Source organism: Variovorax sp. P4_D9 (genome assembly GCF_056401695.1).
In genome coordinates, this window is sequence record NZ_JBFUIU010000008.1 from 1 (window position 1) to 40772 (window position 40772).

At 66.3% G+C, this 40772-nt stretch carries 47 protein-coding genes; 16 read left to right on the plus strand and 31 right to left on the minus strand.

Annotated features, from left to right (window positions below):
- Positions 1–151 precede the first annotated feature (151 nt).
- A complete protein-coding gene (locus tag AC1DY5_RS01780; protein WP_478107796.1) occupies positions 152–1747 on the minus strand; it encodes an acyl CoA:acetate/3-ketoacid CoA transferase in 1596 nt (531 codons plus the stop codon).
- Between the two features lie 8 nt (positions 1748–1755).
- Positions 1756–2790, minus strand: a complete 1035-nt coding sequence (locus AC1DY5_RS01785) for a Gfo/Idh/MocA family protein (RefSeq protein WP_478107882.1) — start codon at positions 2788–2790, stop codon at positions 1756–1758.
- 97 nt (positions 2791–2887) lie between these two features.
- Between AC1DY5_RS01785 and AC1DY5_RS01790 the strand changes: the two genes are divergently transcribed.
- On the plus strand, positions 2888–3343 hold the full coding sequence (locus AC1DY5_RS01790) for a LacI family DNA-binding transcriptional regulator (RefSeq protein WP_478107798.1): 456 nt from the start codon (positions 2888–2890) through the stop codon (positions 3341–3343).
- A gap of 10 nt (positions 3344–3353) precedes the next feature.
- Complete coding sequence (locus AC1DY5_RS01795; protein ID WP_478107800.1) at positions 3354–3899, plus strand: substrate-binding domain-containing protein; 546 nt, start codon at positions 3354–3356, stop codon at positions 3897–3899.
- Positions 3900–3924: 25 nt separating this feature from the next.
- Here the strand turns inward: AC1DY5_RS01795 and AC1DY5_RS01800 are convergent, their stop codons facing one another.
- From AC1DY5_RS01800 to AC1DY5_RS01820, 5 genes are read right to left on the minus strand one after another with little or no spacing between them, the layout of a single operon-like run.
- Positions 3925–5091, minus strand: coding sequence for a dihydrodipicolinate synthase family protein (locus tag AC1DY5_RS01800; protein ID WP_478107802.1), 1167 nt, complete (start codon positions 5089–5091; stop codon positions 3925–3927).
- 40 nt (positions 5092–5131) lie between these two features.
- Positions 5132–5902, minus strand: a complete 771-nt coding sequence (locus tag AC1DY5_RS01805) for an amino acid ABC transporter ATP-binding protein (protein WP_478107804.1) — start codon at positions 5900–5902, stop codon at positions 5132–5134.
- 34 nt (positions 5903–5936) lie between these two features.
- Positions 5937–6764: a transporter substrate-binding domain-containing protein gene (locus AC1DY5_RS01810; RefSeq protein WP_478107806.1), complete on the minus strand. Its 828-nt coding sequence runs from the start codon at positions 6762–6764 to the stop codon at positions 5937–5939.
- A gap of 45 nt (positions 6765–6809) precedes the next feature.
- Entirely contained in the window at positions 6810–7463 is a 654-nt protein-coding gene (locus tag AC1DY5_RS01815; RefSeq protein ID WP_478107808.1) for an amino acid ABC transporter permease, read from the minus strand.
- A 14-nt stretch (positions 7464–7477) separates the two neighbouring features.
- A complete protein-coding gene (locus AC1DY5_RS01820; protein WP_478107884.1) occupies positions 7478–8149 on the minus strand; it encodes an amino acid ABC transporter permease in 672 nt (223 codons plus the stop codon).
- Positions 8150–8384: 235 nt separating this feature from the next.
- On the opposite strand from AC1DY5_RS01820, the gene AC1DY5_RS01825 reads away from it, so the two are divergent.
- On the plus strand, positions 8385–9398 hold the full coding sequence (locus AC1DY5_RS01825; RefSeq protein WP_478107810.1) for a LacI family DNA-binding transcriptional regulator: 1014 nt from the start codon (positions 8385–8387) through the stop codon (positions 9396–9398).
- Between the two features lie 57 nt (positions 9399–9455).
- Here the strand turns inward: AC1DY5_RS01825 and AC1DY5_RS01830 are convergent, their stop codons facing one another.
- The 13 genes from AC1DY5_RS01830 to AC1DY5_RS01890 all read right to left on the minus strand — a co-directional run bounded on the left by AC1DY5_RS01830 (position 9456) and on the right by AC1DY5_RS01890 (position 22934).
- Positions 9456–10163: a GntR family transcriptional regulator gene (locus tag AC1DY5_RS01830; RefSeq protein WP_478107886.1), complete on the minus strand. Its 708-nt coding sequence runs from the start codon at positions 10161–10163 to the stop codon at positions 9456–9458.
- A gap of 57 nt (positions 10164–10220) precedes the next feature.
- Positions 10221–10976 carry an aspartate/glutamate racemase family protein gene (locus AC1DY5_RS01835; RefSeq protein ID WP_478107812.1) on the minus strand — a complete coding sequence of 252 codons (756 nt, stop codon included), beginning with the start codon at positions 10974–10976 and terminating at the stop codon, positions 10221–10223.
- 25 nt (positions 10977–11001) lie between these two features.
- Positions 11002–12432, minus strand: coding sequence for a dihydropyrimidinase (hydA, locus tag AC1DY5_RS01840; protein ID WP_478107814.1), 1431 nt, complete (start codon positions 12430–12432; stop codon positions 11002–11004).
- On the minus strand, positions 12429–13148 hold the full coding sequence (locus tag AC1DY5_RS01845; protein WP_478107816.1) for a maleate cis-trans isomerase family protein: 720 nt from the start codon (positions 13146–13148) through the stop codon (positions 12429–12431). Before AC1DY5_RS01845 ends, hydA begins: the two co-directional genes overlap by 4 nt.
- A 21-nt stretch (positions 13149–13169) precedes the next feature.
- Entirely contained in the window at positions 13170–14489 is a 1320-nt protein-coding gene (locus AC1DY5_RS01850) for an MFS transporter (protein ID WP_478107889.1), read from the minus strand.
- A gap of 226 nt (positions 14490–14715) precedes the next feature.
- Positions 14716–15942 carry a pyridoxal-phosphate-dependent aminotransferase family protein gene (locus AC1DY5_RS01855; protein ID WP_478107818.1) on the minus strand — a complete coding sequence of 409 codons (1227 nt, stop codon included), beginning with the start codon at positions 15940–15942 and terminating at the stop codon, positions 14716–14718.
- A gap of 32 nt (positions 15943–15974) precedes the next feature.
- Positions 15975–16745 carry a fumarylacetoacetate hydrolase family protein gene (locus AC1DY5_RS01860; RefSeq protein WP_478107821.1) on the minus strand — a complete coding sequence of 257 codons (771 nt, stop codon included), beginning with the start codon at positions 16743–16745 and terminating at the stop codon, positions 15975–15977.
- A gap of 31 nt (positions 16746–16776) precedes the next feature.
- The gene (locus AC1DY5_RS01865; protein WP_478107822.1) at positions 16777–17571 is read right to left on the minus strand and encodes a 2-keto-4-pentenoate hydratase; all 795 of its coding nucleotides are present in this window, start codon (positions 17569–17571) and stop codon (positions 16777–16779) included.
- Entirely contained in the window at positions 17547–18923 is a 1377-nt protein-coding gene (locus AC1DY5_RS01870) for an amidase (protein ID WP_478107824.1), read from the minus strand. Before AC1DY5_RS01870 ends, AC1DY5_RS01865 begins: the two co-directional genes overlap by 25 nt.
- 7 nt (positions 18924–18930) lie before the next feature.
- Positions 18931–20223, minus strand: a complete 1293-nt coding sequence (locus AC1DY5_RS01875) for a TRAP transporter large permease (protein WP_478107827.1) — start codon at positions 20221–20223, stop codon at positions 18931–18933.
- On the minus strand, positions 20220–20882 hold the full coding sequence (locus AC1DY5_RS01880) for a TRAP transporter small permease subunit (protein WP_478107829.1): 663 nt from the start codon (positions 20880–20882) through the stop codon (positions 20220–20222). Before AC1DY5_RS01880 ends, AC1DY5_RS01875 begins: the two co-directional genes overlap by 4 nt.
- A complete protein-coding gene (locus AC1DY5_RS01885) occupies positions 20879–21934 on the minus strand; it encodes a TRAP transporter substrate-binding protein (RefSeq protein WP_478107831.1) in 1056 nt (351 codons plus the stop codon). The genes AC1DY5_RS01880 and AC1DY5_RS01885 overlap by 4 nt, the downstream gene beginning before the upstream one ends.
- 175 nt (positions 21935–22109) lie before the next feature.
- Positions 22110–22934 carry an IclR family transcriptional regulator gene (locus AC1DY5_RS01890; RefSeq protein WP_478107833.1) on the minus strand — a complete coding sequence of 275 codons (825 nt, stop codon included), beginning with the start codon at positions 22932–22934 and terminating at the stop codon, positions 22110–22112.
- Between the two features lie 60 nt (positions 22935–22994).
- Here AC1DY5_RS01890 and AC1DY5_RS01895 point away from each other — a divergent pair, with 60 nt between their 5' ends.
- Positions 22995–23321 (plus strand): hypothetical protein, encoded by a 327-nt coding sequence (locus AC1DY5_RS01895; protein WP_478107835.1) that lies wholly within the window; start codon positions 22995–22997, stop codon positions 23319–23321.
- Positions 23322–23341: 20 nt separating this feature from the next.
- Here the strand turns inward: AC1DY5_RS01895 and ydiK are convergent, their stop codons facing one another.
- Both ydiK and AC1DY5_RS01905 read right to left on the minus strand, forming a co-directional pair.
- On the minus strand, positions 23342–24415 hold the full coding sequence (gene ydiK / locus AC1DY5_RS01900; protein WP_478107837.1) for an AI-2E family transporter YdiK: 1074 nt from the start codon (positions 24413–24415) through the stop codon (positions 23342–23344).
- Between the two features lie 104 nt (positions 24416–24519).
- Positions 24520–24747 (minus strand): hypothetical protein, encoded by a 228-nt coding sequence (locus tag AC1DY5_RS01905; protein ID WP_478107839.1) that lies wholly within the window; start codon positions 24745–24747, stop codon positions 24520–24522.
- A gap of 138 nt (positions 24748–24885) precedes the next feature.
- Between AC1DY5_RS01905 and AC1DY5_RS01910 the strand changes: the two genes are divergently transcribed.
- Entirely contained in the window at positions 24886–25584 is a 699-nt protein-coding gene (locus tag AC1DY5_RS01910) for a redoxin domain-containing protein (RefSeq protein WP_478107841.1), read from the plus strand.
- 35 nt (positions 25585–25619) lie between these two features.
- Here the strand turns inward: AC1DY5_RS01910 and AC1DY5_RS01915 are convergent, their stop codons facing one another.
- The gene (locus tag AC1DY5_RS01915) at positions 25620–26804 is read right to left on the minus strand and encodes a M20 aminoacylase family protein (protein ID WP_478107843.1); all 1185 of its coding nucleotides are present in this window, start codon (positions 26802–26804) and stop codon (positions 25620–25622) included.
- A 114-nt stretch (positions 26805–26918) separates the two neighbouring features.
- On the opposite strand from AC1DY5_RS01915, the gene AC1DY5_RS01920 reads away from it, so the two are divergent.
- From AC1DY5_RS01920 to AC1DY5_RS01945, 6 genes are read left to right on the plus strand one after another with little or no spacing between them, the layout of a single operon-like run.
- Complete coding sequence (locus tag AC1DY5_RS01920) at positions 26919–28523, plus strand: ABC transporter substrate-binding protein (RefSeq protein WP_478107845.1); 1605 nt, start codon at positions 26919–26921, stop codon at positions 28521–28523.
- A gap of 10 nt (positions 28524–28533) precedes the next feature.
- Positions 28534–29511, plus strand: a complete 978-nt coding sequence (locus AC1DY5_RS01925; RefSeq protein WP_478107847.1) for an ABC transporter permease — start codon at positions 28534–28536, stop codon at positions 29509–29511.
- Positions 29508–30395 carry an ABC transporter permease gene (locus AC1DY5_RS01930; protein ID WP_478107849.1) on the plus strand — a complete coding sequence of 296 codons (888 nt, stop codon included), beginning with the start codon at positions 29508–29510 and terminating at the stop codon, positions 30393–30395. The genes AC1DY5_RS01925 and AC1DY5_RS01930 overlap by 4 nt, the downstream gene beginning before the upstream one ends.
- A 14-nt stretch (positions 30396–30409) precedes the next feature.
- Positions 30410–31408: an ABC transporter ATP-binding protein gene (locus AC1DY5_RS01935; protein WP_478107851.1), complete on the plus strand. Its 999-nt coding sequence runs from the start codon at positions 30410–30412 to the stop codon at positions 31406–31408.
- On the plus strand, positions 31405–32238 hold the full coding sequence (locus tag AC1DY5_RS01940; protein ID WP_478107853.1) for an ATP-binding cassette domain-containing protein: 834 nt from the start codon (positions 31405–31407) through the stop codon (positions 32236–32238). The genes AC1DY5_RS01935 and AC1DY5_RS01940 overlap by 4 nt, the downstream gene beginning before the upstream one ends.
- An 8-nt stretch (positions 32239–32246) precedes the next feature.
- A complete protein-coding gene (locus tag AC1DY5_RS01945; RefSeq protein ID WP_478107855.1) occupies positions 32247–32942 on the plus strand; it encodes a phosphoribosyltransferase in 696 nt (231 codons plus the stop codon).
- Here the strand turns inward: AC1DY5_RS01945 and AC1DY5_RS01950 are convergent, their stop codons facing one another.
- From AC1DY5_RS01950 to AC1DY5_RS01960, 3 genes are read right to left on the minus strand one after another with little or no spacing between them, the layout of a single operon-like run.
- Entirely contained in the window at positions 32943–33896 is a 954-nt protein-coding gene (locus tag AC1DY5_RS01950; protein WP_478107858.1) for a nucleoside hydrolase, read from the minus strand.
- A gap of 37 nt (positions 33897–33933) precedes the next feature.
- Positions 33934–34464, minus strand: a complete 531-nt coding sequence (locus AC1DY5_RS01955; RefSeq protein WP_478107860.1) for a gamma-glutamylcyclotransferase family protein — start codon at positions 34462–34464, stop codon at positions 33934–33936.
- Positions 34465–34467: 3 nt separating this feature from the next.
- Positions 34468–34863, minus strand: coding sequence for a hypothetical protein (locus tag AC1DY5_RS01960; RefSeq protein ID WP_478107862.1), 396 nt, complete (start codon positions 34861–34863; stop codon positions 34468–34470).
- A gap of 13 nt (positions 34864–34876) precedes the next feature.
- Between AC1DY5_RS01960 and AC1DY5_RS01965 the strand changes: the two genes are divergently transcribed.
- The 3 genes from AC1DY5_RS01965 (at position 34877) to AC1DY5_RS01975 (ending at position 37086) form a co-directional block, all read left to right on the plus strand.
- Positions 34877–35158, plus strand: coding sequence for a hypothetical protein (locus tag AC1DY5_RS01965; protein ID WP_478107864.1), 282 nt, complete (start codon positions 34877–34879; stop codon positions 35156–35158).
- Between the two features lie 34 nt (positions 35159–35192).
- Positions 35193–35771: an NnrU family protein gene (locus AC1DY5_RS01970; RefSeq protein WP_478107866.1), complete on the plus strand. Its 579-nt coding sequence runs from the start codon at positions 35193–35195 to the stop codon at positions 35769–35771.
- A 157-nt stretch (positions 35772–35928) separates the two neighbouring features.
- Entirely contained in the window at positions 35929–37086 is a 1158-nt protein-coding gene (locus AC1DY5_RS01975) for a pyridoxal-phosphate-dependent aminotransferase family protein (RefSeq protein WP_478107891.1), read from the plus strand.
- Between the two features lie 172 nt (positions 37087–37258).
- Here the strand turns inward: AC1DY5_RS01975 and AC1DY5_RS01980 are convergent, their stop codons facing one another.
- The gene (locus AC1DY5_RS01980) at positions 37259–37480 is read right to left on the minus strand and encodes a DUF7661 family protein (protein WP_478107867.1); all 222 of its coding nucleotides are present in this window, start codon (positions 37478–37480) and stop codon (positions 37259–37261) included.
- 309 nt (positions 37481–37789) lie between these two features.
- On the opposite strand from AC1DY5_RS01980, the gene AC1DY5_RS01985 reads away from it, so the two are divergent.
- A complete protein-coding gene (locus AC1DY5_RS01985; RefSeq protein ID WP_478107871.1) occupies positions 37790–38242 on the plus strand; it encodes a hypothetical protein in 453 nt (150 codons plus the stop codon).
- A gap of 18 nt (positions 38243–38260) precedes the next feature.
- On the opposite strand, the gene AC1DY5_RS01990 is transcribed toward AC1DY5_RS01985, so the two are convergent.
- Positions 38261–38389 carry a hypothetical protein gene (locus AC1DY5_RS01990; RefSeq protein WP_478107873.1) on the minus strand — a complete coding sequence of 43 codons (129 nt, stop codon included), beginning with the start codon at positions 38387–38389 and terminating at the stop codon, positions 38261–38263.
- On the opposite strand from AC1DY5_RS01990, the gene AC1DY5_RS01995 reads away from it, so the two are divergent.
- Entirely contained in the window at positions 38388–38540 is a 153-nt protein-coding gene (locus AC1DY5_RS01995) for a hypothetical protein (RefSeq protein ID WP_478107875.1), read from the plus strand. The genes AC1DY5_RS01990 and AC1DY5_RS01995 overlap by 2 nt on opposite strands.
- Positions 38541–38597: 57 nt before the next feature.
- On the opposite strand, the gene AC1DY5_RS02000 is transcribed toward AC1DY5_RS01995, so the two are convergent.
- The 3 genes from AC1DY5_RS02000 to AC1DY5_RS02010 all read right to left on the minus strand — a co-directional run.
- Positions 38598–39986 (minus strand): FAD-dependent oxidoreductase, encoded by a 1389-nt coding sequence (locus tag AC1DY5_RS02000; protein WP_478107876.1) that lies wholly within the window; start codon positions 39984–39986, stop codon positions 38598–38600.
- Between the two features lie 9 nt (positions 39987–39995).
- On the minus strand, positions 39996–40565 hold the full coding sequence (locus tag AC1DY5_RS02005) for a phosphonate degradation HD-domain oxygenase (protein WP_478107878.1): 570 nt from the start codon (positions 40563–40565) through the stop codon (positions 39996–39998).
- Positions 40566–40570: 5 nt separating this feature from the next.
- The coding region (locus AC1DY5_RS02010; RefSeq protein ID WP_478107880.1) for an aldehyde dehydrogenase family protein at positions 40571–40772 on the minus strand (202 nt) is incomplete at its 5' end.

Sequence of the window (40772 nt, forward strand, 5' to 3'; positions counted from 1 at the left end):
GATCACGACCCGCACGCCAGCATCGACATCGAGCTCCCGCGCCGCGGTCTCGAGCGCGTCGAGCATCGAAGGCGTCAGGGAATTCAGTTTCGCCGGCCGATTCAACGTGACCGTCGCCACGGACCCCTCGCGCTCGAGAAGGATCAGGGAATCAGCCACGACGCAGCTCCGCTGCCTTGAGCTTCAGACCGAAGGGCGCTTCGCGAAACAAGGCGGCGTCCATCAATCGAAGGTCGTCGGCGACGCGCAACGGGATGTCTGCCTGGTCCAGCACGTCGCGCTGGAGGTCGATGCCTGGCGCAATCTCCCGCACCACCAGGGCGTCATCCTCCAGGTCGATCACGCAGCGCTCCGTCACGTAGGTCACTCGTTGTCCGCGTTGGCGGCCGATCACGCCGCTGTACGTGATGTGCTCGGCAGACTCCACGAACTTCCGCGTCTTGCCCTCCTGGAGGATCGTCAGCTTGCCATCGCCCACTTCGAGCTTGGCACCGGCTGTGAAGAAGCCAGAAAACACGATTCGCCTGGCGTGGGAGGTGATGTCGACCAAGCCGCCGCAACCGGCGGTCAGGTAGGGCTTCGATCCCAGCTTGGAGACATTCACGCTCCCATTGCGATCGACCTGCAGGAACGACAGCAAGCTCGCGTCGAAGCCGCCGCCCTGGAAATAGGTGAACTGGTTCGGCGAGGCCATGATCGCGTCGGCGTTCGATGCGCATCCGAAGGCGAAGCCGAGCAGAGGCATGCCGCCGACCGCGCCCTGTTCGATCGCCCACGTCACCTCGCCGTGCAGCCCTTCCTCCAGCAGGACACGCGGCACATTGGCGGAGATGCCGAAGCCGAGATTCACTGCGTGGCCGTGCGCAAGCTCCATGGCCGCGCGGCGCGAGATCACTTTCTCGGGCCCCCAGGTCTGCGGCTCGAAGGTCGCGAGCGGCTGGGCGATCTCGCCACTGATGGCCGGATCGTAGGGCGTCTGGGTGGTCTGCCACTGGTCCGGGTCGACCACGATGTAGTCCACCAGATTGCGCGGCACGTGCACATCGTGCGGGCGCAGGCTGCCCTCCTTCACGACCCGCTTGACCTGGGCGATGACGATGCCGCCGTTGTTCCGTGCAGCGAGCGCCTGGTCCAGGCCACCCAGCAGGGCCCCCTCGTGCTCGTAGGTCAGGTTGCCATGCTCGTCGGCGGTGGTGGCACGGATGATGGCGACCTGCGGCGCAATGGCGGGAAAGTAGAGCCACTCCTGACCGTCGAACATCTCCTTGCGAACAACAGGATGTGCCGCCGCCGCTGCGTTCATAGCGCAGCCTTGCTGGTCCGGATCGACGAAGGTTCCGAGCCCGACCTTGGTCAGCACGCCGGGGCGCCTGGCTGCGGCGTCGCGGTGCATGTCGTAGAGGATGCCGCTCGGGATGTTGTAGGCCTCGATCTGGTTGTCGACCACCATGTGCCAGATGGCCGGCATCGGCAACGAGGACGGACCGCTGGGGTAGGACCCAGCCAGCACGCGGGACAGCAGCCCCGGCTTGGCGATGTGGTCGATGCCCTTGATGCCGTACATGTCGCCGGCGGCGATCGGATTCAACGTCGTCAGATCGCGCGGTTGACCTTCTTTGTCGAACCGTGCGCCGAGCGCCGCCAATACCTTGTCGGGGCAGCCGAGGCCGCTCGACGAACTGATGCTGACGACGTCTCCGGTGCGAATCAGGGCGGCCGCTTGTTCGGCGGTGATCACTTTCTTCATGGGAACTCCTAGACTTGAGTGGGGGCGACGCGAACCGTCCCCCCGGTGTGGCAGGCCTCGGCGATAGCCAGGGCGGTGGCAAGGGAACGAAGCCCGTCGACGGCGGTGGCGGCCGGTTCTCCCTCGCCACGGACCGCGGCGCAAAAGCGAGCGACCCCGCGGGCGTACAGGCTTTCGTGCTGGACTTCGATGGCGCGCTCGCCTTGCGCGTCGCGCAGCAGCACTTCGCCCACCGCGCGTTGCGTCATCACGTTGCGCCCGAAGAGGGAGCCCTTGTCGCCGTGGATCTCGATGCCTGTTCCGGCAAAGGGCGTGGTGAAGGCATCGTGCAGTTGCGCGAGGACGCCGTTGTCGAAACGCAGAACAGCCATCGCGCCGTCTTCGAGGCCTTCGCGCGCCAGGGCGGCGGATTGCGACATGCCGACGGCTTCGGTCGGTTCGGCGTCGAGGATGAACCTCAAGGTGTCTGCGTCATGCACCGCGATGTCGAGGATGACCCCACCGCCTGCGGACGGCTTGTCGATGCGCCATCCCTGCAGGTGCACGGGCAGGTAGACCGCATGGAAGACCCGTGCGAACAGCGGTCGACCGATGGCGCCTCCCTGGACCAGCTCCCGCAGCTTGCGGTGAGTGGCCGCGTTTCTCAGGTGATGGTTGGTCGCCATGACGACTCCCGCCGCCGCGCAGGCCCGGACCATCCGCAGCGCATCGTCGAGCTTCAGCGCAAGCGGCTTCTCGCACAGCACATGCTTGCCCGCCGCGGCAGCCGCAATGACCTGCTCGGCATGCAGTTCGTTGGTCGTGCTGACATACACGACTTGCACGGCCGGATCCGCGAGCAAAGACGCCACGGCATCGTAGGCGCCGGCAATTCCGTGCTGTGTCGCAAAAGCCCTCGCACGCTCGGAACTGCTGCTCATCACGGCGACGACCTCGTGTCCCGGCTGCACGCGAATCGCATCCATCATGTGCTCGGCGGCGATGGTGCTGGCACCGATCAGGCCCCAGCCAGTCTGCGTTTTGTTTTCCACTCTTGCCTCCATTGCGCTTACATTCATTGGAACGGTTGAATGGATTATTGGAACGTTCCAGTAAAAGATCAAGCCCATTGCGTGCCGAGCAAGGGAAAACACCTAAATCATGGACAGATCAGAGTCATCCAGGGCGATCACGATCCTCGACGTCGCGGCAGCCGCGAACGTCTCCAAGTCGACCGTTTCGCTGGTCCTCAAGGCGAGCCCGCTGATTTCCGTCGAGACGGCCGAGCGTGTCCGGGCAGCGGCACGCAAGCTTGGCTATGTCTACAACCGACGCGCCGGAGAGCTGCGCGGCCGCTCGTCCAGGACCATCGGCGTCGTCGTCAACGATCTCGCCAACCCCTTCTTCGCGGAGATCCTCGTCGCCGTCGAGCGGACGCTGGTGGAGGCCGGCCACGTCGTCCTGATGGCACATCCCAACGAGGACCTGGAGCGGCAGGCACAGGTCATGCGCACGATGCGCGAACAGGGGGCAGCCGGCATGGTGTGCCCGGCCTATGGACCCCCCGCACCTTCCCCAAGGAAGTGCAGTCCTGGTCGAGCCCCCTGGTTGTCATGATTCGCACGCTGTGGGTCCCGGTCGATACGATTTCGCCGGCGCCGACAACGAGCGGGGCGTCTATGCGGCCACCAGGCACCTGCAGGATGCGGGGCACCGACGGATCGGGTTCCTCGGCGGCCTGACGGGCGTGGTGCTCGAGCAGCGACTGAAGGGCATCCGGGCGGCATTGGCAGAGCGCGATGTCCGATTCAACGACGACTGGCTCGTTGCGACGAAGCCCACCCGGCAAGGCGGCTACGAGACGATGAATGCCTTGCTCGACAGGACGCCGCGGCCGACCGCAGCGATTTGCTACAACGACGTCGTCGCCTTTGGTGCGCTCTCGGCGCTGGGCGAACGAGGCATGCGGGCCGGCGTCGACTTCGCCCTGATGGGATTCGACAACGTCCAGGACGCGGCGCACTCGAATCCTCCCCTGAGTACGGTCGACGTCCGCACCGCGGAACTGGGCGCTCACGCTGCGGAGATCCCCCTCGAGCGCATCCGGGTCCCGGGTCGGGCCCGCCAGACATTCCTGACGCAACCCCAATTGGTGCTGAGGCAGTCCGGCTAGGCGCCGGGGGCCCGACGGCGCCGCGTCAGTTCACGCCACATGCGACCTCAAGATAGGACTTCATGCGCTGGCAGGCCAACTCGGGGTCGGCAAGTACGCCGCTCTGGTCGGCCAACTCGAACACCTTGGCAAAGTGCACGGCACCACGCGCGGATTGCGCGCCACCGGCCATCGAGAAGTGCTGCTGATGGCCGTTGAGCCAAGCCAGGAACACGACGCCCGCCTTATAGTGTCGCGTTGGCGCGCGGAAGATCTCGCGCGACAGCGCCACGGTGGGATCAAGGAGGGCACGGAAGCGTTCGGGTTTGCCCTTGCCGAGTTCACCGAGCGCAACGGCCGCGACCGGCGCGATGGGATCGAAGATTCCGAGCAGCCCGTGCGAATAGCCGGAGGCATCGCCCGCGATCAGTTCGGCGTAGTTAAAGTCGTCGCCGGTATACATCTTGATGCCCTCGGGCAGCCGGCGACGAAGCTCGATCTCCCACTTTGCGTCCAGCAACGAGACCTTGATGCCATCGACATGTTTCGCGTTGTCACGAATCAACGCCGCCACCGTGTCCAGCGCGCTGGCCAGATCTCCGCTGCCCCAATAGCCGCGCAGCGCCGGGTCGAACATCTCGCCGAGCCAGTGGAGGATGACGGGCTGCGACGTGTCGCGCAGAAGACGCCCATAAAGCGACAGGTAGTCCTCCGGCCCCTTGGCGCAGCGGGCCAGCGCACGGCTGCACATGAGGATGGCGCGCCCGCCCTCGGCTTCGACCACCGACAGTTGCTCCCTATAGGCCGCCTCGACGTCGGCGAGCGTGATCTCGGTGCCGACGGCGAGTTGGTCGGTGCCGACCCCGCACGCCAGGTCGGCCCCAGGGACCGTGCGCGCATGACGCAAACTGCGCTGAATCAGTTCGCGAGCGACAGGCCAATCGACCCCCATGCCGCGCTGGGCCGTGTCCATTGCTTCAGCGACCTTGAAGCCTAAGCGGTACAAGTGCTCTCGAAACGCAAGCGTGGTGTCCCAGTCGACGCGCGGCGACGCGTCCCATGGATCCACCGTGGCGAACGGATCGACGACGACGTGGGCGGCAGCATAGACAGTGCGGTTGAATGCCGGCGCGGTGGATTGTGGTGCAACCGGCTCGCCGATGACCGTGTAGTTCATCAGAGCGCCATCGAATTGCGGAAGTCGGATTTTCATGATCTCTCCAGGGGTTGGGACGTTGACTACGGATGCGCAGTCAGTGCAGTGCCGGCTGCTGCTCAGCCGCACTGAGAATCTGTCCGAGGAAGGCCTTCAGCGTCGGATGCTGAGGGCGGCCAAAGAAGGCCTGTGGGGGTGCCTCTTCCAACACGCGGCCTTCGGCCATGAAGATGACCCGGTCTGCGACTTGACGCGCGAAGCCCATTTCGTGGGTCACACAGAGCATCGTCATGCCGTCGTCCGCCAGGCCGATCATCGTGTCTAGCACTTCCTTCACCATCTCCGGATCCAGCGCGGAGGTCGGCTCGTCGAACAGCATGATCTTCGGATTCATGCACAGCGCCCGCGCGATCGCCACGCGCTGTTGTTGCCCCCCGGAAAGCTGGCTTGGATACTTGGACGCCTGATCGGGAATCCGCACCCGTTCCAGGTACTTCATTGCAGTCGCCTCGGCCTCGTCGCGCGAAATGCCGCGCGAATGCATCGGTGACAGCGTGCAGTTTTGCAGTACGGTCAGATGGGGGAACAGGTTGAACTGCTGGAACACCATGCCAACTTCACGGCGAACCGCATCCACATTCCTTCGCTGATGTCCGGTGAGTTCGATGCCGTCCACCACGATGCGGCCCTTCTCGATCTTTTCCAGGTGATTGATGCAGCGGATGAGTGTGGACTTGCCCGACCCTGAGGGCCCGCAAATGACGATCCGCTCGCCAGCGCGGACCTCCAGGTCGACTTCGGTCAGGACCTGGAACTGCCCAAACCACTTGTTGGCCTTCTCAATTCGGATGATGGGTTCGGTGCTCATGGGGTTGCCATTCGATTGGTGGGTTCCCGCCGCTTCAGTTTGCCACCGGCATCGGCGTGGTCGGCAGCATCGGCAAGTCCGTCTGCAGCCATTTCTTGTAGAGCTTGTTCAGTTCGCCGTTGTCCACGTACGTGCTCACAAAGGTATCAACGCCCTTGATCAGGTCGGGCTGCCCGAGGCGCATCGCCGGCGCCATGTACTGTTGCCGCAGCACCAGCTTGGTCTCGTAGACGTCCCCGACCCGCTTGGCGACTTGCTGCGCGATGGTCGTCGCGCAGCCCAACGCATCGACTTGCCCCGAGAGCAGCGCCTGCATCGCCGACGCATCGTCATCGAAGCGACGGATATCAGTGCCTTCGGGCGCGACAGCGGTCAGCGCAGTGTCTTGCGTGCTCGCTCGTGCAACGGCCACGCGCACACCCTTCAGGTCGGCCGGGGTCTTGATCGAGAGCTTCTTCTGGCCATACAGCACGATCGTCGCGGTGCTGTGCGGCCGAGAGAATTGGACCTGCTTGGCGCGCTCGGGCGTCGGCGAGAACGACGCGATGAGCAGATCGACCTTGTTGGTCAGCAGGAACGGAATCCGGTTCGGGCCGGTCACGGGCACGAGATTGAGCTTGACGCCCCAGTCCTTCGCCAGCAGTTTGGCCACGTCGACGTCGTATCCGTCCGGCTGATTCGAGCTGTCCACGGTGCCGTAGGGAGGGAAATCGACCAGGATGCCGATCGTCACCGTCCCCTTCTTCTTGATTTCATCCACGGTCTGCGCGGTCGCATTCATTGCGAGGGAACCCAGCAGACCCCCGCACAGTGCGGCAGTGGCGAAGGTGATGAAGCGGCGGCGTGCATAGGAATGGAACATGATGTCTCCTGATCTGTGGTTCGATGAAAGCGGATTGGCGTGGGACTATCGAGCGGCTGCGAGTTTCAAGCGCTGCTCCATTCGTCCTGCCAGCAACGAGAGCGGCCAGCACAAGGCGAAATAGACCGCCCCCACCACGCTGAAGACGATCAGCGGCTGGAAGGTGGCGTTGTTGATGATTTGTCCAGCGCGCGTGATTTCGGCGAAGCCGATGATCGCGGCAAGAGAAGTCCCCTTGAGGACCTGGACGAGATAGCCGACCGTAGGCGGCAGCGCGATCTTCCATGCCTGCGGTAGCACCACCAGGCGCATGCGCGCGACATAGTGCAGGCCGAGTGCCTCGGCGGCTTCCCATTGACCTCTGGGAATGGCCTGGATACAGCCGCGCCAGATCTCGCCGAGGAACGCGCTCGTGTTTAGGACAAGGGCGACGCCGGCCGCAAACCAAGGGCTGACCTCGAGGCCAAGTATCGGAGCGCCGAAGAACACCAGGAACAATTGCATCAGCAGCGGCGTGCCCTGGAACACCTGCGTGAACGCGGTGGAGGCGAGTTGCAGCGTGGCATTGCCGGAAGTCCTTGCCAGCGCAACGATCAGGCCGCCGATGGCGCCACCCACGAAGGCAATCAGCGAGAGCAGCACCGTCCACTGCGCTGCCTGCAGGATGAACAAGACATCACCACCACCAAATGTACGCATGTCGATTTCCCCGTTCAGCGTCGATCGGGATAGGACAGCGAGTGGCGCTGGATCATCCGGAACATCATTGAGAACGCCAGTGCGAGCGTCAGATAGATCGCCGTGACGACGATGTAGATCTCGAAACTGCGAAATGTCTGCGACTGCAGGTTCGCGGCGACCGACGTGAGGTCGTCGGCGGAAATCACGGAGACCACACTCGAAGTGAGCATCAGCAGGATGAACTGGCTCGACAGCGCAGGAAAGATGGCACGCAAAGCCGGCTTGAGCACGACGAGCCGGAAGATCTGATGCGGCTTCAGATTGAGGGCGAGCCCTGCTTCGATTTGTCCCTTGGGAATCGACTCGATGCCGGCGCGGATGATCTCGGTCGCATAGGCGCCCAGGTTCACGACCATCGCGGTCAGCGCCGCCGTATGCGGCGACCAGCGCAACCCGATCGCCGGAAGCGCGAAGAAGAAAAAGAAGAGTTGAACCAGAAATGGCGTGTTGCGGATCAGCTCGATATAGACATTGACCACGATGCGAACCGGGGTCGGTCCGGAGGTCTTGGCCCAGGCGCACACGATGGCCACGACCAGCCCCAGGACGGTGGCGATCAGTGACAGCTGGATCGTCATCCAGGTGCCCTTCAGAAGCAGCGGCCATGCAGCCACGACAGTGGCGAACTCAAAGTTGTATGTCACGGCGAGCGCCTCGACCGGCTGGAGGGCACGGCCAGCGATGTCACTGAAATTGAGATACCCCTCACGATAGACGCCTCCGATTGCTTCATTGGAACGGTTGAATGGATTATTGGATCGTTCCAATAGCAGCGTCAACGGGTGCTAGGGAAAACACCCATGCCTTGGAAGAGCCCGGCTGCTGCGGGCGGCGGGCGGCAAGGTCTCGTCGTAGAGTCGGGGAAACAGTCAATCAACCATGCGCAAACCATCCATGCCCCGTTCGGTCACGATCCTCGATGTCGCGGCAGAGGCAAACGTTTCCAAGTCAACCGTATCGCTCGTCCTCAAACACAGCCCCCTCATTCCGGCCGAGACGGCTGGACGGGTTCGCGAAGCAGCGCGCAAGCTCGGCTATGTGTACAACAGCCGAGCCGGCGAATTGCGTGGCGGCGCCTCCAAGACGATCGGCGTGATCGTCAACGACCTCACCAATCCCTTCTTCGCCGAGATCCTGATCGGTGTCGAGCGAAAGCTGGTCGAGGCGGGATACATCGTGTTGATGGCCCACACCAGCGAGGACGTGGTCCGGCAGAACCAGGTCTTGCGCACGATGAGGGAGCAAGGGGCTGCCGGCCTTGTGCTGTGCCCGGCTTACGGAACGCCGCGCAGCTTGACTAAAGAAGTGGCGTCGTGGGGCATGCCGATGGTCGTGATGGTCCGCACCTTGGGTCCCGGCGCCTACGATTTCGCGGGTGCCGACAATGAAAGAGGCATCTACGCGGCCACCAGGCACCTTCTCGATTCGGGGCACACCCGTATCGGATTCCTCGGAGGTCGCACCGGCGTTGTGCTCGAACAGCGCCTGAAGGGATTCAGGGCGGCGCTGGCCGAACGCAAGCTTGCGTTCGACGAGGAACTGCTGGTCCCGGCGCATCCGACGCGGCAAGGCGGGTACGAATCCATGAACACCCTGCTGGACACGAAGCCGCGACCGACCGCAGCCATCTGCTACAACGACGTGGTTGCTTTTGGCGCCATGTCTGCACTCGGTGAGAAGGGCATGCACGCCGGCGAGGATTTCGGCTTGATGGGTTTTGACAATGTCCAGGATGCGGCGCATTCCAACCCTCCGCTCAGCACGATCGACATTCGTCCCGGCGAGTTGGGCGAGCACGCAGCGGCGATCCTCCTGGATCGCATTCAGACGCCCGACCGCGCTCGTCAAACCTTTCTGGCCGAGCCGCGTCTTGTACTTCGCCAGTCCGGTTGAGAGCCGGCCCGGCTGAACGCGGCGGCGACGGCCTGCAAGCAGCCGCCCAGGCGGCCCCTATCCCAGAATGCTCTCGAGGTCGGCCTCGTCGGTGCCGGCGTCGAGCTTGAGACTTTCCTGGATGTGTTCGAGGTGGTGGAGCATGAGCGTCTCGGCGCGCCGGACGTCGTTTCGCTTGATGGCCTCAACGATCTCCTCATGCTCGTCGGCGCGGCAGCTGGTGGCGGTGGGCGCGTCGTACAGCGAGATGATCAGGCAGGTCAGGGTCGACAGCTCGCGCATGGTGCGCGCCAGCGCCGAGTTGCCCGCCAGCTCGGCCAGCAGCAGGTGGAATTCGCCCGACAGGCGCACCACGGCGCGCGCATCGTTGCGCTGACGGGCGTCGGCCTCGAGTTCGAGATGCCGGCGCAGGCGCTGCATCTTGAAGTCGTCCATCGTGCCGATCAGCCGGCGCAGCACGCCGGGTTCGATCAGGCGGCGCGCCTCGAAGACGTCCCGCGCCTGTTCGATCGACGGCTTGGCGACGTGCGCACCGCGCTGCGGCACCAGTTCGACGATCTGCTCATGGGCCAGGCGGGCCAGCACCTCGCGCACCTTGGCGCGGCTGGTGCCGAAGATGGTGGCCAGCCGGTCTTCGCCGAGCTTGGTGCCCGGCGCCAGCCGATGTTCGAGGATCGCCGTGGAAATCTTCTCGGCGATGGCCTCGACGCTCTGCTCGCGGCCCGGAGCGCTCGCTTCATTGGGAGAAATCTGTTTCTTTGCCATGCCTTGCGATCTTAACGACGGACTTCGGACCTTGGGACCCATCCTGTCGCCGAAGGTTCATCTCTGCGTTCGGTCTCGGGCGAGCAGCCGTGCGATGCCCTCGGGCAACCCATGGTTCGGCTTGATCGGCGGCGGCGCGAAGCTGCCCTGGCGCGCGGGCAGCGTGCTCAGCGACACCAGGGTCTGGGCGTGGCACACGGCGCTTGACACGCCATCGACCACCGGCACGGGAATACGGTCCCGGATCGACCGCGCCAGCCCCGCCAGCGGCGCACCGGCAATGATGATCACGTCCGCACCGTCGTCCTGCACGGCCGACAGGCACAGCGCTTCCAGCCGCGCGCTGTGGTCCTCCTGGACCCGCCCGATGTCCTTCAACGGGTTGTCCAGGTTGCGGATGCTCGCCAATCGGTCGCTGAGGCCGTTGGCACGGACGCATTCGCGATACCAGGCGGTGATCCGGTGCGAGATCGCCACGATCGAGAAGCGCTTGCCGAGCAGGCAGGCGCTCATCAACGCCGCCTCGGTCATCCCGACCACCGGGATGTCGAGCACTTCGCGCAGCCCGTCGATGCCCGGATCGCCGAAGGCGGCGACGACGATGGCGTCGTGCTGGTCGCAGTGCTCGGCGGCCAGCGTGGCGGTGGCATAGGCGCCGATCAGCGATTCGAAGCGCGTCTCGATGTAGGCGACGCCGAAGGGCGCGGTGAGTACTTTGATGCGGGTGTCCGGCGCAGCGGCGCGGCGCGCCTCTGCCTCGATCAGGTCGGAAACGCTCTGGGAGGTGTTGGGGTTGATCAGCAGCAGGTTCATGGCAGGCCTCGATGACTGCGTGGCTTTAGGGGACCGGGCGCGCGGCCGGCAGCAGGCTCGGCCTGCCGCGCTTCAGGAACTGGCCGCGGCCGGCGCGCGGATGGAAGGTTTGGCCGTCCCACACCACCTCGCCGCGCGCGATCGTCAGCGCCGGCCATGCCTTCACCTCGATGCCCTCGTAGGGCGTGTAGTCCACCGCGTGGTGAAGATCGGCATTGCGCACTTGGCGCGGCGTCGCGCCCCAGACCACGAGGTCGGCATCGGCACCGATCGCGATGGTGCCCTTGCGCGGATGCAGGCCGTAGGCCTTGGCAGGGTTGGTCGACGTCAGCTCGACGAAGCGGTTGATGGTGATGCGGCCGTCGAGCACGCCGTGCGAGAACAGCAGCGGCAGCCGCGTCTCGATGCCCGGGATGCCGTTGGGAATGTGGCGGAACCCGACCTCCTGGCCGCCCGGCTTCTTGCCTTCCGGCGCGTCGTAGCGGAACGGCGCGTGGTCGGACGAGAAGATCGTGAACAAGCCGTCGGCCAGGCCGTTCCAGATGACTTGCTGGTTGTCCTTGTTGCGCGGCGGCGGGCTGCACACGCAGCGTGCGCCGCCATAGCTGTCGTCGATGCCAAGGTCCTCGGCGGTCAGGAACAGGTACTGCGGACAGGTCTCCGCGAACACGTGCAGGCCGTGCGCGCGCGCCCAGCGGATCTGCTCGACGGCTTCCTTGCCCGACACGTGGACGATCATGATCGGGACGTCGACGAGCTCCGACAAGGCGATGGCGCGATGCGTCGCCTCGCGCTCGACCAGCATCGGCCGCGAATGCGCGTGGAAGCGCGGCGCCGTGCGGCCCCTGGCCTCCAGGCGCTTGGTCAGCCATTCGATGCAGTCGGCGTTCTCGGCGTGGATCATCGCCATCGCGTCGTGGCGCCGCGCCACTTCGAGCACGTCCAGGATCTGGCCGTCGTCGAGCTTGAGATCGTTGTAGGTCATGTAGATCTTGAACGAGGTGTAGCCCTCGGCGATCAGCTGCGGCAGTTCGTTCTTCAGCACCTCTTCGGTCGGATCGCTGACGATCAGGTGGAAGGCGTGATCGACGTGCGCGCGGCCTTCGGCGCGCTCGTGGTAGTCGCGCACCGCGGCGCGCAGCGACTGGCCTTTTTGCTGCGCGGCGAACGGGATCACCGTGGTCGTGCCGCCGCAGGCAGCGGCACGGGTGCCGGTGTCGAAATCGTCGGCCATCCGCACCGGTGCCTCCATGGGCTGGTCGAGATGGCAGTGCGCGTCGACGCCACCCGGCGTGACGAAGGCGCCGGCCGCATCGATTTCGCGGACGCCGGCAGGCAAGCCCATGCCGAGTTGCACGATGCGGCCGTCGACGATGCCGATGTCGGCATCGAAGGTGTCGCTGGCCGTGGCCACGCGCGCATTGCGCACGACGAGATCAAGACCCTTGGTGCTCATGAGAACAGGCCTCCCCAGCCCTTGACGCCGCGCGTGTCGACGCCGGTGATCTTCAGCGCCTTCCAGACCACGGTCGCCACCGAATCGTAGATCGGGATACCCAGCTCGCGCTCCATCTCCTCGACCAGCGGCGCACCGTGCAGGTTGGTGCACATCACGGTGATGGCGTCGGGCTTGTGCTGCGCCACCTCGCGAATTATCCTGCGCAAGGTATCGGGTGCGACCTCGGCGAAGGAGAAGTTCACCGTGAGGTCGAGGTGCCGTTCGGCGACGCACTCGATGTCGAGCGCCGCGTAGTTGGCGACGATGCGCCGTTGAACGTCCTCGACGTAGGGCGACACCAGGCCCAGCGTGCGTGCGCGCTGCGCAGCCAGCAGGTCATTGAGCGCCAGCACCGAGGTGGTGGCGGGAATGCCGGTCACCTCGGTGATGCGTGCGCACAGTGCGCGGTCGCGCTCGAAGCCGAGCCAGCTCGCCGAGGTGCCGCTCCAGCAGATCACGTCGACCTTCGCATCGGCGAGCAGGCTGGCGGCATCCAGGATCGCGCGCTCGTCGAACTGGCCCTGCGATTTCTCGCCCATCGAGATCTCGGTGACGCGGAATCGCGAGAAGTGCGCCGAGACACCCGGCACGCCGGCGACCATGGCGCTGGTCAGCGGCTCGAGCGCCGTGTTGGAGGAAGGCGTCAGGACGCCGATGCGTTTTTGCTGGGACATGTCGCAGACCTGGAAAGTGAACTAGACGGGCAGCTTCTTGCTGTAGTCGATCAACAGCGTCGAGCAGACGAACAAGCCTGCACCCGCCGCGGCGAAGAGCATCAGCGCCATGAAGTAGGAGCCGGTCGCCTGCACGATCAAGCCGACCACGATCGGCACGCCGATGCCCGCGACGTTGCCGCCCAGGTTCATCGTGCCGCCGAGGAAGCCGACGTGCGCCCGGCGACCGAGGATCGACGGCACGCACCAGAACAGGCCGCACCAGCGCAGGAAGAACAGTGTGATCGACAGCAGGATGACGACAAGGACCGGGCTCGTGATCTGCGACACCATGTAGATCGCAATGGTGGCGATCACCGAGGAGATGCCGAACAGCGTGCGCAGTACCTTGCTGTTCGAGGCGCCCGCGGCCTTCCACTTGTCGGCCAGCCATCCGCCGAACATCTCGCCGACGAAGCCCGAGAAGAACATGATGAACACCGCCCCGCCCATCTGCTTGATGTCGAAGCCATGGACCTTGGACAGGTAGTTCGGCATCCACGTGAGCAGGCCGTAGAAGAGCGCGTTGAAGCACATCCAGCCGAAGAACATGCCCCAGACCGAACGGAAGCGCAGGAAGTCGAGCAGACGGCCGCTGGCGCCTTGCGGCTCGCTGGCGGCGTCCTGGGCATGGCTGGCCTCGATGTACCTGGCTTCCGCCTCGTTGACGCCGGGATGCTGGCGCGGATGGTTGCGGATGTAGCTCCAGGCGAACAGCCCGGCGACGACGGTGCCGACCCCTGCAATCACGAAGGCCAGGCGCCACGAGCCGAGCACCGCGATGAGGCCCGAGATCAGGATCGCGCCCAGTGCGGCGCCCAGAGGCGCGCCGCCATCGAGCAGAGTCGCGCCGCGGCCGCGCTCGTTCTGCGTCATCCAGATGCCGTTGAGCTTGCCGCCCGCCGGATAGATCGGCGCCTCCGCGGCACCCAGGCCAAGGCGGGTCAGCAGCAGAGGGACCCAGCCCGTGCAGAAGGCGGCGATGGCCTGGAAGAAGCCCCAGCCGAGCGTCGCGCCGGCAATGACGACTCGGGGACCGAAACGGTCGGCCAGCATGCCGCCCGGAATCTGCATGAGCGCATAGGTCCAGAAGAATGAACTGAGCAGCAGGCCCTGCACGGCCGGTCCGATGTCGAACTCCTTGGCGATCAGCGGCATGGCCACGGACAGCGACGCCCGATCGATGTAGTTGATCGAGATGAGGAACAACATCATCAGGAAGATCTTCCAGCGAACCTTCGAGGGCTGGAGTGCGGTGTCAGGTGCTGCGGCGATCGCTGTCGCTGTCGCGTCGGCCGTCATGGTGGGTTGCATCGGTTTGTCTCCTTGCGTGGCGGGGTGCCAGCCTGCAGGGACGCACCCGGCATGCTGGCGAGCTTGCAGCCGCGAGTCGGGGCGGGTTTGACCAATGCACCACCGAGGCTGTGGGCGGACTTTAGGTTCTGTCGAATTTCATGTCAACATCGATGTTGACAATCACTGTCGACGTTAGTGAAAACACCTAGGAAGTCCGCCTGCCCCACAGGACTCACCCCGCCTTCGCGGCAGGCGTTTCCGCAAAGTACGCCATGGCGGCCAGCACGCCGCTGCCGGCCAGCGGCACCCCTGCCAGCTTCAGGCCCATCTCGACCCCCGTCAGGGCGGCCATCAGCGTCAGGTCGTTGCAGTCGCCCAGGTGGCCGATGCGGAACATGCGGCCTTTCAGTTTGCCCAGCCCGGCGCCGAGCGAGAGATCGAAACGCTCGTGGATCAGCTTGCGCAGCGCATCGGCATCGACCCCTCGCGGCGTGATGACGCCGGTCAGCACCGGCGAATGAACCCGCTCGTCCGCGCATTGCGTCGGCAGTCCCCAGGCACGCACCGCGGTACGAACGCCCTCGCCCCAGCGCTGGTGGCGCTCGAACACCGCTGGCAGGCCTTGCTCGAGCAGCATGTCGAGCGCTTCGCTGAGTCCGTAGAGCAGGTTCGTGCTGGGCGTGTAAGGCCAGTAGCCGCCCTTGTTCATCTCGACGATCTCGTCCCAGGCCCAGAAGGCCTTGGGCAGGCGAGCCGTCCTGCCGACCTCGATCGCCTTGGGCGACAGCGCGTTGAAACTGATGCCCGGCGGCAGCATCAGGCCCTTCTGCGAGCCGCTGATGGTGACGTCGACACCCCACGCGTCGTGGCGGTAGTCGGCACTGGCCAGGCCGGATATGGTGTCGACCATCAACAGCGCCGGATGGCCCGCCGCGTCGATCGCGCGGCGCACGGCGGCGATGTCGGAGGTGACGCCCGTGGAGGTCTCGTTGTGCACGACGCACACGGCCTTGATGCGATGCGCGCTGTCCTTGCGCAGGCGCTCCTCGATCAGGTCGGCCTGCACGCCATGGCGCCAGCTCCGCGGCAGGCCGGTCTCGTCGATGCCCGGCAACGCCAGGAACTCGGGCTCCAGACCCAGCCTTTGCGCCATCTTCTGCCACAGCGACGCGAAGTGGCCGGTCTCGAACATCAACACGCTGTCGCCGGGACTCATCACGTTGACCAGCGCGGCCTCCCACGCGCCGGTGCCCGACGCTGGGTAGACGACCACCGGATGGCGCGTCTGAAACACCTGCTGCAGCCCGCCGATCACCTTCTTGCCGAGGGTTGCGAACTCGGGCCCGCGATGGTCGATGGTCGGCAGGCTGATCGCCCGAAGGATGCGGTCGGGCACGGGGCTCGGGCCCGGGATCTGCAGGAAATGCCGGCCGCTGGAATGATTGTCGAGTGCGATCATGTCTGTCTCAGTCCTTTGTCTTCTTCAAGGTTCTACAACTGCACCGACGCACGGCCGATGCCCGGAAATTCAACGCTGACGAGGTCGCCTCCGGCCGCCTTCAGAATGCCCACCCACGTGCCGGTGGTCACCACCGTGCCGGCCACGACGCGCTCGCCATGGCGCGTGGCGTGACGCAGCCACGCCGGCAGCACCTGCGCAGGGTCGCCGAGCGAGTGGGTGCCGCGGCGCTCGACCGGCGCCTGCGTGCCGATGCGCACCTCGCAGGCCTGCGCGCTCCAGTCGCGCCCGGCGAACGGAACCCAGTCGCCCAGCACCAGCGCACCGTGCGATTGCAGGTCGGCCAGCTTGCACAGCGCAGGCGCCTCGAGGCCCTCCTGCCAACGCGAATCGACGATTTCGATCGAGACGGCCATCGCATCGACCAGGGCACGCGCACTGTCGATATCGAGCGTCGATGCGAGCCCTTCATCGACCTCCCGTCCGAGCCGCAAGGCCACTTCGGCCTCGATGCCGCGCAGGTGGAACGGCCAGTGAGCGGCGCGCGCCGGGCTGGACCAGACACCGCCTGGCGGCAGCGGCGCGCAGGTCAGCAGCGCGTCGCGCGACGGCCCGCCCGCCTTCCAGTACTGCGGCGGCGAGCTCGCGTACCAGTCGCACCTGGCAGCCACCCGCTGCTGCACCGCATAAGCGTCGCCGGCGTTGCCAAGAGCGTCGGCCAGCGGGGCGGCAGGGAGCACGCAGTGGTCGCGGCGCGCACGAAGCAGCGCTTCGGCGACTGCATCGATCCTTGACAAGGACATATCGGTTTCCTGTTGTCGGTTTACGAAAAGCTCAGAAGAAGGCGCTCAGCGGCGCCAGGTCGGCCACTTCCGTGTGCACGGCGGTACCTTGCGATGCGAACAGCATTCCGGTACACGAACCGGTCGTGACCACCTGGCCGGCCTTGAGACCCGCGCCGCGCGCCATGCAATGGTTGGCAAGCCACACCAGCAGCCCGCCCACGTCGGGATGGGTGTGCTCGCCGACCGTGTGGGCGACGACCTGCTCGTCGAAGCGCATCACGACCTCGGTCCGCTTCAGGTCGAACCACGCGGGCTCGAAAGCCTCGGGCTCGCCGAGCACGAGTCCGCCATGGCACAGCAGATCAGCAAGCAGCGCCGCCGGGTCCGCATCGAGCCAATCGGCCAGGCGGGTCTCCACCACCTCGATCGCGGGCAGCACCGAAGCGATCGCCTGCGCGACCTCGTCGCGCGTGTAGGGCCTGGCGCGCGGCGGCAGGTCGGACCCCAACCGGAAGGCGACCTCGGCTGCGGCACCGCGCAGACGCCACGCGGAGCCCTGGAGCACCGCCCCGTTGGGAACCAGCCCCTCGGCCGGCAGCGGGGCGCAGATCGGCTCCTGGCCGGGGCCGCTGGCGCCGACCTTCCAGCCCCCGATCGGCCCGATCGCCGCCAGCGTCGCATCCTGGATCGCATAGGCCTCGTCGCGGCCGCGCGATGGAAGCAGCGTCGACGGCACACGCCGACCGTCGCGCCGCGCACGGCACAAGGCCTGCGCAGCAGCAACCGGCGTGAGCTCGGCCGGCACGGCTGCCGACGCCGTCAAAGCACGGGGAAGCGCTGCCATGGATGGGCTTCCTCGATCGAGCGGGCCAGCGCGAGCAGCGCGTCGTCCGCGCCTTCGCGGGCCACGAGCTGCATGCCGACCGGCATGCCGTCCGCGAAGCCGCAGGGCAGCGCAATGGCCGGCAGGCCGACTGCGTTGGCGAAGCCCGCGAACACCGCATGCCCGCGCGGGCCGACCTCGCGCCCGTCGATGCGCGACGGATGCGTTTGATTTACCGGCCACGGCAGCGCAGCCGCCGCCGGCGTCAACAGGAAGTCGTATTGGTCGAACAGGCGCGACAGCGCGTTGCGCAGCCGCTCCGCTTCGAACAGCAGGTCGAACAGATCGGAAGCGGCGGCCTTGCGGCCGGCTTCGGCATTCGCCTGCATCACCGGGCCGAACAGCGAAGAATCAAAGGGCCGGCCGGACAGTTCCTGCGGGTGCGCTACGAGCCAGGCCAGGCCCACCTGCGCCAGCAGCGGCCAGCGTGCATTGACCGCCTCGACCATGTCGAAGTCTTGCACCGTCGTGAGCGCGTGGCCCAGCGCGGAGATCTGCCGAGCCGCCGCCGCGGTCAATGCCGCGATCTGCGGATCGACGGGGTGATCGCCGAAGCGCGGTATGAAGAGAATGCGCGCGCCCGGCGAACTGCGCTGCTCCATCGCGCCGCGTCCGATCACCTGCATCACCGCCTCGACGTCGGCCACGCTGCGCGCAATCGGCCCTGCCACCTCGAAGTCGAGAAAGATCGGCGGCAACCCGCCGCCGCGCGGCACCCGCCCCCGGGAAGGCTTGAAGCCGACCAGGTTGGTGTGCGAGGCGGGCCTGCGGATCGAGCCGCCGCCGTCGGTGCCCAGCGCGATCGGACATCCGCCCGCGGCCACCAGCGCCACCGCCCCACCCGATGAGCCGCCCGGCGTGAGCGCAGGGTTCCACGGATTGCCCGTGGGGCCGAACACCGGATTGTCGGTGTAGCCCTGCATCGTGAACTCGGGCACGTTGGTCTTGCCGAAGATCACGGCTCCACCTTCGCGCAGCCTGGCGACCGGAAGCTCGTCCTGGACGGCGGTGAGTCCGCCGAGGGCACGACTGCCCCAGTGGGTCGGCAGGCCCCGCACCTGCAGGTTGTCCTTGATGGTGACGGGAACCCCGTCGAGCGCGCCAAGCGCCCGGCCTTGGCGCCAGCGTGCAGTGCTTTGCTCGGCGGCGTGCGCCGCCCCTTCGCCGTCGAGCGTGATGAGCGCGTTGAGCCGCGGGTTGACTTCGGCGCTGCGCGCCATGCAGGCCCGAAGCGCCTCGGTCGGCGTGAACGACGCATCGCGAAAGCCGGCCACGAGCTGCGTCGCCGTGAGTTGCCAGAGCGGATTGTTCATCGTGGCCTCACATGTGCGCCGGCAGCCAGGTCACCAGCTGCGGCACGGCCATCAGCAGCAGCGTGAACAAGATCATGATCAGCGCATAGGGCAAGGCCCCGTAGATCGCGTCCTCGATGCCGCCCTTGTCCGGACGGATGCCGTGCACGACGAACAGGTTCATGCCCACCGGCGGCGTGATCAGTCCCAGCTCGCACATCAGCACGATGAAGATGCCGAACCAGATCGGGTCGACGCCGATCGCGGTCGCGATCGGGTAGGTGATCGGGATCGTCGCGACCTGCATCGACAGCACGTCCATGAACATGCCCAGGATCAGGTAGAAGACGATCAGCGCCAGGATCAGGCCGGTGGCCGACAGGCCCAGGCCCGCGACCCACTTCGTCATCGCCTCGGCGACGCCGGTGAGGCTCACCGTCAGGTTGAGGATGAAGGCCGCCGCGACGATCAGCAGGATCATGCCGCTCACGCGCGCCGTCGAGACGAAGCAGTTGCGCAGCAGCTCCCAGTTCAGCTTGCCCGAATGCCAGACGAAGCCGAGCGCCGCCATCACGCCGAGCGCAGCGCTCTCCGCCGCGGTGGCGATGCCGAAATACAGGCTCCCCATCACGATGCCGAACACCACCATCGGCGGGATCAGGTGCACGAGCACGCGCAGCCGCTGGTCGAGCGGCACTTTCGGCTCGCGCATCGCATTGCCGCTGGCCAGGCTCGAGATCGCGATCCAGAGCATGAAGCACAGCGTGAGCAGAAGGCCCGGAATGATGCCGGCGATGAACAGCTTGCCGATCGAGTTGTTGGTGAGCGACCCGTAGACGATCATGTTCACGCTCGGCGGAATCAGGATGCCGAGCGTGCCGCCGGCCGCCAGGCTGCCGAGTGAGGCGCGCATCGGGTAGCCGCGCTTCTGCAGCGAGGGCAATGCCACCGTGCCGACCGTGGCCGCGGTGGCAACCGACGAGCCGGAGGTTGCCGCGAACAGCGCGCAACTGCCGATATTGGTGTGCAGCAGCCCACCCGGCAGGCGCCCGAGCCAGGCCGACAATGCGATGTACATGCGGTCCGCGATGCCGGAGCGCAGCAACAGTTCGCCGAGCAGCACGAACAGCGGCACTGAGGTCAGCAGGGCTTCGTTCTGCACGCCCCACACCACCGGCGCGATCGAGTCCATGAAGGGGACGCCGTAGGCGGCGATGCCGCCGATGATTCCGACCGCCGCCATCGACACGGCGATCGGCATGCCCGCCAGCATCAGGGCGAGCATCGAGAGGAACGCGAGTCCGATCAGTGCGATGTTCATGCTGCCGCTCCTTCGGCCGCCTGGCGCACCTTGAGGTCGTCGAGTTCCTCCTTCAGCTCTTCCTTCGCGCTCTTCGGATGGAAGTCGCTGTTGAGCGTGGCGATGTCGCCGCGCAGCAGCAGCCGCGTCGCACGCCACGCCAGGGCGCAGGCCACCAGCGCGAAGATCACCAGCCCCGCGTACCAGACGCCCTGGGGGATGATGAGCGGCGTCGCCCAGGGCGTCTGCGCGGTACTGCGGTAGGCCATCGTGTCCTGGATCACCTTGAACGCCACCCAGGCGATGAACAGGGCCAAGGCCGCCAGCGAGACGATCGAGATCCAGTTCAGCAGCGCCTGCACGCGCAACGGGAACTTCTCGTGGAAGACGTCGACGCGGATGTGGTTGCGCCCCAGCAGGGCCAGGCTGAAGGCGATGGTCGAACCCACGGCCAGCGCATAGCCGCCCAGCTCATCGGCCCCTTGCAGCGAAATGTTGAACAACTTCCGCGAAAGGGTCTCGATGGTGACGATCACCGCCAGGCCCAGGAAGATTGCGCCGAACGCGGTGGCCAGCACCGTCTCCATGCGCGCCTTGAAGTCGACATGTCCGGCAGGCGCGACCTTGCCGCTGGGCGCTGCAACGGGCTGCCGCTCGCTCGTCATGGTGCGGCTGTTCATTTCAGCCCCAGCACCGGTGCCACCGTCGCCTGCCAGGTCTTCGAGCAGGTGGGGTTGGACTTGTCGCACACCTCGGCCCACACCGGCAACGACACCTTGTTCACGGCGCTGCGCACCAGCTCGATGTCAGCCGGCGTGACCGGCACGTTGACGAGGTTGAACTTCTTGCCGGTGGTGCAGGGGTCCTTGCCCGCATTGCAGTTCAGGGCGTCCTGGAAGAGCTCCTCGGAGTACTTCCAAACGTCGTCGGTCAGGGTGTCGAAAGCCTTCTTGAGCTTCGCCTGCTGGTCGGGCGCCAGCGCGTTCCACGACTTCAAGGTCATGCCGTAGCCATTGAGCGCCATCTGGAAGCCAATCGCCATCTGGTGCGTCGTCACTTCGGGCCAACCCGCCGAGTTGGCCGAGCTCGGCCCGGTGATCGCGCAATCGACCACGCCGAGCGACAGCGACTGGTGCGTGTCGGCGAACGACACCGGCACCGGCGTGCCGCCCACCATCTCGATGAACTTGGCCAAGTTCTGGTCGTAAACGCGCACCTTCATGCCCTTGATGTCGGCGAGCTTGGCGACCGGCTTCTTGCAGAACAGGATCTGCGGGCCGAAAGGCCAGACGCCGAGCAGCTTGACGCCGAACTGCGCCTGCAGGCGCGCATCCGCGGTGTCGAAGTAGGCCTTGGCCACCTTGCGGCCCGTGGCGTAGTCCGGCGCCGCGCCCACCAGGTCGAGCCCCAGGATGGTGGGCTCGTCGCGGGAGTTCTGCGAGACGCGCAGCGACACGATGTCGAACAGCCCCGCCTTCATGACGCGCAGCTGCTCGGTGTCCTTGATGCCCAGCGTATCGATGGGCTTGTAGTCGACGTCGATCGGCAGTCCGGTCCTGCTGGCGAAATTCTCGAAGAACGGTTGCTCCTTGTTCTTCTGGATTAGCCCAGTTGCCAGCGGCTGGCCGACGGCTTTCAGCTTGATCCTGTCCTGCGCCTGGGCGGCGGGCAGCGCGAGCATCAGTGCCACGGCGACCGTGGCAATGGATTTGAGGCGCGGATAAAAAAGCATGAAGACTCCTGGAGAGAAGAGAGGGTTGGCGGGGGCACTTCGGAAAAGATGTGCCATTGAATCCCGCCGCAGCGCCGCGCAGCGGACTATTCCGCTGCGTGGGAACACGTGCGAAATCTCTTCTGAATCAAGGACTTGGCGCTGCGCGCCGGTGGAAGACCGGGGGGAAGGGCCCCTAGAAGCGGCCGCCGTAGGCCGAAGTGATCTCGTCGGCAGCGGCGCGGACCGTGGCGCCGAGCCGCGCGAAATCGATACTCTTGATGCGCTGCGTCGGCCCGACGAGCGAGATCGCGCCGAAAGGCTGGCCATGCTCGTCGCGGATCGCGGCGGCGATGCACCGCAGGCCGACCGCGTTTTGCTCGTCATCGATCGCATGGCCCGCGCGACGTACTTCGCCGAGCGTCTCGTGCAGTCGCGATGCGCGCGCGATCGTGTTGTTGGTCAGCTTCGGCAGGCCATAGGTGCGCAAGTACTGCAGCACGTCGTCCTCGGCCATCGCCGCCAGGATCGACTGCCCCATCGCGGTGCCGTGCAGCGGCGCCCGGAACCCCGGCTTGCCGATGGCGCGCATCGTTTCGCGGCTTTCCACCTGCGTCACGAAGACGATGTCGCCGAGATCGGCGATGCCCAGGTTGATGCTCTCGCCGGTGCTGTCGCGCAGGCGCCGCATCACCGGCAGCGCGAGATGGGCGATGCGCCGGCGCCGCGCGAACGCGGCCCCGACGGAGAAACAGCGCACGCCGACGTACCAGAGGTTGGTCTCGCGGTCGAACTGGACGAACTGACGTTGCTCGAGTGTCGTGAGCAGGCGGTGGGCGGTCGACGAAGACAGCCCGCTCTGGGCCGCGATGTCGACCAGCCGATAGCCTTCGTCATCCTCGGCGAGGAGTTCCAGCAACTGCATGGCACGCGTGAGCGACTGCACGGTGCTGTCGCCGTCCCGGTCGATGCGGGTGACTTTGGTGGTCTTTCCAGGTGGGCGAGGGAAGATGGCTGTCATGGCGTGCCTTATGCAAGTTGCGCGCCATCGGCCTGACGGCCGGAACGCGATCCGACCCGAATGGTCGGCGACAACCAATATGTCAAACACGGTGTTTACACTGATGTCGACAGAATTTCGGGACGCCTGCGGCCAGCGCGCTGCCGCGTCGTCGGCCCGCACATGCACAATCGCGGCATGACCGAGCCCGGCTATCTCGAAGATGAAGAACTGCTCAACCGCGCCCACCAGCTGCGCCTGCTGGCCCTGCGCGGCCACTCCGAAGCGAGCAGGTCAGCCCGCCTGCACGAAGCCGAGGTGCGCCGCCGCTTCGGGGCTCCGACGACGATGAGCGCCAGCCTCGAGCAGGCGGCGTCACGGCGGCGCCCGTTCTGGCGCTTCTGGTGATCAGGTGCGGGGCCTCGGCGCTATAGCCCGGTGTCGCCCGCAATCGGCTCGGCGTTGTCGAGCCAGGCGTTGACCAGCGTATAGGACACCGCCAGCAAGACCGGACCGACGAAGATCCCGACCAGCCCGAAGCCAAGCAGGCCGCCGATGACCCCGCCGAAGATCAGCAGCAGCGGCAGGTCGGCACCGCGCTTGATCAGCATCGGGCGCAGGAAGTTGTCCATCGTGCCGACGATCACGGTCCACACCAGCAGGAAGACGCCCCAGCCGGTCGAGCCGTGCCAGAAAACCCAGATCGTCGCCGGCGCCAGCACCAGCGTCGGTCCGAGCTGGACGATGCACAGCATGAACATCACCGCAGTGAGCAATGCCGCAAAGGGCACGCCTGCGATGGCGAGGCCGATGCCACCCACCACGGCCTGGACGATCGCCGTGACGCCCACGCCCAGCGCCACGCCCCGGATCGCCTTGCCTGCCAGCACCACGGCGTCTTCACCGCGCGGCCCACCGAGCCGGCGGCCGAAGCGCCGGGCCTCTTGGGCCGCGGATTCGCCCTGCGCGTACATCAGGCCGGCGATGACCACGGTCAGCAGGAACTGCAGGGTCAGCGCGCCCACCACGCCGGCTTGCGAGAACAGCCAGCCCGTGACCCGCGAGGCATAGGGCGTGACTTTGGCCTCTAGGCCCGAGACCCCCGAGGACACCAGTTCGTCCCACGCCAGCGTCAGCTTCGGTCCGATGAAGGGCACGCGGCCGATCCAATCGGGCAGCTGCGGCGGGCCCTTGCTGATCTGCAACCTGAACCAGGCGATGACCTCGTCGGCGTTGGCCGCGATCGTCGAGATCGCCATCGTCAGCGGCAGCACGAACAGCAGCAGCAGGATCAGCATCATCACCAGCACCGCGAGGCTGCGGCGCTTCCACAGCCGGGCCTCGAACCACAGCAGGGCGGGCCAGGTGGCCACCACGACCATGACGGCCCAGATGGTCGCACCGAGGAAGGGCCGCAGGATCCAGAGCGAAGAACCGATGAGCAGGACGATGGTCAGCACGCTGAACGTGATCTTGGCAAGGTCCGAGCGCGTGTCGATCATGTTTGCTTCACCCTCTTTGTGCTGATGGCCCCGCGGCCCTCGCGACGCCGGCCGCGGCGATGGTGCCATCGTAGCCGACGACCGGCGCCGGCCTCCCGATCGGCTCAGGGCGAGCGATGCAGGCGCGGCGCCGATAACGCGCCGATGCTTTGCTCGATCGTCTGGTCGACGTCGCGCCAGCGCCCGGACAGGCCGGCCTGGGCCAGCGCCGTCTTGAGGGCGCTGATGTCCTTCACGCTCGGCGCGACCTTGATCTGCGCGATGGCCGCGTCGGTGTTGCCGCCCTTGAGGAGCATAAGCACCTTGGCGGCCCATTCGCTTGTTCGTGCCATGGAGTCACCTGCATCGGATCGGGGGGGCCGACTTTACACCGGCGCGGCTGTCGTCGGCGTCGAGCGTTGTGCCAGCCTGCGACAAGTGATAGGGTCGAATGCTCGTCCTTCGACCGGACGATACCAAGGAGACATCCCATGGGAGACCAGAAACGCCCCTTGCAGCCGGGAGAGCTTGCGCCCGGCTTCTCGCTTCCCGCGGCCAACATCGAAGGCATGGTCTCCCTCGACAGCTTGCGCGGCCGCCCGTTCCTGATCGGCTTCTATCGCGGGCTGCATTGCCCGTTCTGCCGGCGCCAGGTGCTGCAGCTTGCCGGCGTACAGGCGCCCTTGCGCGAAATGGGGGTCGAGACCCTCGCCGTGATCAACACGCCGGTGGAGCACGCAAGCTTGTATTTTCGCCACCGGCCGACGCCGGTCACGCTTCTGTGCGACCCGGATTGCCTCACGCACCAGGCCTTCGGCGTGCCGTATCTCGAGTTCCAGCCCGATGGCGGCGGCGAGCGCCCCGAATGGCCCTATCACGCAAGCATGGCGCAATTCGAGGCGTCGCGAATCAATCCTGGCGGTGCGTTGCCCGAACCGATGCAGCCGATGGAAGCCAACGCCGCACTCAACGTCAAGGACGGGTTCGAGCCTGACGAAACCGACAAGGCCATCATCGCGAGCCACGGCACTCAGCTCGTCGGACACTTCCTGGTCGACGCGGCAGGCATCGTCCGCTGGGTGCAGATCGAGGCGCGCGACGGGCCGAACAGCCTTTGCAGTTTCCCGGATGCGTCGCAGATGATCGCCGCCGCTGGCGGCCTTGCAGAGGGAGCCGTCCGCGCGGAATGATATGAGGCCTTCTCGCCGGGTTCAGGCGACCGCGTTCAGCGCAGGTAAGCCTGCGCCAGCGCGACCCAGTAACTCGCGGTGCTGGGCAGGATCTCGTCGTTGAAGTCGTAGCCAGTGTTGTGCACCATGCAGCCCGGACCGCTTCCGGGCTTGCCGTCGCCGTTGCCGACGATGAAGTAGCTGCCCGGCACCGCGTTCAGCATGAACGCGAAATCGTCGCTGGCCTGCAGCGGCGCCATGTCGGGGATCAGTGCCTTCTCGCCCATCGACGCCAGCGCCACCTCTCGCGCGAAGGCGGTGGCGGCCTCGTCGTTGACGCAGGGCGGCATCTTCCACTGGTAGTCGATCGTTGCGGTGGCGCCATGCACGGCCGCCTGGCCTTGCGCCATGGCGATAATGCGGTCGCGCAGGAAGGCGCGCACCTTGGGCTTTCGCGCCCGCACCGACAGCTTGAGTTCGGCACTGGTCGGAATCACGTTGGGCGCCTTGCCGGCGCTCATCGCGCCCACCGTGACGACCGCCATGTCGTTGGGGTCGACCTCGCGCGACACCAGCGTCTGCAAGGCCAGGATCAGGTGCGCCGCGACCATGATCGGATCGACCGTGGTGTGCGGCATCGCGCCATGGCCGCCCTTGCCTTCGATGGTGATGACGGCGGTGTCCGACGAGCTGTAGATCACGCCCGGAAGAAAGCCGAACTGCCCGGCCGGGAAGCCGGGCTCGTTGTGGAAAGCATAGACCGCGTCGCAGGGGAAGCGCTCGAAGAGGCCGTCCTCGACCATCTTCTTCGCGCCCATCAGGCCTTCCTCGGCGGGCTGGAAGATCAGGTTGAGCGTGCCGTTGAAGCCCTTGGCGACTGCCAGCAGTTGCGCCGCGGCGAGCAGCGTCGCTGTGTGGCCGTCATGACCGCAGGCGTGCATGGCACCGGGCTTGCGACTGACCCATGAGAGGCCGGTGGTTTCCGTCATCGGCAGCGCGTCCATGTCGGCGCGCAGGCCCAGCCGCCGGCTGCCGTCACCGACCTTGAGCGTCGCGACCACGCCGGTCCCGCCCATGCCGCGGTGCACGGCATAGCCCCAGCGCGCCAGGCGCTCCGCCACCAGGTCACTGGTCTGGAACTCTTCATAGCCCAGTTCGGGATTGGCATGGATTTGCCGGCGCAAGCCGACCATTTCCTCGGTGGTGGCCTGGATGCCGGGGTGGATGGGAACTGAAATCATCGGGGCCGCCTTGACGCTGCAGTGAGCGTGCATTTTCCACGCCAATAATGGCGGCTGTCCGATGGCCCTGAAATTGCTTCGAAAAATGCCCGCCCCCGGGCCCCTTCTCCGACAATGACCCACAGCACCCACACCCCCCCGCGCCTCTTCCTGACCCGGCGCCAGTTGAGCCTCGGCGCCCTCGCGATCACCGGCGGCCTGGCCACATCGCGCTACGGCCACGCGGCCACCGGCAAGGGCACCGCCGTGCTCGCCATCGACGCCGATCCGCCGACGCTCAACCTCGGCACGACCACCGACTTCGCGGCCGGTGACGTCTCGGCCAAGATCCTCGAGGGCCTGGTGTGGCTCGACCCGCAGTACAACCCCAAGCCTTCGCTCGCCACCGCCTGGACCGTCTCGCCCGACGGCAAGACCTACCGTTTCACGCTGCGCAGCGGCGTCAAGTGGCATGACGGCAAGGATTTCACGAGCGCCGACGTCAAGTTCACGCTGACCGAGGTCGTGGGCAAGCTGCATCCGCGTGCGGCGCCGGTGTTCAAGGGTCTCGGCCTCGAGGTCGACACGCCCGATCCCCTGACCGCGGTGGTCCGGCTGCAGAAGCCCTACGCCCCCTTCCTCTCGCAGATGACGGTGTTCGACGCTCCGATGCTCCCGCGCCACCTCTACGAAGGCAGCAACATCGGCACCAACCCGGCCAACCAGAAGCCGGTGGGCACCGGGCCTTTCAAGTTCGGCGAGTGGAAGCGCGGGGCCAGCATCAAGCTCGTGCGCAACGACCAGTACTGGGACGGCGACAAGCCCTTTCTCGAATCGATCATCTTCCAGGTGATCCCGCAGGCGGCCAACCGCGTGCCCGCCCTGCAGGCCGGCGAGATCGACGAACTCCTCGACTTCTACACGCCCAAGCCCGAAGTGCCTAGGATCCTCGCCGACAAGAACCTCGCCCCGCGCCGTGGCGTGAACATCCCGGCGGTCTACTTCCTGATGTTCAACACGCAGTCGCCCCTGTTCTCGAAGCTGGAGGCTCGCCATGCGGCGGCCCTGGCGATCGACCGCCAGCGGCTCGTCAAGCAGGCCATGAACGGCATCGCCCGACCGGGCGCCGGTGCCTTCGGCGACGGCTTCAAGTGGCTCTTCAACGACGAGGTGAGCTACGCGAAGAAGTATCCGCTCGATCCGGCACGCGCCAAGGCGCTGTTCGAGAAGGCCGGCGTCAAGCCCGGCAGCACGACGGTGCGCATGCCCTTCGACGTCAGCCGCGCGCAGATGCGCGCGCAGTCGCAGATCATCCAGGACAACCTGCGGCAGATCGGCCTCGAAGTGAAGCTCGAGCCGCTGGAGCGCTCGGTGTACTACGACCGCGTGTTCGCCAAGCGCGACTACGACATGATGCTGGGCTCGTACTTCTCGGCCGGAGACCCGGCCATCGGCTACACGCGCATGTACAACAGCTACACGGGCACCGCGCCGAACACCAACGCGAGCGGCTATTCGAACCCGAAGGTCGACGATCTGCTGAGCCGGGCCGCCACCGCCACCGATCGCGATGTGCGCGCCAGGCTCTACAAAGAGCTGCAGGTGATCCTCAACGAAGACCTGCCGACGCTGGTGCTGTTCGACGAGGAGACTGTTGACACGGCGAGCAAGAAACTCAGCGGGGTCTTTCCCGCGCTCGATGCGCGCGACCAATGGGCCGGCGTGAAGCGCACGGACTAGCCGGCACCCGATGTCTTACTTCATCCTGCGTCGCCTGCTGCACGCGGTGCCGCTGCTGCTCGCGGTGGTGGTGCTCAACTTCCTGCTGATCGCCTTCACGCCGGGCGATCCGATCACGCTGCTGGTGGGCGATTTTCCCGCGCCGCCCGAATACCTCGACCAGATGCGCCGCGAGTTCGGGCTCGACCAGCCGGTGTGGATCCAGCTGCTGCGCTACCTCAGCAAGGTGGTCCAGGGCGACTTCGGCTATTCGTTCGCGAACCAGCAGCCGGTCGCCGCGCTGATTCTCGAACGGCTCGGCGCCACGCTGGAACTCACCCTGAGCGCGCTCGCCTTCGCGAGCGTGATGGGGATCGTGTTCGGTGTCATCGCAGCCCGCTCCGCCTCGGGCTCGGGCCGGGGACTGGCCGACTCGGCGATCCAGGGCGCTTCGTCGGCCGGCTACTCGATCCCGGATTTCTGGCTCGGCCAACTGCTTATCCTGGTGTTCGCGATCTGGCTGGGCTGGCTGCCCTCGCAAGGCAACAACCCGGTGCGCGGCACCGAGCCCGGCTTCGCAGGCACCCTGCAGCACCTGTCGTACCTGGTGCTGCCGGCCTTCGCGCTGTCGCTGCGCTACCTCACGCTGATCACGCGCATAACGCGCGCGGCGATGCTGGAGGTGATGAACGCCGACTTCATCCTCGCCTCGCGTTCGCGCGGCGCGTCCGAGTGGACGGTGGTCGTGGTGCATGCGCTGCGCAATGCCGCGGCGCCGGTGCTCACGGTCATCGGCTACAACGTGGGCTTCGTGCTGGCCGGCTCGGCGCTGATCGAGGCCGTGTTCGCATGGCCCGGTATCGGGCGGCTGCTCTATGAATCGATCTCCAAGCGGGACTATCCGGTGATGCTCGCGATCCTGCTGATGGTGTCGGTCACGGTGGTCGTCGCGAACCTGGTCACCGACATCATCCACCGACTGATCGATCCGCGGATCGAGCGCGCATGACCGATGTGACACTGACTCCGATCGTGCCCGCGGTGGTGGGCACACCCTTCCGCAAGGCCGGCTTCCGGCGGCGACTGCTCCGGCGGCCGACGACGATCCTCGCGCTGGCCTTCCTCGCGCTACTCTTCGCGCTGGCGGTGTTCGCGCCACTGGTGAGCGCGTACGACCCGCTCGGCGGCGGCGACAGCGCACTGCTCGAACCGCTCTCTCCCGGCCACTGGCTCGGCACCGACGACCTCGGCCGCGACATCTGGACGCGAGTGGTCTTCGGCACGCGCATCTCGCTCACCGTCGGCGTACTGAGCGCGCTGTGCGCGGTGGTCGTGGGCGTGATCGTCGGTGCGCTGGCGGGCTATTTCGGCGGCTGGCTCGACACCCTGCTGATGCGCATCGCCGAGTTCTTCCAGACACTGCCTCGCTTCGTCGTGGCACTGATCGTGATCGCGCTGTTCGGCACCAGCGTGTTCAAGATGATCGTGGTGATCGCCGCGCTCTCCTGGCCGCAGCTCGCGCGGGTGGTGCGCGCCTCTGTCGCGACGCTCGCGCAGTCGCAGTTCGTCGACGCCGCGCGCGTGGCCGGCATGGGCCACGGCGCGATCATCGTGCGCGAGATCCTGCCCAACGTGGCGGCACCGATCATCGTGCTGGGCTCGCTCGACATCGCGATGGCGATCCTGATCGAGGCCAGCCTGAGCTTCTTCGGACTCGGTGATCCGAACCATGTGTCGTGGGGCGCGATGCTCAACGACGCCCAGCAGTACCTGCGCAGCGCGTGGTGGATGTCGGCCTTTCCGGGACTCGCGATCGCGCTCACGGTGCTGTCGTTCAACGTCGTCGGCGATGCGCTCAACGATGCGCTCAACCCGCGAGGGCACGCAAAGTGAGCCACGGAGAACTCTTGCTGGACGTTCGCGGCCTATCGGTCGACATCCGCCAGGGCGCGACCGCGCTCCGGGTGGTGAACGCGCTCTCGCTCACGGTGCGCCGCGGCGAGGCGGTGGGCCTGGTCGGCGAATCGGGCTCGGGCAAATCGATGACGGCCTTCGCGATCATGAACCTCTTCCCCTCGCCCCTGGCGCGCGTGGCCGAGGGGCAGGTCCTGCTCGAAGGTCGCGACTTGGCGCGGCTCGCGCCCGCCGAACTGCGCGCGATGCGCGGCGCCCGCGTGGGCATGGTCTTCCAGGACCCTACGAGTTACCTCGATCCGCTGATGCCGGTCGGCCGGCAGATCGCGGAGCCGTTGCGCGCGCACGGCCGCACCGAGGGCCTGGAAGCGCGCGTGCTCGAACTGCTCGACCTGATGGAGCTGCCCAACGCCGCACGCGTGGCGCGCCAGTACCCGCACGAACTCTCGGGCGGCATGCGGCAGCGCATCCTGATCGCGGCGGCGCTCGCGATGCGGCCCGCGCTTTTGATCGCCGACGAGCCGACGACAGCCCTCGACGTCACCGTCCAGGCGGGCATCCTGAAGCTGCTGATGCGCCTGCGCAAGGAGCTCGACCTCGGCATCCTGCTGATCACCCACGACCTCGCGGTGGTGGCAGAGACCTGCCAGCGGGTCAACGTGATGTATGCAGGCCAGGTGGTCGAAGCCAACGACGTGGCGCCGCTGTTCGCCGCGCCGCGCCATCCGTACACGCAGGGCCTGCTGGCCAGCATCCTGAGTCCGCAGTCGCGCGCGAATTCGCTGTTTTCGATTCCGGGCGGCGTGCCGATCGCCGGGCACTGGCCCGCAGGCTGCCGCTTTCATCCGCGCTGCCCGATCGCCCGCGCCGGCCTCTGCAACACCATGGCGCCGGCGCTGCGGGTCCACGGATTCGGCGCCGACCGCTGCCACCTGAGCGACGAGCCGATCGCCGCCGACGCGTGGCAGCGCAGCGAGGCAACCTCACCATGAATGCTGCCACGACTCCAGCGCTGCTCGAAGCGCGCGACCTGAGCCGGTTGTTCCCCGTGCGCGCGAGCGGCGGGCTGTTCCGCGCCCGGCAGATGCAGCGCGCGGTCGATCGCGTGTCGCTGACGATCCGTGCCGGCGAAGTGCTGGCCCTGGTCGGCGAAAGCGGCAGCGGCAAGACCACGCTGGGCCGCATGCTGCTGGGACTCACGGCGCCGAGCGAAGGCACCATCCTCTACAAGGGCATGGACCTCGCAATGCGCTCGGGCGAAGCCGCACGCGCTTTTCGTCGCGAAGTGCAGGTGGTGTTCCAGGACACCGGCGGCTCGCTGAATCCGCGCCGCAGCATCGGCCAGAGCGTCGCCCTCCCGCTGGTCTACCACCGCGGCCTCGACCGGGCCGCGGCGTCGGCCGAAGTCGACGCGCTGCTCGAACAGGTCGGCCTGCCGCCCACGCATTTCCGCGACCGGCTGCCGCACGAGCTCTCGGGTGGCCAGCGGCAGCGCGTGGGCATTGCGCGCGCACTGGCATCAAACCCGGCGCTGATCGTGGCCGACGAGCCAGTCTCGGCGCTCGACGTCTCGGTGCGCGCGCAGATCCTCAAGCTGATGTTCGACCTGCAGCGGGAAAGAAAGCTCTCCTACCTCTTCATCACGCACGACCTTGGCGTGGTGCGGGCCATGGCCGATCGCGTGATGGTGATGCACCAGGGCCGCGTGGTGGAGAGCGGCGACGCCGACGCTGTGCTGAATGCGCCGCGCGATCCCTACACCCAGCGGCTGCTGGCCGCCACCCCGGTGCCCGATCCGTCGCGCCAGCTCGCACCGCATTGAACCGGAAGATGATTCCTCATTTCACGGAACCCACTACTGGCTACTGGCAGCGCATCATTGAAGCCGATGCGGTCGACCCGCCCGAGGCGCCGTGGCGATTCGGTTTCCCGGCGCGGCTGCCCGACGGACGCGTGCTGATGCTGCCGATCCGGCAGCTCGCGAGCGAGCCGGCGCACGCCGTGGCCTCGCTGCTGGTCAACCAGGCGTCGCTCGACGTCGTCGACACGCTGGGAGCCATGCTGGCGCGGCGCCTGTCCGCACAGGCCCCCGACCTGGCGATCGGCTTGCCGACGCTGGGGCTCGCGCTGGCACCGGTGGTCGCGCGCGCACTGGGGCATGCGCGCTACCTGCCGATGGGCTACTCGCGCAAGTTCTGGTATGACGAGGCGCTCTCCGCGCCGGTGCAATCGATCACCTCGCCGACGCCGGGCAAGCGCATCTACCTCGACCCCCACCTGCGTCCGCTGATCGAAGGCAAGCGCCTGGTGCTGGTCGACGATGCGATCAGCACCGGCACCACGCTGCTCGCGGCCTGGGAGCTGATCGAGTCGCTCGGCGGCGACGTGATCGCCTGCGGCGTCGCGATGCTGCAGGGCCGGCGATGGGTCGAGCGACTGGGCGCCGAACGCGCTGCGCGTGTCATCGGCGTATTCGAGAGCCCCTTGCTGAAGGCCGTGCCCGAGGGCTGGGTGCTGCGCGACTGATCAGCGCGCGGCCCGCGCAAGCGCGTCCAGCACCACGCGCCGCAGCCGGGGCTCGTCGGCCACGCTGGCCACCTGCGCGTTGGCTTCGGCGCGCTTCGGCACCCGCCATTCGACCACCGTCATGCCGCGGGTGTGCTCGCCCTTGCATTCGGCCACCACGTGCGCCGGCCTGAAGCTCAGCCCCTCGGGCGCCACCAGCGCGGCCGCGGCCGTCGGGTCGTAGAGCGCCATCGGCAACGCGCCGGCCGGGCTCGCAATGCGCACGTAGCCGAGCAGCAGGTCGGCCAGCACTTGCGCCTTGTCGGAGCCGAGCGCACGCAGCGCCTCGGCATCGCTCGCGTGCACGCGCACCTGCCGGCAGGCATCGAGGCCGACCATCCGCAGCGGCGCCCCGGCGCCGAGAACCGCGTTGATGGCTTCCGGGTCGACCGCCGCATTGAACTCCGCCGCCGCCGTGTGATTGCCCGGCCCCGCGCTGCCGCCCATCCACAGGAGCTGACCGATGCGTGCCGCGAGATCGGGGCGTGCCTGCAGAACGATCGCGATGTTGGTGAGCGGCCCCAGTGCAAGCACCGTGGCCGGTCGGGTGGCGGCCGCGAGGTAGTCGATCAGCGCAGCCGCTGCGTCGCTCGAGGCCAGCGGCCCGCGCGCGCTGGGCAGGCTGCGCCCGGCCGACACCATGGCATCCGCGCCGAGGATGTTCTGCGCCGTGACCAGTTCGCCGGCGAGCGGCCGGGCGCTGCCCGCGTGGATCGGAAAATCCCAGCCGAAGAACGCGGCCGAACGCAATGCGTTGTCGACCACCACCTCGAGCGGAGCGTTGCCCGCGACCAACGATATGCCGTCGACCCGCCACGGCGGCGTCTGCGTGACGGTCAGCACGGCGGCGAGATCGTCGAAGCCCATGTCGGTGTCGACCCAGGCGGAAGTCAGCGCGCTTTTTGAAGAATCCATGCGCGATATTGTGTCGCCAGTTTCTCCGCGGAAGGCCTCATCGCTTCGCGTGGATGGAGAGCTCTCGCGCCTCGCGTTCGGCATCCGGGTCTCGAACAGCGGTTACGCGCTCGATGCCAGCGATGTAGGCCCGCGGAAGTCCACATTGCCTGGCGCCATTCAACACGTGTTGCATGTACCAGCTGAAAGGCGCCAGCGTGGCGTCCTTGTGGGTTGCCAGGTAGGTCAGCGCCGAGACGCTGCCCGAATCCGTTTCCACGCGGATGTCGAAGGCGTCGTAGCCGTTGCCGAGGCCTTCTGCCCGGTCCAGGGCCGGGCGGTCGCTGTCAGCGATGCGGAACAACACGCCGTGGACGACATGCAGGCGCGCATCGGTGCGTTCGCAATCCGCCTTGCCGGAGCCATCCCTTCCCACCTTGTCGAAAACCAGGCGGTAGCCGGCAACGCGCGCGGTACCGACGCATTGGGCGGAGGGTGTGCGGTCAACCGCACGCAGACGCGCCGGGCTCATGTTGGAGCCGTACGCGAAGTAAAGGAAGGTGCCTTGCGCCATCGACTGGACTGCCATTGCTCAGCGATCGAACCGAATGCTGCGAAGCCGGTCGAAGTAGGTGGAGAAACGCCCCGTATCGTTGAAGCCGAATAGGTCGCATACCGCATCCGCGGTTCCGGAAATCGCTGTGCCGTCCAGCAGTTCGATCTTGAGACTGGCCTTGGCGTTGGGCGCGGTGTGGTCGTCGGCGCGCAGCACCTCGATGCTCGCGATTTTCTCGAAAGGCACGGATTGACCCGTGTCCAGGTCAATCTCATGACCCACCGAGATGCAATTGCTGAGGGAACTGGCCCGCAGCCGCGTCGTGCTGCCATCGCGAATCGACATGACGGCGACGGCATCCGACCACGGCCTTGCCGCTGGCGTCGACTGCCCTGCAGTCGCAGGCGACTTGGGCGCGGCGCTGGCCGCCACGGGTGCATCCGCCTTGGTCGACATCGAAGACTTGGCCGATGCATCGGCCTTGCCGCCCAGCAAGCCATTCTGGAACAGCACCGCCAACAGTCCACTGACGGCTGTCACGACGGCGGCCAACGCAGCCAGCACGCCGGGAAGCGTTTGCCACCAACTGGTAGGTTTTTGGGGTTCAGTCATGCCGATGACTCCCGAGCAGCAAGCTCTTGCGCGCATTCTGATCGAAACCGACCTTTGCTCAAAGGCGCGCGGCGGGGAGAGATGGAGGAAGATAGTGTCGGCGTGCCTCGCGTGACTGTGAGTTCACCGGCATTGCCGAAGGAGTTTCCATGACAGAACTTGTAGCAGGCCTGATCCTGTTCCTTGGGGTTCATTCGGTGTCCATCATCGCCCCTGCCTGGCGCGAGGCGCAAATCGCGCGCCACGGCGAGCGGGTCTGGAAGGGCGTGTACGCGCTGGTCTCGCTGGCCGGCCTGCTGTTGCTGATTCATGGCTACGGCGTGGCCCGTCAGACGCCGTGGCTGCTCTACTCGCCACCGATGCCATTGCGGCACGTCGCGCTGCTGCTGATGGTTCCGGTGTTCCCGCTCCTGTTCGCGGCCTACCTGCCGGGCCGCCTCCAAAGGATGGCCAAGCACCCGATGCTGCTTGCAGTGAAATTCTTTGCGACGGCGCACCTGTTGGCGAATGGCTCGCTGGCCGACGTGCTTCTGTTCGGCGCGTTTCTTGCCTGGGCCGTGGCGGACCGGATTTCGGTCAAGCGCCGCGCCGTTCCCCGACAAGTCCCCGGTGCGCCGCCAAGCCCTCTCAATGATGTCGTCGCGGTCGTGGGCGGGCTGATGGTCTATGCCGCGTTCGTGCTGTGGGTCCACGTCTGGATGATCGGCGTATCACCGCTCGGTCGGTGAGGCGGCATCGATTCATGCACGGGCGACCCCTTAGACTGCCATCCTGGCATCCAGCCGGATGCATGTCGCAACCCCAACCGCCTCTTGACTTGTGACCTATCTCTCGCCACCCACGATCAGCCCGCTCGAAAGCATCCTGCCCAACGAACCCTTGTTGATGATGGGTGCTGGACCCGTCCCCATCCCCCACCGCGTGGCCTATGCGAACTCCATCGTCATCAACCACCTGGGCGAGACGATGGGCAGGGTCATCGACCAGGTCAAGGCAATGGGCCGGTACGTCTTCCAGACCGCCTCCCCCCATGTGCTCGGGGTCGCAGGTCCGGGCTCCGCAGCGATGGAAATGGCAATCACCAACCTGGTGGCGCCCGGCACCAGGGTCCTGAGCGTCACGAATGGATACTTCAGCCAGAGGATGGCAGAAATGGCGCGGCGGGTGGGTGGCGCAGTCGACATCCTCGAGGTGAGCGACAACCAGAGCGCCAGTCCGAGCCTCGTGGAGGCTCGCTTGCGGACCAAGGGATATGACGTTCTCACCATTGTCCAGGGTGAAACGTCGAACACGGTCTACAACAGCGACTTGCGGGCCATCGCCGCGCTCGCCAAGGCACATGGATGTCTGGTGATCGTGGATGCCGTTTGCACGCTGAGCACGATGCCGCTGAACATGGATGAGTGGCAGATAGATGCGGTGATCACAGGAGGCCAGAAGGGCCTGTCTTCCATCCCCGGTGTCTCGCTGCTCGCATTTTCCCTGGCTGCCTGGGAAGCCATCGAGCGGCGCCAGGGCGACCTGCCGCATTGGTGCCTCGACGCCAAGCTGGCGGACAAGTTCTGGAACCAGAACTCCTACCACTACACCGCTCCGGTGTCCGGCATCCTGGCCATTCACGAGGCCCTGCGCCTGGTTTGCGAGGAAACCCTGTCCACGCGTTTTCGCCGCCACTTGGTCTGCTCCGAGGCCCTGCAAGCGGGCATCGAGGCCATGGGACTGACCCTGCTGGTCGACAAGCCCTCGCGGCTGAACTCGGTCGTTGGCATCAATGTGCCGAGTTCCGTTTCGGCCGACCGCGTTCGCTCCCACATGTCGAGCGTGCACAAGGTGGAGATCTCGGGCTCATTCGGCCTGAACATCCTGCGCATCGGCCAGATGGGCGAACAATGCCGCGAACACAACCTGTTCCGGACTCTGCATGCGCTCGGCCTCAGCCTCGAAGCGAACGGCGCCTCCTTGAACGTGCCGGTTGGAATGGCCGCGCTGGAAAGAAAGCTCTCTGAGCGCCGGCCGCCGAACGAAGCGCTTGTAAGGCCGTAGGCAGCCTGAAGACGGACCGTCGCGGGCTGCAACGGCCACCTTGGCTCTCGCCGCTGGGAGGGGAGCTGCCAGTCAAGGTCTGGTTCTGGCCCGACTGTGGTCCGGTGCCGGCAGCGCGCAACGTCACATCAACCGGTCACCAAGCTTCACGAGTCATTGCACAGAGCCAGTTTCACGGCGAGTGGATTTCGAAAACGTCGCCGTTCGTTGACGTTGCGTCCTCGTGATAGATGTCATACAGATACTGCGAGAGCTCGTCGCGGGTAACTTCGCTCGGAACGGCAAGTTCGACCTTGCCTCGCTTGCCGTCCGACCCCAGCAGATAGCTGTTCCATCTACCTTCGACTCTTTCGATGGCCATGATCCGGCCGAATACATTGAAAAGGTAGCGCATGGCTTGGCCTATTGAAATCCTGAGCCGCGTGCAGCCGCAGCGTCGCGTGCGACATGGTATTGGCATTAGATGCCAGAAAACTTCAGAACCGTCTGAGATTGGCGCAGGCAAGCATCCAGATTCGAAGGGTGTTGCCCCGGGAGGTGGCGCAGGCGTGGGTCGCGATTCTAGTCAGCGCTCTGGTTGCGATTCGAGCCACCATGGCTTTGAACTTGTTGAGCGGGGGGAGTGGGACAACTACCATGTGCGCAACCAAGAAACTGATTGAGCCACGAGCAGCGCAGAATCCAGTTCATCCAGGAGGGTGCCATGGGCAACCAGCAAACCGCAGTGTCTGTGAAGACCGAGCTTGATCGTCTGACGTCCGAGTTCTTCCGCGCTGTGTCGTTCGAATCCGGCAGCAGCCCGCCGGACTATGAGCGCATCCGGTCGCTCTTCATCGCTTCCGGCTTGCTCATCAAGAACGTGGGAGCCACGCCTGAAATCTCGACGGTTCAGGAATTCATCAAGCCAAGGGAGGCCATGGTCCGCAAGGGCGAACTGACGAGCTTCCTGGAAGAAGAGCTTTCCGAAGTGACGCAGATCTTCGGCAATATCGCCCAGCGCTTCAGCGCGTACGCGAAGTCTGGAACCATGAATGGCCGCTCCTTCACTGCGCGGGGGATGATTTCGACCCAGTTCATCCTGACGCCCACAGGGTGGAAGATGAGCGCCATGGCCTGGGACGACGAGAGGCCCGGCCTGTCGTTGGCAACTGCCTGAATTGCCGACCCGCCGGGTTCACGCAAGCGCCGGCTTCGGCGCGGCGTCTTCGTGGCTCGAGTGGATATCCGCCAGGCGCTGCTTGTCGGCCTCGTCGCTGCGGGCCGGGTGGGCAAGGAGACCGGCCACCAGACGGATGGCACTCATGCAGACCATCGCACCAGCCAGCTTTGTCGAGTTCAAGCGCTGGGGGATGGCGAAGGACGCGCCGAGCCGCCCGGTGGCCAGGCGCCGCCGCGACTTGCGACAAGCCGGTATCGTGCAATCGCTGCTCGATGAGGGCTTGCTCATTGCCTGAAGGCTCGCCGTAGTAAGCCGTCGGCGCGAACCCGCCCCGGCCCGATTCATCCTGGTTTCAAGCCTTGTCAGCCTTGCCCGCGGCGTTTGCAAACTTGCTCAGCATCGTGTCGACGAGCCAGGGCCGGCGGTTTTCGTCTTCCGCGCGTTCCTTGCGACGGATGGCATTGCGAACCACGATCGATCCGACATAGCGGATCGGCTCGGGCGGGAAGTGTCCGAGCGGGCCCTGCGTCAGCGGGCTGCGCGTCCATGCGTTGTCCTGGTCCAGCAGCATGGACGAGAGGATCTGGCCCCCCATGTAGCTCGGGCCCACACCGTTGCCCGAATACCCGAAGCCGTAGCTGATGTGCGGCGCGCCAGCGAGCCTTCCGAAGAACGGAAAGCCGGTCACCGAACGGTCCGAGGGGCCATTCCAGCTCGCCGTGATCGGTGTCTCCTGCAACGCGGGAAAGAACGAACGCAGCGCTTGCGTGAGTTCCGCCTCATAGGGCGAACGCTGATCGAAAACCGGCGCGATCCGGCCGCCGCGCGCGAAGGTATTGCCGCCCTTCCCGAGCATGATCCGCCCGTCCATGGTGCTGCGGTAGTAGTAGACGAAGGTCCGTGAATCGAGCACCGAGACCCCGTCGACCAAGCCGATCTTGCGCAGCAGCTCGGGGCATTTCTCGGTGATGACCATGTCGCTCGACACGATGGCGATGGTGCGCTCGAACTGCGCCAAGGTGCTGGCCATCCAGGCATTGATCGCCAGCACGACCTTCCCGGCCTCGATGCTGCCGCACGGCGTGCGGACGACCGCGGGATGGCCGGCGCTGAAATCCAACATGGGACTGCGTTCATAGATGCGGATGCCCATGGCGAGCGCCTCGCGACGAAGCCCGCGCACCAGCTTCCCGGGATGCACGGTGGCGGCAATGGGCGAAAAGACCCCCGCCAGGTTGCGGGCCGAGCCGGAACGACGCGCCACTTCATCACGTGGCAACGAGAAATAGCTGTGGATGCCGCAGTCCTCCAGCGCACGCATCACTGGATCCAGGACGCCGACCTGCGCCTGCGAGGTAGCGGTGTAGAGGGTTCCGTCCAGGCGCAGTTCGGCGTCGATGTCGTGCGCGCGGCAGAACTCCGCGATGTGCCCGACCGCAGCCTCGGAAGCCTTGACCAGCCGTATCGCCTCCGCCTCACCGAAGAGTCGGCGCAGCGTGAAGAACTTCGCCGACCAGGTCAAGAGGCAACCGCCGTTGCGCCCGCTCGCTCCGGCACCGCAAAGATCGCTTTCGATGATGGCGATGTCCAGCGCAGGATCCTGGCGCTTGGCCTGGATGGCTGTCCACAGGCCGGTGAATCCACCACCGACGATGCAGACATCGGCACGCTGCTCGCCCTGCAATGCCGGCGCCAACTCGCCGTCGGTGAAGAGCGCTTGCTCGATCCAGAATGGACGCATGTCTCGCCTTTACGCCGCCTGCGCGCTGCGGCGAACCGCGGCGCTGATCTTCATGTGGCGCACGAAGTGCGACAGTTCCGGAACGACGGCGTCCGGGGACTTGGCGGTGTCGTCCCAGCGTCGCACGCGCACGGCATCTTCCGCAAAGGGCAGGGCCTCGAACTGCCGAGCCTGCACGTCGTCGAAGATGCCGCCTTGCAGCACCAGGCTGCGCTTCGAGTCGGCCGACAAGGCATCGAGGTAGCCCGGGACGCGCGCGCAAAGGAAGCGCTTGGCATCGACGTGCAACCGGATCGGCTCGAGCGTCTCCGGGCCGAAGAGTGCACGCAGGAAAGGCAGGCACCGGTACTGGTGGAGGTCGTCGAGGCCCTGCTGCGTCGGCGTCTTGCCGAAGTCGTGCAGCAGGTGGCCGAGATCATGCAGCAACGCGGCGGTGATCAACGCACTCCCCGCACCGGCCTGCTCGGCCAGGTGCGCGGATTGCAATGCGTGTTCGAGCTGCGTCACGGGCTCGCCGTCGTACTGCTCGTGGCCCTTGGCCTCGAACACGCGGACGATGTCTTCGATCGTGAGGCTCATAGCTGCTACCAGGGAAGCGAGTAGGTCTTGCTGTTGGTAAAGCTCTTCATCGCTTCGAGCACGCCTTCCTTGTAGCCCAGGCCGGAGTCCTTGATGCCGCCGAAAGGCGTCAGCTCCAATCGGTAGCCCGGCACCTCGCGCACGTTCACGCTGCCGACGTTGAGTTCGCGGATGAAGCGCGTGATGTAGTCGAGGCGGTTGGTGCAC

Coding starts and splice junctions, on each gene's coding strand:
- AC1DY5_RS01855 (WP_478107818.1), bottom strand. CDS start 15,942: ATGATCGCACTCGACAATCATTCCAGCGGCCGGCATTTCCTGCAGATC.
- AC1DY5_RS01885 (WP_478107831.1), bottom strand. CDS start 21,934: ATGCTTTTTTATCCGCGCCTCAAATCCATTGCCACGGTCGCCGTGGCA.
- AC1DY5_RS01800 (WP_478107802.1), bottom strand. CDS start 5,091: ATGAAAATCCGACTTCCGCAATTCGATGGCGCTCTGATGAACTACACG.
- AC1DY5_RS02005 (WP_478107878.1), bottom strand. CDS start 40,565: ATGAGCCTCACGATCGAAGACATCGTCCGCGTGTTCGAGGCCAAGGGC.
- AC1DY5_RS01815 (WP_478107808.1), bottom strand. CDS start 7,463: ATGCGTACATTTGGTGGTGGTGATGTCTTGTTCATCCTGCAGGCAGCG.
- AC1DY5_RS01975 (WP_478107891.1), top strand. CDS start 35,929: ATGATGGGTGCTGGACCCGTCCCCATCCCCCACCGCGTGGCCTATGCG.
- AC1DY5_RS01835 (WP_478107812.1), bottom strand. CDS start 10,976: ATGAACCTGCTGCTGATCAACCCCAACACCTCCCAGAGCGTTTCCGAC.
- AC1DY5_RS01920 (WP_478107845.1), top strand. CDS start 26,919: ATGACCCACAGCACCCACACCCCCCCGCGCCTCTTCCTGACCCGGCGC.
- AC1DY5_RS01985 (WP_478107871.1), top strand. CDS start 37,790: ATGGGCAACCAGCAAACCGCAGTGTCTGTGAAGACCGAGCTTGATCGT.
- AC1DY5_RS01905 (WP_478107839.1), bottom strand. CDS start 24,747: ATGGCACGAACAAGCGAATGGGCCGCCAAGGTGCTTATGCTCCTCAAG.
- AC1DY5_RS01970 (WP_478107866.1), top strand. CDS start 35,193: ATGACAGAACTTGTAGCAGGCCTGATCCTGTTCCTTGGGGTTCATTCG.
- AC1DY5_RS01850 (WP_478107889.1), bottom strand. CDS start 14,489: ATGACGGCCGACGCGACAGCGACAGCGATCGCCGCAGCACCTGACACC.
- hydA (WP_478107814.1), bottom strand. CDS start 12,432: ATGAGCACCAAGGGTCTTGATCTCGTCGTGCGCAATGCGCGCGTGGCC.
- AC1DY5_RS01790 (WP_478107798.1), top strand. CDS start 2,888: ATGGACAGATCAGAGTCATCCAGGGCGATCACGATCCTCGACGTCGCG.
- AC1DY5_RS01875 (WP_478107827.1), bottom strand. CDS start 20,223: ATGAACATCGCACTGATCGGACTCGCGTTCCTCTCGATGCTCGCCCTG.
- AC1DY5_RS01955 (WP_478107860.1), bottom strand. CDS start 34,464: ATGGCAGTCCAGTCGATGGCGCAAGGCACCTTCCTTTACTTCGCGTAC.
- AC1DY5_RS01865 (WP_478107822.1), bottom strand. CDS start 17,571: ATGGCAGCGCTTCCCCGTGCTTTGACGGCGTCGGCAGCCGTGCCGGCC.
- AC1DY5_RS01810 (WP_478107806.1), bottom strand. CDS start 6,764: ATGTTCCATTCCTATGCACGCCGCCGCTTCATCACCTTCGCCACTGCC.
- AC1DY5_RS01780 (WP_478107796.1), bottom strand. CDS start 1,747: ATGAAGAAAGTGATCACCGCCGAACAAGCGGCCGCCCTGATTCGCACC.
- AC1DY5_RS01785 (WP_478107882.1), bottom strand. CDS start 2,790: ATGGAGGCAAGAGTGGAAAACAAAACGCAGACTGGCTGGGGCCTGATC.
- AC1DY5_RS01805 (WP_478107804.1), bottom strand. CDS start 5,902: ATGAGCACCGAACCCATCATCCGAATTGAGAAGGCCAACAAGTGGTTT.
- AC1DY5_RS01880 (WP_478107829.1), bottom strand. CDS start 20,882: ATGAACAGCCGCACCATGACGAGCGAGCGGCAGCCCGTTGCAGCGCCC.
- AC1DY5_RS01860 (WP_478107821.1), bottom strand. CDS start 16,745: ATGTCCTTGTCAAGGATCGATGCAGTCGCCGAAGCGCTGCTTCGTGCG.
- AC1DY5_RS01895 (WP_478107835.1), top strand. CDS start 22,995: ATGGTCGGCGACAACCAATATGTCAAACACGGTGTTTACACTGATGTC.
- AC1DY5_RS01825 (WP_478107810.1), top strand. CDS start 8,385: ATGCGCAAACCATCCATGCCCCGTTCGGTCACGATCCTCGATGTCGCG.
- ydiK (WP_478107837.1), bottom strand. CDS start 24,415: ATGATCGACACGCGCTCGGACCTTGCCAAGATCACGTTCAGCGTGCTG.
- AC1DY5_RS01830 (WP_478107886.1), bottom strand. CDS start 10,163: ATGGCAAAGAAACAGATTTCTCCCAATGAAGCGAGCGCTCCGGGCCGC.
- AC1DY5_RS01990 (WP_478107873.1), bottom strand. CDS start 38,389: ATGAGTGCCATCCGTCTGGTGGCCGGTCTCCTTGCCCACCCGGCCCGC.
- AC1DY5_RS01930 (WP_478107849.1), top strand. CDS start 29,508: ATGACCGATGTGACACTGACTCCGATCGTGCCCGCGGTGGTGGGCACA.
- AC1DY5_RS01995 (WP_478107875.1), top strand. CDS start 38,388: ATGCAGACCATCGCACCAGCCAGCTTTGTCGAGTTCAAGCGCTGGGGG.
- AC1DY5_RS01925 (WP_478107847.1), top strand. CDS start 28,534: ATGTCTTACTTCATCCTGCGTCGCCTGCTGCACGCGGTGCCGCTGCTG.
- AC1DY5_RS01910 (WP_478107841.1), top strand. CDS start 24,886: ATGGGAGACCAGAAACGCCCCTTGCAGCCGGGAGAGCTTGCGCCCGGC.
- AC1DY5_RS01845 (WP_478107816.1), bottom strand. CDS start 13,148: ATGTCCCAGCAAAAACGCATCGGCGTCCTGACGCCTTCCTCCAACACG.
- AC1DY5_RS01890 (WP_478107833.1), bottom strand. CDS start 22,934: ATGACAGCCATCTTCCCTCGCCCACCTGGAAAGACCACCAAAGTCACC.
- AC1DY5_RS01945 (WP_478107855.1), top strand. CDS start 32,247: ATGATTCCTCATTTCACGGAACCCACTACTGGCTACTGGCAGCGCATC.
- AC1DY5_RS01980 (WP_478107867.1), bottom strand. CDS start 37,480: ATGCGCTACCTTTTCAATGTATTCGGCCGGATCATGGCCATCGAAAGA.
- AC1DY5_RS01940 (WP_478107853.1), top strand. CDS start 31,405: ATGAATGCTGCCACGACTCCAGCGCTGCTCGAAGCGCGCGACCTGAGC.
- AC1DY5_RS02000 (WP_478107876.1), bottom strand. CDS start 39,986: ATGCGTCCATTCTGGATCGAGCAAGCGCTCTTCACCGACGGCGAGTTG.
- AC1DY5_RS01950 (WP_478107858.1), bottom strand. CDS start 33,896: ATGGATTCTTCAAAAAGCGCGCTGACTTCCGCCTGGGTCGACACCGAC.
- AC1DY5_RS01870 (WP_478107824.1), bottom strand. CDS start 18,923: ATGAACAATCCGCTCTGGCAACTCACGGCGACGCAGCTCGTGGCCGGC.
- AC1DY5_RS01915 (WP_478107843.1), bottom strand. CDS start 26,804: ATGATTTCAGTTCCCATCCACCCCGGCATCCAGGCCACCACCGAGGAA.